This window comes from Herbaspirillum sp. WKF16 (genome assembly GCF_028993615.1).
Taxonomy (GTDB): Bacteria; Pseudomonadota; Gammaproteobacteria; order Burkholderiales; family Burkholderiaceae_D; genus Herbaspirillum.
Genome location: NZ_CP118632.1, coordinates 57,672 through 113,401, shown reverse-complemented (window position 1 = coordinate 113,401; position 55,730 = coordinate 57,672). Strand labels below are relative to the sequence as shown.

General features: G+C 68.2%; 51 protein-coding genes (2 of these 51 cut by a window edge). 25 read left to right on the top strand and 26 right to left on the bottom strand.

Annotation, left to right across the window (positions count from 1 at the left end; all coding sequences use genetic code 11):
• Window positions 1-269 carry the 3' portion of an ABC transporter ATP-binding protein gene (locus Herbaro_RS00445; protein ID WP_275011901.1) on the top strand. It extends 592 nt beyond the left edge of the window, so 269 of the gene's 861 nt are visible here — the last part of the coding sequence; the start codon falls outside the window, past its left edge; it ends in the stop codon at window positions 267-269.
• Between the two features lie 24 nt (window positions 270-293).
• A complete protein-coding gene (locus tag Herbaro_RS00440) occupies window positions 294-1,160 on the top strand; it encodes an ABC transporter permease (protein WP_275011900.1) in 867 nt (288 codons plus the stop codon).
• A 5-nt stretch (window positions 1,161-1,165) separates the two neighbouring features.
• On the opposite strand, the gene Herbaro_RS00435 is transcribed toward Herbaro_RS00440, so the two are convergent.
• Together Herbaro_RS00435 and Herbaro_RS00430 are read right to left on the bottom strand one after the other, a co-directional pair.
• Window positions 1,166-1,738 (bottom strand): methylated-DNA--[protein]-cysteine S-methyltransferase, encoded by a 573-nt coding sequence (locus Herbaro_RS00435; protein WP_275011899.1) that lies wholly within the window; start codon window positions 1,736-1,738, stop codon window positions 1,166-1,168.
• An 88-nt stretch (window positions 1,739-1,826) separates the two neighbouring features.
• Window positions 1,827-2,690, bottom strand: a complete 864-nt coding sequence (locus Herbaro_RS00430; RefSeq protein ID WP_275011898.1) for an NAD(P)H-binding protein — start codon at window positions 2,688-2,690, stop codon at window positions 1,827-1,829.
• 146 nt (window positions 2,691-2,836) lie between these two features.
• Here Herbaro_RS00430 and Herbaro_RS00425 point away from each other — a divergent pair, with 146 nt between their 5' ends.
• Window positions 2,837-3,742, top strand: coding sequence for a LysR family transcriptional regulator (locus Herbaro_RS00425; RefSeq protein ID WP_275011897.1), 906 nt, complete (start codon window positions 2,837-2,839; stop codon window positions 3,740-3,742).
• Between the two features lie 14 nt (window positions 3,743-3,756).
• Here the strand turns inward: Herbaro_RS00425 and Herbaro_RS00420 are convergent, their stop codons facing one another.
• Both Herbaro_RS00420 and Herbaro_RS00415 read right to left on the bottom strand, forming a co-directional pair.
• Window positions 3,757-4,326 (bottom strand): flavin reductase family protein, encoded by a 570-nt coding sequence (locus tag Herbaro_RS00420; RefSeq protein ID WP_275011896.1) that lies wholly within the window; start codon window positions 4,324-4,326, stop codon window positions 3,757-3,759.
• A 103-nt stretch (window positions 4,327-4,429) separates the two neighbouring features.
• A complete protein-coding gene (locus Herbaro_RS00415) occupies window positions 4,430-4,783 on the bottom strand; it encodes a hypothetical protein (RefSeq protein ID WP_275011895.1) in 354 nt (117 codons plus the stop codon).
• A 438-nt stretch (window positions 4,784-5,221) separates the two neighbouring features.
• Here Herbaro_RS00415 and Herbaro_RS00410 point away from each other — a divergent pair, with 438 nt between their 5' ends.
• Together Herbaro_RS00410 and Herbaro_RS00405 are read left to right on the top strand one after the other, a co-directional pair.
• A complete protein-coding gene (locus Herbaro_RS00410) occupies window positions 5,222-6,427 on the top strand; it encodes a threonine ammonia-lyase (protein ID WP_275011894.1) in 1,206 nt (401 codons plus the stop codon).
• Window positions 6,428-6,533: 106 nt separating this feature from the next.
• Window positions 6,534-7,037: a hypothetical protein gene (locus Herbaro_RS00405; protein ID WP_275011893.1), complete on the top strand. Its 504-nt coding sequence runs from the start codon at window positions 6,534-6,536 to the stop codon at window positions 7,035-7,037.
• Window positions 7,038-7,095: 58 nt separating this feature from the next.
• Here the strand turns inward: Herbaro_RS00405 and Herbaro_RS00400 are convergent, their stop codons facing one another.
• Window positions 7,096-8,334 (bottom strand): MFS transporter, encoded by a 1,239-nt coding sequence (locus Herbaro_RS00400; protein ID WP_275011892.1) that lies wholly within the window; start codon window positions 8,332-8,334, stop codon window positions 7,096-7,098.
• A 145-nt stretch (window positions 8,335-8,479) separates the two neighbouring features.
• Here Herbaro_RS00400 and Herbaro_RS00395 point away from each other — a divergent pair, with 145 nt between their 5' ends.
• Entirely contained in the window at window positions 8,480-8,980 is a 501-nt protein-coding gene (locus Herbaro_RS00395) for a winged helix-turn-helix transcriptional regulator (protein ID WP_275011891.1), read from the top strand.
• Between the two features lie 33 nt (window positions 8,981-9,013).
• On the opposite strand, the gene Herbaro_RS00390 is transcribed toward Herbaro_RS00395, so the two are convergent.
• From Herbaro_RS00390 to Herbaro_RS00345, 10 genes are all read right to left on the bottom strand, one after another.
• Window positions 9,014-10,657: a methyl-accepting chemotaxis protein gene (locus tag Herbaro_RS00390; RefSeq protein ID WP_275011890.1), complete on the bottom strand. Its 1,644-nt coding sequence runs from the start codon at window positions 10,655-10,657 to the stop codon at window positions 9,014-9,016.
• A 25-nt stretch (window positions 10,658-10,682) separates the two neighbouring features.
• The gene (locus Herbaro_RS00385) at window positions 10,683-11,411 is read right to left on the bottom strand and encodes an amino acid ABC transporter ATP-binding protein (protein WP_275014083.1); all 729 of its coding nucleotides are present in this window, start codon (window positions 11,409-11,411) and stop codon (window positions 10,683-10,685) included.
• Window positions 11,412-11,468: 57 nt separating this feature from the next.
• Window positions 11,469-12,209, bottom strand: a complete 741-nt coding sequence (locus Herbaro_RS00380) for an amino acid ABC transporter permease (RefSeq protein ID WP_275011889.1) — start codon at window positions 12,207-12,209, stop codon at window positions 11,469-11,471.
• Window positions 12,210-12,219: 10 nt separating this feature from the next.
• Window positions 12,220-12,912 (bottom strand): amino acid ABC transporter permease, encoded by a 693-nt coding sequence (locus Herbaro_RS00375; RefSeq protein WP_275011888.1) that lies wholly within the window; start codon window positions 12,910-12,912, stop codon window positions 12,220-12,222.
• A 133-nt stretch (window positions 12,913-13,045) separates the two neighbouring features.
• The gene (locus Herbaro_RS00370; protein WP_275011887.1) at window positions 13,046-13,861 is read right to left on the bottom strand and encodes an ABC transporter substrate-binding protein; all 816 of its coding nucleotides are present in this window, start codon (window positions 13,859-13,861) and stop codon (window positions 13,046-13,048) included.
• A 106-nt stretch (window positions 13,862-13,967) separates the two neighbouring features.
• Window positions 13,968-15,131: a pyridoxal phosphate-dependent aminotransferase gene (locus Herbaro_RS00365; protein ID WP_275014082.1), complete on the bottom strand. Its 1,164-nt coding sequence runs from the start codon at window positions 15,129-15,131 to the stop codon at window positions 13,968-13,970.
• A gap of 87 nt (window positions 15,132-15,218) precedes the next feature.
• Complete coding sequence (locus Herbaro_RS00360; protein WP_275011886.1) at window positions 15,219-15,914, bottom strand: RraA family protein; 696 nt, start codon at window positions 15,912-15,914, stop codon at window positions 15,219-15,221.
• Between the two features lie 242 nt (window positions 15,915-16,156).
• Window positions 16,157-16,441, bottom strand: coding sequence for a DUF6587 family protein (locus tag Herbaro_RS00355; protein ID WP_275011885.1), 285 nt, complete (start codon window positions 16,439-16,441; stop codon window positions 16,157-16,159).
• A complete protein-coding gene (feoB, locus tag Herbaro_RS00350; protein WP_275011884.1) occupies window positions 16,438-18,261 on the bottom strand; it encodes a ferrous iron transporter B in 1,824 nt (607 codons plus the stop codon). The genes Herbaro_RS00355 and feoB overlap by 4 nt, the downstream gene beginning before the upstream one ends.
• On the bottom strand, window positions 18,258-18,503 hold the full coding sequence (locus Herbaro_RS00345) for a FeoA family protein (protein ID WP_275011883.1): 246 nt from the start codon (window positions 18,501-18,503) through the stop codon (window positions 18,258-18,260). Before Herbaro_RS00345 ends, feoB begins: the two co-directional genes overlap by 4 nt.
• A 205-nt stretch (window positions 18,504-18,708) precedes the next feature.
• Here Herbaro_RS00345 and Herbaro_RS00340 point away from each other — a divergent pair, with 205 nt between their 5' ends.
• Together Herbaro_RS00340 and Herbaro_RS00335 are read left to right on the top strand one after the other, a co-directional pair.
• Complete coding sequence (locus Herbaro_RS00340) at window positions 18,709-19,665, top strand: LysR family transcriptional regulator (RefSeq protein ID WP_275011882.1); 957 nt, start codon at window positions 18,709-18,711, stop codon at window positions 19,663-19,665.
• A gap of 287 nt (window positions 19,666-19,952) precedes the next feature.
• On the top strand, window positions 19,953-20,429 hold the full coding sequence (locus Herbaro_RS00335; RefSeq protein WP_275011881.1) for a hypothetical protein: 477 nt from the start codon (window positions 19,953-19,955) through the stop codon (window positions 20,427-20,429).
• 24 nt (window positions 20,430-20,453) lie between these two features.
• On the opposite strand, the gene Herbaro_RS00330 is transcribed toward Herbaro_RS00335, so the two are convergent.
• Window positions 20,454-21,362 (bottom strand): LysR family transcriptional regulator, encoded by a 909-nt coding sequence (locus Herbaro_RS00330; protein WP_275011880.1) that lies wholly within the window; start codon window positions 21,360-21,362, stop codon window positions 20,454-20,456.
• A 127-nt stretch (window positions 21,363-21,489) separates the two neighbouring features.
• On the opposite strand from Herbaro_RS00330, the gene Herbaro_RS00325 reads away from it, so the two are divergent.
• Complete coding sequence (locus tag Herbaro_RS00325) at window positions 21,490-22,746, top strand: MFS transporter (RefSeq protein WP_275011879.1); 1,257 nt, start codon at window positions 21,490-21,492, stop codon at window positions 22,744-22,746.
• Window positions 22,747-22,835: 89 nt separating this feature from the next.
• Here the strand turns inward: Herbaro_RS00325 and Herbaro_RS00320 are convergent, their stop codons facing one another.
• Window positions 22,836-23,153 (bottom strand): hypothetical protein, encoded by a 318-nt coding sequence (locus Herbaro_RS00320; RefSeq protein WP_446719293.1) that lies wholly within the window; start codon window positions 23,151-23,153, stop codon window positions 22,836-22,838.
• 301 nt (window positions 23,154-23,454) lie between these two features.
• On the opposite strand from Herbaro_RS00320, the gene Herbaro_RS00315 reads away from it, so the two are divergent.
• Window positions 23,455-24,762, top strand: coding sequence for a Zn-dependent hydrolase (locus tag Herbaro_RS00315; RefSeq protein ID WP_275011878.1), 1,308 nt, complete (start codon window positions 23,455-23,457; stop codon window positions 24,760-24,762).
• Between the two features lie 308 nt (window positions 24,763-25,070).
• Window positions 25,071-26,705 (top strand): methyl-accepting chemotaxis protein, encoded by a 1,635-nt coding sequence (locus tag Herbaro_RS00310; RefSeq protein WP_275011877.1) that lies wholly within the window; start codon window positions 25,071-25,073, stop codon window positions 26,703-26,705.
• A gap of 30 nt (window positions 26,706-26,735) precedes the next feature.
• Here Herbaro_RS00310 and Herbaro_RS00305 read toward each other — a convergent pair whose 3' ends face one another.
• The gene (locus Herbaro_RS00305; protein ID WP_275011876.1) at window positions 26,736-27,488 is read right to left on the bottom strand and encodes a glutamine amidotransferase; all 753 of its coding nucleotides are present in this window, start codon (window positions 27,486-27,488) and stop codon (window positions 26,736-26,738) included.
• Window positions 27,489-27,983: 495 nt separating this feature from the next.
• On the opposite strand from Herbaro_RS00305, the gene Herbaro_RS00300 reads away from it, so the two are divergent.
• A complete protein-coding gene (locus Herbaro_RS00300; protein ID WP_275011875.1) occupies window positions 27,984-28,382 on the top strand; it encodes a DUF4148 domain-containing protein in 399 nt (132 codons plus the stop codon).
• Between the two features lie 229 nt (window positions 28,383-28,611).
• Here Herbaro_RS00300 and Herbaro_RS00295 read toward each other — a convergent pair whose 3' ends face one another.
• From Herbaro_RS00295 to Herbaro_RS00285, 3 genes are all read right to left on the bottom strand, one after another.
• Window positions 28,612-29,739: a mechanosensitive ion channel family protein gene (locus tag Herbaro_RS00295; RefSeq protein ID WP_275011874.1), complete on the bottom strand. Its 1,128-nt coding sequence runs from the start codon at window positions 29,737-29,739 to the stop codon at window positions 28,612-28,614.
• An 82-nt stretch (window positions 29,740-29,821) separates the two neighbouring features.
• Window positions 29,822-31,954, bottom strand: a complete 2,133-nt coding sequence (locus Herbaro_RS00290) for an FUSC family protein (RefSeq protein ID WP_275011873.1) — start codon at window positions 31,952-31,954, stop codon at window positions 29,822-29,824.
• A gap of 395 nt (window positions 31,955-32,349) precedes the next feature.
• Complete coding sequence (locus Herbaro_RS00285) at window positions 32,350-33,237, bottom strand: LysR substrate-binding domain-containing protein (protein WP_275011872.1); 888 nt, start codon at window positions 33,235-33,237, stop codon at window positions 32,350-32,352.
• Window positions 33,238-33,444: 207 nt separating this feature from the next.
• Here Herbaro_RS00285 and Herbaro_RS00280 point away from each other — a divergent pair, with 207 nt between their 5' ends.
• Window positions 33,445-34,944: a succinyl-CoA:acetate CoA-transferase ScpC gene (locus Herbaro_RS00280; RefSeq protein WP_275011871.1), complete on the top strand. Its 1,500-nt coding sequence runs from the start codon at window positions 33,445-33,447 to the stop codon at window positions 34,942-34,944.
• 54 nt (window positions 34,945-34,998) lie between these two features.
• Here Herbaro_RS00280 and Herbaro_RS00275 read toward each other — a convergent pair whose 3' ends face one another.
• Complete coding sequence (locus tag Herbaro_RS00275) at window positions 34,999-35,985, bottom strand: LysR family transcriptional regulator (protein WP_275011870.1); 987 nt, start codon at window positions 35,983-35,985, stop codon at window positions 34,999-35,001.
• 134 nt (window positions 35,986-36,119) lie between these two features.
• On the opposite strand from Herbaro_RS00275, the gene Herbaro_RS00270 reads away from it, so the two are divergent.
• From Herbaro_RS00270 to Herbaro_RS00220, 11 genes are all read left to right on the top strand, one after another.
• Window positions 36,120-37,388 (top strand): MFS transporter, encoded by a 1,269-nt coding sequence (locus Herbaro_RS00270; RefSeq protein ID WP_275011869.1) that lies wholly within the window; start codon window positions 36,120-36,122, stop codon window positions 37,386-37,388.
• 174 nt (window positions 37,389-37,562) lie between these two features.
• On the top strand, window positions 37,563-38,717 hold the full coding sequence (locus tag Herbaro_RS00265) for a PepSY-associated TM helix domain-containing protein (RefSeq protein ID WP_275011868.1): 1,155 nt from the start codon (window positions 37,563-37,565) through the stop codon (window positions 38,715-38,717).
• Complete coding sequence (locus Herbaro_RS00260) at window positions 38,714-38,896, top strand: hypothetical protein (protein ID WP_275011867.1); 183 nt, start codon at window positions 38,714-38,716, stop codon at window positions 38,894-38,896. The genes Herbaro_RS00265 and Herbaro_RS00260 overlap by 4 nt, the downstream gene beginning before the upstream one ends.
• Window positions 38,897-39,006: 110 nt before the next feature.
• Window positions 39,007-39,549, top strand: coding sequence for a sigma-70 family RNA polymerase sigma factor (locus Herbaro_RS00255; protein ID WP_275011866.1), 543 nt, complete (start codon window positions 39,007-39,009; stop codon window positions 39,547-39,549).
• A 6-nt stretch (window positions 39,550-39,555) separates the two neighbouring features.
• Entirely contained in the window at window positions 39,556-40,563 is a 1,008-nt protein-coding gene (locus Herbaro_RS00250; RefSeq protein WP_275011865.1) for a FecR family protein, read from the top strand.
• A 102-nt stretch (window positions 40,564-40,665) separates the two neighbouring features.
• Window positions 40,666-43,224, top strand: a complete 2,559-nt coding sequence (locus tag Herbaro_RS00245) for a TonB-dependent receptor (protein WP_275011864.1) — start codon at window positions 40,666-40,668, stop codon at window positions 43,222-43,224.
• 198 nt (window positions 43,225-43,422) lie between these two features.
• Window positions 43,423-44,058, top strand: coding sequence for a DUF2325 domain-containing protein (locus Herbaro_RS00240; RefSeq protein ID WP_275011863.1), 636 nt, complete (start codon window positions 43,423-43,425; stop codon window positions 44,056-44,058).
• Window positions 44,059-44,330: 272 nt separating this feature from the next.
• Window positions 44,331-44,825, top strand: a complete 495-nt coding sequence (locus Herbaro_RS00235) for a sigma-70 family RNA polymerase sigma factor (RefSeq protein ID WP_275011862.1) — start codon at window positions 44,331-44,333, stop codon at window positions 44,823-44,825.
• Between the two features lie 4 nt (window positions 44,826-44,829).
• Window positions 44,830-45,858 (top strand): FecR domain-containing protein, encoded by a 1,029-nt coding sequence (locus tag Herbaro_RS00230; RefSeq protein WP_275011861.1) that lies wholly within the window; start codon window positions 44,830-44,832, stop codon window positions 45,856-45,858.
• Between the two features lie 162 nt (window positions 45,859-46,020).
• Complete coding sequence (locus Herbaro_RS00225) at window positions 46,021-48,456, top strand: TonB-dependent receptor (protein WP_275011860.1); 2,436 nt, start codon at window positions 46,021-46,023, stop codon at window positions 48,454-48,456.
• A gap of 116 nt (window positions 48,457-48,572) precedes the next feature.
• Window positions 48,573-50,207, top strand: coding sequence for an ATP-binding protein (locus Herbaro_RS00220; RefSeq protein ID WP_275011859.1), 1,635 nt, complete (start codon window positions 48,573-48,575; stop codon window positions 50,205-50,207).
• A gap of 373 nt (window positions 50,208-50,580) precedes the next feature.
• On the opposite strand, the gene gstA is transcribed toward Herbaro_RS00220, so the two are convergent.
• Window positions 50,581-51,195, bottom strand: coding sequence for a glutathione transferase GstA (gstA, locus tag Herbaro_RS00215; protein ID WP_275011858.1), 615 nt, complete (start codon window positions 51,193-51,195; stop codon window positions 50,581-50,583).
• 107 nt (window positions 51,196-51,302) lie between these two features.
• On the opposite strand from gstA, the gene Herbaro_RS00210 reads away from it, so the two are divergent.
• Window positions 51,303-51,635: a winged helix-turn-helix transcriptional regulator gene (locus Herbaro_RS00210; RefSeq protein ID WP_275011857.1), complete on the top strand. Its 333-nt coding sequence runs from the start codon at window positions 51,303-51,305 to the stop codon at window positions 51,633-51,635.
• A 4-nt stretch (window positions 51,636-51,639) separates the two neighbouring features.
• Here Herbaro_RS00210 and Herbaro_RS00205 read toward each other — a convergent pair whose 3' ends face one another.
• The 3 genes in view from Herbaro_RS00205 to Herbaro_RS00195 are tightly spaced (at most 40 nt apart) and all read right to left on the bottom strand, a layout consistent with a single transcriptional unit that may run on beyond the window.
• Window positions 51,640-52,509: an alpha-amylase family protein gene (locus Herbaro_RS00205; protein WP_446719292.1), complete on the bottom strand. Its 870-nt coding sequence runs from the start codon at window positions 52,507-52,509 to the stop codon at window positions 51,640-51,642.
• Between the two features lie 28 nt (window positions 52,510-52,537).
• Window positions 52,538-55,099, bottom strand: a complete 2,562-nt coding sequence (locus Herbaro_RS00200; protein WP_275011856.1) for an NfrA family protein — start codon at window positions 55,097-55,099, stop codon at window positions 52,538-52,540.
• A 40-nt stretch (window positions 55,100-55,139) separates the two neighbouring features.
• A protein-coding gene (locus Herbaro_RS00195; RefSeq protein ID WP_275011855.1) for a glycosyl transferase family protein crosses the window boundary here: on the bottom strand, window positions 55,140-55,730 show its final stretch. It continues 1,578 nt past the right edge of the window; the window shows 591 of its 2,169 coding nt (coding positions 1,579-2,169); its start codon lies beyond the right edge, outside the window; it ends in the stop codon at window positions 55,140-55,142.

Below are 55,730 nucleotides of genomic sequence, written 5' to 3'. Positions count from 1 at the left end.
TGTGGGAGGAGGTGCGCTTCACGCTGCTCTTCGTCACCCACTCGATCGAGGAAGCGCTGGTGGTGGGCAACCGCATCCTGCTGCTGTCGCCCCATCCGGGCCGCGTGCGCGCCGAGATCAACAGCCACCAGTACGACCTCTCCAGCCTGGGCGGCGCCGGTTTCCAGCAGACCGCGCAACGCATCCACCGGCTGCTGTTCGACGAAGGCGCGGCGCCCGCCCCGGCCGAGCAACCGATCAACTTCAGCGACGTGCGCTTCTCCTATTGAGCGCCGCGCCACAGGAATTGCACCATGAGCCTCACCCCTCCCGTTCGCGATGAATACGAACTGCCGCTGGAGCCGCTGCCCGGCCTGGCGCTTGAGCGCCAGTTCTCGCTGCCGCGCCGCATCTGGCAGCAGGGCTGGATCCGCAAGGGCGTGATCCTGCTGCTGCTGGCGCTGCTGTGGGAAGCCATCGGCCGCTGGCAGGACAACGACTTGCTGCTGCCGACCTTCGGCCAGACCGCGCAGGCCTTCGTCGATGGCCTGGCCAGCGGCGAACTGCTCAACAAGACCTGGCTGTCGCTGCAGGTGTTGCTCAAGGCTTATGTGCTGGGCATTGCCGCCGCCTTCGTGCTGACCACGCTGGCGGTATCGACGCAGTTCGGGCGCGACCTGCTGGGCACGCTGACCTCGATGTTCAACCCGCTGCCGGCGATCGCGCTGCTGCCGATCGCGCTGCTGTGGTTCGGCCTGGGCGAGGGCAGCCTGATCTTCGTGCTGGTGCATTCGGTGCTATGGGCGCTGGCGGTGAACACCTATGCCGGCTTCCTCGGGGTCTCCGACACGCTGCGCATGGCCGGGCGCAACTACGGCCTGTCCGGGCTCTCCTTCGTGCTGCAGGTTTTGGTGCCGGCAGCGCTGCCGTCGATCCTGGCCGGCCTGCGCATCGGCTGGGCCTTCGCCTGGCGCACGCTGATCGCGGCCGAGCTGGTGTTCGGCGCCACCAGCGGCAAGGGCGGCCTGGGCTGGTACATCTTCCAGAACCGCAATGAGCTCTATACGGACAAGGTGTTCGCCGGGCTGGCGATGGTGATCATCATCGGCTTGCTGGTGGAGAACCTGGTGTTCAACACGCTGGAGCGGGTGACGGTGAAGCGCTGGGGCATGCAGCGCTGAACGCGCTACAGCAGCGACATCTGGTTGGGATCTTCGCGGCGGCGGTTCTGCGCCTTGCGGCGCGGATCGATGGCCTGGCCGGCGTCGCGGCCCTCGGTGGAAATGCCCTCGATGGCCAGCAGCAGCTTCTTGGCGTGCAGGCCGCCGGCGAAGCCGGTGAGCTCGCCGCCGGCGCCGATGACGCGATGGCACGGCGCGATGATGGAAATCGGATTGCGGCCGTTGGCCGCGCCCACCGCGCGCACCGCCTTCTCGTTGCCGAGCTCGCGCGCGATCTGCAGGTAGGTGCGGGTCTGGCCGTAGGGGATGGCCAGCAGCGCGGCCCACACCTGCTTCTGGAAATCGGTGCCGTTGAAGTCCAGCGGCACGTCGAACGCGGTCAGCTTGCCGGCGAAATACTCGGCCAGCTGGCGCGCCGTCTCCAGCAGCACCGGACGCTGCTCATCGGGCGCCAGCTCGCCCAGGCGCACGCGGCCGGCGCGATCGTTCTCCCACAGGATCGCCGCCAGCTTGTCGCCGCGGGCCACCAGGGTGAGTTGCCCGACCGGTGAGTCGATGAGCTTGTATGCGTAGTCCATTGCTGCCTCCATGCGTCGAGGCCAACGATTCTACGCGCAAACGGCGCGCCGGTTTGCCGCGCTGACGATGCCGCCGCGCGCCGCCGGCTCAGGCCTGTTCGTCCAGCATGGCGCGCAGCGCCGCCTCGATCCCGACCACGCCGCGGCGCGCCTCGCGGCCGCCGTTGGCGAAGTCGATCCAGCCGGCATTGAAGCCGTCCACCATCTGCATGCGCGGCAGCGGATTCTCCATGCCCTGGCTGCGGAAGATGACTTCCCATTGGGCGCGCGGCACGACATCCACCTTCACCTCGCGCCCCAGCAGGCGCGCCAGGGCCGCCGCGATATCGTCCGGACTGGTGCGCTGCGGGCCTTCCAGCTGCACCACGCGGCGGCCCGTCCACTGCTCTTGCAGCAGTTCGGCCGCGGTGCGCCCGACGTCCATGGTCGAGACCATGGCGATGGGGCGCGCGGCCGGCTGCAGGTAACTGGCGATGGCGCCGGCGCGGGCGGCGTCGATGTCCCAGCGCGCGTTCTCCATGAACCAGGCCGCGCGCAGGAAAGTGACCGGCAAGGCCAGGCTGGCGAACTGCTCTTCCATGATGCGCAGCTGGTTGAGCAGGTTGGGCCGCTCGGCGTCGGCGCCGATGGTGGACAACGCCACCACCCTCTTCGGCCCCGCCATCTCCAGCGCCTCGCGCACCGCCGCGATGACGCGGCGGGCGGCCGGGAAGCCGGGCTTGGGATCGAAGGCCGGCGGCAGCAGGATGAACACGCCCTCGACGCCGCTGAAGGCCCTGATCATCGCCGGCACATCGGTGAGTTCGGCCAGCGCCACCTCGCAGCCCTGGCGCGCCCAGTGCTCGCCCTTCGCGGCGTCGCGCACTACCGCGCGCACGTCGCGGCCGGCGGCCAGCAGATGGCGGGCCAGCGTGCCGCCGACTTGTCCTGTGATTCCGGTAATGGCGTACATGTTGCGCTCCTTGTCGTGAATTGAGCCCGCCGGACGGCGAGGCATGGAGCGCATTCTGGGCGTCGGCGACTGGTTTTGCGATATCATCTCGGTCACTTCATTGATGATCATTGGTCATCAATTATTTATTTTGGAGAGACGCCGGCATGGCATTCGACGAACGCATGATGAACGGCATCGGCGTACTGTGCGCCATCGTCGACAGCGGCAGCTTCGCCGCCGCCTCCGAGCTGCTGGACATGACGCCCTCGGGCGTGAGCCGCTCGGTCGCCAGGCTGGAAGCGCGGCTGGGCATCCGCCTGTTCGACCGCACCACGCGCTCGATCACGCTGACCGACGAGGGGCGCCGTTTCCACGCGCAGGTGTCGCCGTTGCTGGCGGCGCTGGAAGAGGCCGCGTCCTCGGCCCAGGAGGGCCGCGGCACGGTGCGCGGGCGGCTGCGCGTGAATGTCGATCCCTTCTTCTCGCGCATGGTGCTCAGCCCGCGCCTGGGCGCCTTCCTCGAGGCCCATCCCGGGTTGAAGCTGGAGCTGGTCACGCGCGACGAACTGGGCGACATGGTCGCCGACGGCTACGACCTGGCGCTGCGCTTCGGCCAGCCGGCGGCCTCGACCCTGGTGGCGCGCAAGCTGATGGACTGCCGCATCGTCACCATCGCCTCGCCCGGCTACCTCAAGCGCCATGGACGCCCGGCCAACCCGCGCGCGCTGCAGGAACCCGGCCACACCTGCATCCTGTTTCGCGACTCGCGCAGCGGCCGCCCCTTCAGCTGGGAATTCATCCGCGGCAAAAGGCGCATCGAACTGGACATGGAGGGCCAGCTCACCGTCAGCGACGGCGGCTCGCTCTACAGCGTGTGCCTGTCGGGCTATGGCGTGGCGCAGGTCTTCGACCTCGGCCTGCAACCCATGCTGGACGACGGCCGCCTGGTCGACCTCTTCCCCGACTGGCCCGACGAGCGCTTCCCGCTGTATGCCCTGTATCCCTCGCGCCACCATCCGCCGGCCAAGGTGCGCGCCTTCCTCGACTTCGTGCTGGCGCTGCAGAAGTAGGCCCGGCGGCCGGGCTACAGGTATTCGCCGCGGAACTTCGAGCGGCGGCTGATGACCTGTCCCGCCACCATGAATTCGCCGCCGCCCTTGTAGTGCACCGTCTTCGGGTTCTTCGGCGTGCGCGCCACGTGCGCCCGCACCACCTCGAAGATGAAATAGTTGTACTTGCCGATGAGCCTGCCGTCGTGCAGCCGGCACTCGAAGCTGGCGTGGCACTCGCCGATCAGCGGCGCGCCGACCTCCGCGGCCGGCAGCGCCGTCAGCCCGAAGCGCTCGAACTTGTCGACCTCGGCGCCGCTACAGTTTCCGATGCCCACCACCTGGTCGATCAGCCCGACCGTGGGCAGGTTGATCACGCATTCGCGGCTCTTGCGAATCAGTTCGAAGCTATGGTTGCCGGCCGCGATGACGCAGCCCAGCAGCGACGGCGCGAACTCCATGACGGTATGCCAGCCCATGGTCATGATGTTGCGTTGCTTGCGGTAGGCCGACGACACCAGCACGATGGGGCCGGGCTCCAGATAGCGGCGGATCTGGTGGACCGGAAAGTCCTGCCTGGCGGGCAGGCGGGCGGCGCGGGGCATGGATTCTCCTGATGACGATGGGGATTGGAAAATGACGCGGGGCGCCCTCCCAAAGGAAGGCGCCCCGTCGGTTGCGGAAGAAGACGCGGAGGCGGCGTCGCGCTCAGATAGTCAGCACCGAGTGGCCGCCGTCATTCAATGCGTCATAACAACGGGTGCAGACGCGGCAGAACAGGTGCGAGCGCTTGACATGGCGGTGGCGCAGCACCAGTTGCAGGGCCACGCCTGCGCAATGCGGGCAGGCCTCGCGCATGGGGCCGACCGGAACCACGTCGGCGGCCAGGAAACCCTTCTCGGTCATGACGCCCTCGACGACGTCGCGCGGATCCAGTTCGACCAGCGACAACAACAGCGGCGAATTGCGATGCTCATAACGGGTAGCGCGCTGGCCGGACGGCGGCGCGAACGGCGGTGGCGGGGATGGCCTGACATCCGGATGCCGGGTTGCAATGCTCATTAGTGTCTCCTTTGGTGAGAACGGCAGAAGCTGGTTTGATTGCTGCTAGCGGGAGGCTTGCGTGGGCGGGGAACCGACGGGCCCGGGTGTCGCTTTCCACTTCGGCGGGAAATCTCAGGCTGCGGTGCGACGGAAAGTTCACTCTAGTCGTCCCGTAGCCGGACTGCAATGGCGCCGGCGAGAGAATTTTTCAATCGGCGGCGCGATGCGCATACAGGGGCTCTAATTGTCGATTTGATACGGCGGCAGCCCGGGCGCTGCGTGCCGCGCCACGAGCGGAGCGCTATCCGGCTGCGGCTCGCGATAGCCGGCACAAATTAATGGATGGATTTTTCGATGAATGCAAACCCGGCGCATACCGGCATTGCTTTTGCGTCATCCGGCCGGGTCGGATGAGGGATACGCTACAAAATGGCGCAATGCCTCTACAATCCTTGCATGACTACACTCAATGACATCGAAGCAGCCGCCCGCCGGCTGCAAGGCCAGATCCTGGAGACGCCCTGCGTGGAGTCGCGCACGCTGTCGCAGATCGTCGGCGCCCAGGTATTCCTCAAGTTCGAGAACCTGCAGTTCACCGCCTCCTTCAAGGAGCGCGGCGCCTGCAACAAGATGGTCGACGTCGCCGCCAGTCCCGACGGCAGCCGCGGCGTGGTCGCCATGTCGGCCGGCAACCATGCCCAGGGCGTGGCTTACCACGCGCAGCGCCTGGGCCTGGCGGCCACCATCGTCATGCCGCGCTTCACGCCGGGCGTGAAGATCGAGCGCACGCGCGGCTTCGGCGCCAACGTCGTGCTGCACGGCGACACGCTGGAAGCGGCGCGCGCCCACGCCTACGAACTGGCGGAGAAAGAGAAGCTCACCTTCGTCCATCCCTACGACGACGAGGCCATCATCGCCGGCCAGGGCACGGTGGCGCTGGAGATGCTCAAGGCGGTGCCCGACCTCGACACGCTGGTAGTGGCCATCGGCGGCGGCGGCCTGCTGGCCGGCATGGCGGTGGCCGCGCGCGCCATCAAGCCGGAGATCGATATCGTCGGCGTGCAGACGCGCCGCTTCCCCACCATGTTCAACGCGGTCAAGGGCACCGACCATCCGGTCGGCGCCAGCACCATCGCCGAGGGCATCGCGGTCGGCACGCCGGGCACGCTGACGCGCGCGGTCATCGCGCGCGAGGTCAACGACCTGCTGCTGGTGGACGAAGGCGACATCGAGCAAGCCGTGCTGATGCTGCTGGAAATCGAGAAGACCCTGGTGGAGGGCGCCGGCGCCGCCGGGCTGGCGGCGCTGGTGCGCTACCCCGACCGCTTCCGCGGCAAGCGCGTGGGCCTGGTGCTCTCGGGCGGCAATATCGATCCGTTGCTGCTGACGGCCATCATCGAGCGCGGCATGGTGCGCGCCGGCCGCCTGGCGCGCGTCAAGGTCAGCTCGCGCGACGTGCCGGGCACCCTGGCCAAGATCACGGGCATCGTCGCCGAGGCCGGCGCCAACATCGACGAGGTCCACCACCAGCGCGCCTTCACCTTGCTGGCGGCGCAGAACGTGGATATCGAACTGGTGCTGCAGACGCGCGGCCGGCCGCACCTGGCGCAGGTGCTGCAAGCCTTGCGCGCGGCAGGGTTCGAGGCCGAAGAGCTGCACTAGGCCGCAGCATCTCGTGCAGGTAATTTATTGCCTGCTGCTACCCGTCCTGCCGCCGGCATTCCCCTATGATGGCGGTTTAGCTTTATTTGAAATACCAACAGCCACGATGCAAGATACCGATAGCAACAACGACACCCTTTCCCCGGACAACGAGGCAATCCACGATGATCGCCTGTGGCGTGACGAAGGCTGGACAGCGCGCGTGATCAAGAACGAGGACGACGACGGCTGGGCGGTCGAGATGAGCCGCGACGGCGAACGCGAACCGGCGTTGATCGGCCCCTGGACCATGGGCCGGGACAAGAAGAATCCCAAGCCGCTGGACAAATCCGCCTTCAACACCCTGGTTAAGACCGCGTCGGAATTCGTCCGTCGCAGCGAACAGCAACTGCATGCGCAATTGCACAAGCACGTCACCATCGACACCGCCGAAGGCCGCATCAAGGTCACGCTGGACATTATCCCGGACGACGACTTCCCCTATGCCGACCTGAGCGCATGGGACGAGATGGGCGACATGCTGGCCAAGGTGCAGACTGCGCCGAACTACAAACTGGACGCCGACAGCGCGCAACGCTGGGTGGCAAGCGGCTATCGCAGGCCCGGCTGAGAATGCGCGGCGGGTCGCGATGGACAGCAAAGCCGGCGCCGCAAGGCGGCCGGTTTTTTTACGCCGCCGTTACCTGGCGCGGCATCAGCTTCAAGGTAGCCGCCCACCAGCACAGCGCGGCCAGGCTGACGGCGGCGCCCAACAGGCACACGCCGTTCCATCCTGCATAGGCGTACATGTGCGTCCCCGCCAGCGCGCCGGCGCCGCTGCCGACCGCATAGAACATCATGTAGCAGCCGATCATGCGGCTGTGCGCCTCCGGGCGGGTACGCAGGATCAGGCTCTGGTTGGTGACGTGGATCATCTGCGCGCCGATGTCCAGCACCAGGATGCCGCCGGCCAGCGTCCACAAGCTGGTATCGGTGAAAGACAGCGGCCACCATGCCGCCACCAGCAGCAATAACGCCGCGCCGGTGGCGTGCTGGGCCAGGCCGCGGTCGGCCCAGCTGCCGGCGCGCGCGCCGCCCAGTACGCCGATAACGCCGACCAGGCCGAAGGCGCCGATGGCGCCGTGCGACAGGGAATGCGGCGGCGCCGACAGCGGCAGCACCAGCGCGCTCCAGAAGATGTTGAGCACGGCGAACATCAGCAGCGCCAGCACGCCGCGCAGCTGCAAGGCGCGGTCATGGCGCAGCAGCCCGCCCATCGAGCCCAGCAGCCGCAGGTAACCGCCGACCGCGGCCGGCGCGGGCGAGGGCGGCAAGGTGCGCGCCAGGGCCGCGCCCAACAGCGCGATCAGCGCCGCCGAACACACATAGACCAGGCGCCAGCCGCCCAGGTCGGCCAGGGCGCCCGACACCACCCGCGCCAGCAGCAGCCCGATCACCACACCCGACTGCACCGTGCCCAGCACGCTGCCGCGTTGCGACGGCGCCGACAGCGCGGCAGCGTAGGAAATCAGTCCCTGCGTCATGGCCGTGCCGAGCATGCCGGCCGCCAGCATGCCCGCCAGCAGCGTCCACACCGATGCGCTGGCCGCCAGGGCCAGCAGGCACAGGGCCAGCGCCGCCGCCTGCCACAGCATCAGCGCGCGGCGCGGCAACAGGTCGCCCAGCGGCACCAGCAGTAGCAGCGCCAGGGTGGAACCGGCCTGGGTGGCCGTGACCACCACCCCGGCCGACGCGGTGGCGATGCCGAAGTCGGCCGCCAGGGCATCCAGCAGCGGCTGCGCATAGTAGACGTTGGCCACGCTGATGCCGGCGGCGATGGCAAACAGCAGGACCAGCGGACGAGCGAGTGCGGCGGGGCGAACCTGACCTTGCGATACGGCAGGGGAAGCGGGCGGAACGGAGGGCATGACGGCCTTTCAATGTGGTTGCAATTTGAAACCTATTGGCTGGACCGCAGTGTAAATCCATTTGGTTTCAAATTGCAACTCACCCGAACCGGCGCCCGGCGCGAGGTTTTGATACCATGCGTGAAAACCACACATCGCTCCCGCCATGCCCGCCAACAAGAAACCCGCCGCCGATCAGCGCGCGCGCTACGCCGAACACTGCCCGGTCGGCCGTTCTCTGGACCTGGTCGGCGACCGCTGGGCGCTGCTGATCGTGCGCGACGCCTTCGACGGCCTGCGCCGCTTCAGCGAGTTCCGCGACAGCCTGGGCGTGGCGCGCAACATCCTGTCCGACCGGCTCAGGAAGCTGGTCGACGCCGGCATCCTCGACAGCGTCCCCGCCTCCGACGGCAGCGCCTACCAGGAGTACATCCTGACCAGGAAGGGCGAGGCGCTGCTGCCGGTGGTGGTGGGCCTGCGGCAATGGGGCGAGCAGCACCTGTTTGCCGCCGGAGAGAGCCATTCAACACTGGTGGAGAAGAAAAACGGCCGCGCCTTGCCGCGCATGCAACCGCTGGGAAGCGACGGCAAGCCGGTGGCCGCGCATCAGGTGGAAGTGAAGAAGGCGCCCTCGCCGCGCGCCCGGCCGGCGAAGGCGGCGGCATAAAAAAAGGGCCGGGAGAACCCGGCCCGCAATGCCTCAGGCGCCGATGGCGGGCGCCGGCGGGGCCGCCAGTGAGGGACGCGGCGCACGCGCTGCCGGTGCCGGTCCGGGGCGATGCTCGGCATCCCGTTCGTCGATCTCAAACACGCTGACCAGCCGCGCCAGTTCCGCGCCCTGCTCGCTCAGCGATTCGGCCGCGGCTGACGCCTGCTCGACCAGGGCGGCATTCTGCTGCGTCATGGCGTCCAGGTCGGACAGCGCCGCGTTGACCTGGCCGATGCCGGTGTTCTGCTCGGCCGCGGCGGCGGTGATTTCGCCGATCAGGCCGCTCACGCGGTGCACGTCGCCGACGATCTCCTGCATGGCGGCGCCGGCCTGCTGCACCAGTTGGCCGCCGGCGTCCACGGTCTGCACCGAGGCCGCGATCAGCTCCTTGATCTCGCGCGCGGCGGTGGCGCTGCGCTGGGCCAGGGTGCGCACCTCGGTGGCGACGACCGCGAAGCCGCGCCCCTGTTCGCCGGCGCGCGCCGCTTCCACGGCCGCATTCAAGGCCAGGATATTGGTCTGGAAGGCGATGCCATCGATCACTCCGGTGATCTCCCCGATCTTGCGCGAGGCGTCCGAGATCTGTCCCATGCGCTGCACCACCTCGCCCATCACCGCGCCGCCGCGGGTGGCCGATTGCGCCGCCTGCGCCGCCAGCTGGCTGGCCTGCCGCGCGGTGCCGGTCGACTGCGCGATGGTGCCGGCGAATTCCTCCATGCTGGCGGCGGTCACCTGCAGGTTGCCCACCGCCTGCTCGGTGCGCTGGGCCAGTTCCTGGTTGCCGCTGGCGATTTCCGCGCTGGCCAGCGACACCGAGCCCACGCCGCCGCGCACCTGCGCCACCAGCGTGCGCAAGCCGCCGGACATGCGTTCGAGCGCCTGTTGCAGCTGGCCGAACTCGTCGCGCCGCTGCATGCCCCTCTGTTCCTGGCGCGACAGGTCGCCGCGCGCGATCCGCTCTGCCTGCGCCACCGCATGCGCCAGCGGGCGCGTGATGGAACGCGCGATCAGGCGCGCCACCGCCAGGCCCAGTGCCAGCAACAACGCCGCGCCGATCAGGCCGGCGCCGGCCAGCCGGCGATTGCGCTCGGCCGCGTCGGCCACCACCTGGTCGCGCTGCTGCTCTTCCAGGCCGACGAATTTCTTCAGCGCGCCGAGGTAGGCGGCGATCGCCGGCTTGAGCTCGCCCTCGACCATGGACTGCACCCCGCCGATGTCGCCCTTGTAGGAAAGCTGGGTGGCGGCGCCGGCGACATTGGCCAGCTTCAGCCGCGCCGCTTCGATGGCGCCCAGTTGGGCGCGGTCGCCGTCGCTCAGTTCACGCGCGGCGATCTCCTTCTCCAGCGCGGCCATTTGCTCGCGCCCGGCCTGCACTTCCTGCTCGTAACGCATGGCGAGGTCGCCGTCGGAGGTGTTGAGCGCGCCGACCATGCGTTCGCTGGTCAGCTCGGCCGCGCCCAGCCAGCGCACCGCCGTGACGATGCGCTGGTCGTAGTCGCGCACCGAATCCTGGGCCGCTTCCATCGCCCGCAGCGTGGCGTACTGGGTGCCCGCCGCCATCGACAGCATCGCCGCCAGCAGCCCGGCGATGCAGGCCGACAGGCGCACGGATACGCGCACATCATTCCATTTCATACGTTTCCCCTTGTCGCCGGCGGCGTCAGTGATCGCGCAGTTCGGCCAGGAACTTGCGCGCGCGCTCGCTTTGCGGATGGCTGAAGAACTGCTCCGGCGTGCCGGTCTCGACCAGCCTGCCGTGGTCCATGAACCAGACGCGGTCGGCCACCTCGCGGGCGAAGTTCATCTCATGGGTGACGCACATCATGGTCATGCCCTCGCGCGCCAACTGCTTCATCACCTGCAGCACCTCGCCCACCATCTCTGGGTCGAGCGCCGAAGTCGGCTCGTCGAACAGCATGGCCGGCGGGTCCATGGCCAGCGCGCGGGCGATCGCCACGCGCTGCTGCTGGCCGCCCGACAGCTGGCCGGGATAGGCCTCGGCCTTGGCCGCCAGGCCGACGCGCTCGAGCAGCTCCAGCGCCCGCACGCGGGCCTCGCCGCGCTTTTTCTTGAGCACGTTGATGGGCGCCATCATGATGTTCTCCAGCACCGAGAGATGCGGGAACAGGTTGAAGCTCTGGAACACGAAACCGACGCGGCTGCGGAAATGGTTCAGGTCCAGCTTGGGGGCGTGGATATCCTGGCCGTCGAAGACGATGCGGCCCTTCTGGATTTCTTCCAGGCGGTTGACGGTACGGATCAGGGTCGACTTGCCCGAGCCGGACGGCCCGCAGATCACCACCACCTCGCCCTTGGCAACCTCGGCGCCGACTTCGGCCAGCGCATGGTAACTGCCGTACCACTTGTTGACGTCCTCGAATGAAATCATGGCCGGCGCGCTTGCGGACCGGTTGTTGCTCGCCATCATGCGTTGCTCCTCGTTGGTTCAGGCCGCAACCGGGGGCGCCGCCTGCGCCGCCGGGTTCACGGGGTTGGCCGCGCGCTTGGCGGCGATGCGCTTCTCCAGTGCGCGCGCCATGCGCGTCAACATGAAGCACAGCACGAAATAGATCAGGGCCAGCAGGATGAAGACCGGGAACGGCTTGGTCAGCAGCATGCTGTTGATCTGGTTGGCGGCGAAGGTCAGTTCGTTGACGCTGATCACGTAGCCCAGCGAGGTCTCCTTGATGTTGGAGACGAACTGGCTGATCATCGCCGGCAGCATGTTGTAGAGCGCCTGCGGCAGCGCCACCTTGAACATGGTCTGCAGGTAGCTCATGCCCAGCGCGCGCGAGGCCTCCACCTGGCCGCGCGGCAAGCCCTCGATGCCGGCGCGGATCACTTCGGCGAGGTAGGCCGCCTCGTAGATCACCAGCGTGATGAGCATGGTGGTGAAGCCGGACACCGTGCGCCCGATCAGCGGCGGCACGAAGAAATAGACCCAGAAGATGAACATCACCAGCGGCACGCCGCGGGCGAGGTACACGATCACGGTGGCCGGCAGCCGGAACACGCGCAGCGGCGAGACGCGTCCCAGCGCCAGCAGCACGCTGACCGGAAACGCCAGGATCAGGCCCAGCACGGAGAGGATCAGGGTGATCGCCAGCCCGCCCAGCGGGCCGTGTGGATACTGGCCCACCAGCAGCAGGATCCAGTTGTCGCGGATGATGTCGTAGATGTCGTTCATGGCGTCCCCCTCAGCGCGTCTTGATGCGGTAGCGGCTTTCCAGCGCCGCGCCGGCGGCCATGATCAGCAGCGAGATGCCGAGGTAGATCATGGTCGAGACCAGGTAGATTTCCACGGTGTGGAAGGACTGGCTTTCGATCTCGCGCGTGGCGTAGGTCAGCTCGGCCACGCCGATCACCATCGCCAGGCTGGTGTTCTTGAACAGCAGCACGCTGTAGCTCACCAGCGTGGGCAGCGCCAGGCGCAACGCCTGCGGCAGGATGATCAGGCGCGAGGCCTTGAGATAGGACAGCCCGAGCGCGCGGGCCGCCTCCATCTGCGAACGCGGGATCGAGCGGATGCCGGCGCGCAGGCCCTCCGACATGTAGGCGCCCATGGCCAGGCCGACGGCGATGGCGGCGAACAGGAAATCGCTGCGGTGCATGTTGAACCACAGCTGCACGGAATCCGGCAGCAGGGTCGGCACGCCGAAGTACCAGAGGAAGATCTGCACCAGCATGGGCACGTTCTGGTGGTATTCGACATAGCCGGCGACGACGCCGCCGGCCACCCGGTTGTTGGTCATGCGGACCACCGCCAGCACGATGCCCACCGCCATGGCCAGCAGCCAGGAATAGGCGGTCAGCTTGAGCATGGTGATCACGCCCTCGATGATCATGCGCGGGTAGTCTTCCCGCAGCAGCACCGAAAAATCCAGTTTCATGGAGTACTCCTGCAATGCGCAGGCGCCGGACCTCCCCCGGTCCGGCGCCTGCGGGACCGCGTGGCGCGGTCCGGTGATGCGTCTCGGGGAGCGGCGCGCGCCCCCGTCGGTATCGGCGCGATACAGGCCGGCGTCAGCCCTTGATCGGCTCGATCCTGAAATCGCGCTTGAGCTTGTACTGGGTCGAGGAGCCGAACCACTTGTCGAAGACCTGCTGCGCTTCGCCGGATTTTTCCATGCCTTCCAGCGTGGCGTTGACCTGCTTGATCAGGCCGGCTTCTTCCTTGCGCATGCCCACGCCCCACAGTTCGTTGATCAGCGGCGGGTTCAGGATGTCGATCGGCGAGCTGCTTTCGACCTGGGCCTGGAACTTCGAGAGCATCAGCTCGGAGACGGCGAAGCCTTCGACCTTGCCCTGCTGCATGGCCAGGAAGGCGGCCGGCGGATCCTGGAAGGTGGTCACCGAGGCGCTCGGGATGGCCTTGCGCACGGCCAGCTCCGAGGTCGAGCCCTTGGTTGCGGAGACGCGCTTGCCGCCCAGTTCGGAAGGCGACTTGTAGCCCGAGGAGCGCTTCACCGCGACCTTCTGCGGGCTGGCGTAGTAGGCGTCGGAGTAGGCGATCTGCTCGGCGCGCTCGGCCGTCCAGCCGAGGTTGGCGATCACGATGTCGACGCGGTTCTGCTGCAACTCGGGAATGCGCGCGGCCACCGAGATCATCTTCAGCTCCAGCTTCACGCCCAGGTTCTTGGCGATGGCCTTACAGAAGTCCACGTCGTAACCCTGGATCTCGCGCGTCTGCGCATTGGGGAAACTGAACGGCTCGGCGGTGCCCAGCGTGCCGCATACCAGGGTGCCCTTCTGCTTGATGTCGGCCAGCTGGTCGGCGGCGGCCGAGAAGCTTGCGGCCAGCAGCGCCGCGGCCAGAATGGTTTTCTTAAGTTGCGTCATGAACCCTCTCCTGTAAGGTGGAACGCCGAAGGGCGTCCCGGTTTGGTCACGGCCTTGTCCCATGGCCGGTTTTCGTTGCCGGCCCGGAGGCCGGCGCGGTTGCTGCTTATGCTTCTTGCTTCAGCGCCGCCACCGCCTCGGCGATGCGCGCGCACCCCTCTTCGATCTGCTCCATCGAGGTGGCGAAGGAGATGCGCAGGTGGCCCGGTTGCCCATAGGACGTGCCGTCGATGGTGGCTACGCCGGCCTGCTCCAGCAGGTACATCATGACGTCGACGTCATTGCCGAGCGTCTTGCCCTGCGGCGTGAGGCGGCCCAGCAGGCCTTGCACGCCCGGGAAGATGTAGAAGGCGCCGTCCGGCGCCAGGCAGCGGATGCCGTCGATGGCGTTGACCAGCGCGACGATGCGCTCGCTGCGCTGCGCGAACAGCGCCGCGCCCTCGGCCACGCATTGCTGGGGACCGGACAAGGCCTCCACCGCCGCCGCCTGGCTGGCGCCGGAGGCGCAGGTGGTGCTTTGCGTGATCAGCAGCGCGATCGCCTTCATCAACGGCAGCGGTCCGGCGCCGTAGCCGATGCGCCAGCCGGTCATGGCATAGGCCTTGGAGACGCCGTTGATCACCAGCGTGCGTTCGGCCAGCGCCGGCTCGACCTGCAGCGGAGACACGTGCCGCGCGCCGCGATAGACGAAATGCTCATAGATCTCGTCGGTCATCACCCACACCTGCGGATGACGCATCAGCACCTCGCACAAGGCCTTCAGTTCGGCTGCGGAATAAACCGCGCCGCTGGGATTGTTGGGCGTATTGAGCACCAGCCAGCGGGTGCGCGGCGTGATGCTGCGCTCGAGCGCGGCGGCGGTCAGCTTGAAGCCGGCGCTTTCGTCGCACGCGACGATCACCGGCGTGCCGCCGTTGAGCGCCACCATGTCCGGATAGGACACCCAGAACGGCGTCGGGATGATCACCTCGTCGCCGGTGTTGAGCGTCGCGGCGAACGCATTGTAAATGATGTGCTTGGCGCCGATGCCGACCACGATCTGCTCGATCGCATACGAAAGCGAGTTCTCGCGCTCCAGCTTGGCGGCGATGGCGCGGCGCAGCGCCGGCGTACCGGTGGCCGCGGTGTAGCGCGTCTGGCCGGCGTTCAGGGCGGCCACGCCGGCGGCCACGATGTGCGGCGGCGTGGGGAAGTCTGGCTCGCCGATGCTGAAGTCGACGATGCTGCGGCCTTCGGCGCGCAAGGCGTCGACGCGAGCCTTGGCGGCCATGCTGGGCGAGGGCTTGACGCTGTCAAGCCGGTGGGCGAGTCGGGATTCCAATGCTAGCTCCGGAAAGGTGAAAGGACGGGCGCCGCGTTACAGGCCGAACGGCGAGAGCACGCGCGCGAGCCACTCCTGCTCGACGCGGCCGTTGGCGATCTCGGCCTTGATCGCGTCCTCGTAGGACTGGGTCTTGCGCGCCGCGGCGATCAGCGACTCGGCCTGCGCCTGCGGGAACGAGACCAGGCCGTCTTCGTCGCCGACCACGATGTCGCCCGGGCTGACCACCTGGCCGCCGATGGCGACCGGCACGTTGATGTGGCCGGGGCCGTTCTTGTAGGGACCGCGATGCGACACCGAGCGCGCGTAGCACGGGAAGTCAGCCTCGGCGAACGCCGCGGTGTCGCGCACCGCGGCGTCCAGCACGAAACCGGCGCAGCCGCGCTGCTGCGCGTACAGCATGATCAGTTCACCCACCAGCGCATTGCTGGCCTCGCCGCCGCCGTCGACCACCAGCACGTGGCCCGGCTGCATCATCATCAGGGCCTTGTAGATCAGCAGGTTGTCGCCGGGACGGGTCTTGACCGTGACGGCGGTGCCGACCAGCTTCTTGCTGCCGTGGATGCGGCGCAGGCCGCCCATGCCGCACAGGCGCTGCAGATTGTCGGAGAGGTGCGAGACCACGATGTCCTGCAGCGCGGCGATGACGTCGGCCGCGGCCGGCGCGTGGACGGGATTGATCTGGAAAGGCGGAACGGAAACAGTGGAAACAGTGGGGGCAGGGGCCGCCATGTTGATCTCCTCGATGCGTTTGTAATTAGTGATGGCCGCATCATAGGAGCGATGAAACGCTAAAAAAAGCGATATTTAATTATCTTTATAAATCGTTTTTTGGAATGAATTAACGCCTTGCCCCGAGGCGGTGCGCTCGCTCCCGCACAGCGGGAGGGCGTTCCTGCGGCGCAGGCGAAGAAGGGTGTGAAAAGGGGAGATCCGGCCAATGACGAAGGCCGGCGGGGCGGCGGGCGCGCCGTTCAGCGGCGACGATGGAAGGTGATTTTCTGCTCCGCCGGCGGCATGGCGTCGCCGGAGTCGCCGCAACCATCGCAGGCTCCCCCGCCGCAACCGCCCGCGCTGGGCGGCGGCAGCAGGTGGCGTCCCAGCGCCTGCCAGCGTGTCGAACGGCGGTGCAGCAGCCACGCCGCGAAATGCGCCTGCCAGCGCCATGCGGCCGATGGCGCCAGCTTGCGCAGCATGTACAGCAGGCTGGCCGCCACCAGCGTCGCGATCACCGCGTATTGCCACCACAGCGCGCTCATGCCAGCCACCCCGCCACGCGGTAAGTGATGAACGAGGCCACGTACGCCAGCACGAACATGTAGCCGAAGGACAGCGCCACCAGGCGCCAGGACTGCGTCTCGCGGCGGATGATGGCCAGGGTCGACATGCATTGCGGCGCGAAGGCGAACCACACCATCAGCGACAGCGCGCTGGCCAGCGAGATATGCGCGGCCAGCGCCTGCTGCAGGCCCGCGCCCTCGTCGCCGGCGACCGAGTACACGGTGGCCAGCGTGGCCACCGCGGTTTCGCGCGCGGCGAAGGCGGGGATCAGCGACAGGCTGATCTGCCAGTTGAAGCCCAGCGGCGCGAACACGTATTGCAGGGCGTGGCCGATGGCGCCGGCCAGCGAATAATCGATCGCCGCTTCGGTGGCGCCGGCCGGCGGCGAGGGGAAGGTGCAGATGGCCCACATCAGCACGGTCAGCGCCAGCATCACGCCGGTCAGGCGCTTCAGGAAGATGCTGCCGCGCTCCCACAGGCCGATGCCGATGTCGCGCAACCTGGGCACGCGATAGGACGGCAGCTCCATCAGCAGCGCGCGTTCCTGCTGGCTGCGGCGGATGCGCTTGGCGACCCAGGCCACGAACATGGCCGCGCCGATGCCTGCCGCGTACAGGCAGAACAGCGCCACGCCCTGCAGGTTGAAGATGCCCAGCACCGCGCGCTGCGGGATGAAGGCGCCGATCAGCAGCGCATACACCGGCAGCCGCGCCGAGCAGGTCATCAGCGGCGCCACCAGGATGGTGGCCAGGCGGTCGCGCGGATCGGTGATGCTGCGCGTGCCCATGATGCCGGGGATGGCGCAGGCGAAGCTGGAAAGCAGCGGGATGAAGGAGCGCCCGGAGAGGCCGACCGACACCATCAGGCGATCCAGCAGGAAGGCCGCGCGCGGCAGGTAGCCGGATTCTTCCAGCACCAGGATGAAGAAGAACAGCACCAGGATCTGCGGCAGGAAACCCAGCACCGTGCCCAGGCCGGACAGCAGCCCGTCCGACACCAGCCCGCGCAGCGGCCCCTCCGGCAGCCATGCGCCGGCCAGCCCGGCCAGCGTGCCGAAGCCATCGGCGATGGCGTCGGTCAGCGGCTTGCCGATCGCGTACACGGCCTGGAACACCAGGAACATCACCAGCGCCAGCAAGGCCACGCCCAGCACCGGGTGCAGGGCGATGCGATCCAGCGCGTCGTCGCGGCGGTCGGTGGCGCGCGGCATCACCACGGTGGCGGCCAGGATCGCGCGCACCTCGGCGTGCAGGTCGTCGGCGCCGCCGGCATTGCCCGGCGGCGGCGGCGCGGCGACATCGATCGCCTCGACCAGGGCGCGCGCGCCGCCGCTCTTGACGGCGATGGTCTGGATCACCGGCATGCCCAGGCGCTGCGCGAGCGCGGCGACGTCGACCGTGATGCCGCGGCGCGCGGCGGCATCCATCATGTTCAGCGCCAGCACCATGGGCCGCCCCATGCGCCGCACCTCGAGCACGAAGCGCAGGTGCAGGCGCAGGTTGGTGGCGTCGGCCACGCACACGATCAGGTCGGGCGCCGCCTCGCCCGGATAGCGGCCCTCCAGCACCGCCTGCGTGACGCGCTCGTCGGGGCTGACCGACTGCAGGCTGTAGGCGCCGGGCAGGTCGACCACGCGCACCGCGCGGCCGGACGGCGCGGTGAAGCTGCCGGACTTGCGCTCGACGGTGACGCCGGCATAGTTGGCCACCTTCTGGCGCGCCCCGGTCAACTGGTTGAACAGCGCGGTCTTGCCGCAGTTCGGGTTGCCCACCAGGGCGATGTTGAGCGCCCCGCTCATTGCGCCTCCCCCGCCCGCAAGCGCACGCGCTCGGCCTCGGCGCGGCGCAGCGCGAAGCGGGTCGAGCCGATCTGCACCAGGATGGGATCGGCGCCCCAGGGCGCCGCGGCGACGATGCGCACCGGTTCGCCGTCGACGAAGCCAAGGTCGCGCAAGCGCCCCGCCACCGCGTCGGCGGCATGAAGGTCGGCAACATGGTCAACAATGGCGCAGGCGCCCTTGGCTAGTTCGGTCAGTCGCATACGAGAAATGGGGCGATGGAGAGATGGAAGATGAGGTCGAGACGAGGTATCGATAAGCATTCTCATTATATAAGGCTACCCGCCGCCGCGCCCGGCCCCGATGCGGCCTCTGCGGCAATATGCCGCGGCGCGCGCGGGTCGCCCGCGCGCCTTGCTCTACAATGCGCCATCGGCCGCGGCGCAAGGCGGCCCACCAGGAAACCCCATGTTCTCGTTCAAGCAACTCGAAGCCCTCTACTGGATCGCCACCCTCGGCGGCTTCGCGCCGGCGGCGCGCAAGCTCAACACCACGCAGTCCGCGGTCTCCAAGCGCATCAAGGAGCTGGAAGCCAGTTTCGACACGCCGCTGTTCGACCGCGAGCAGCGCCAGGCGCGCCTGACCGAAAAGGGCGAAGAGATGCTGCTGATCGCGCGGCGCCTGCTGGAGCAGCGCGACATCGCCATCGAGCAGTTCAGCAAGCCCGAAGTGATCGAACGCCGGCTGCGCATCGGCGTCACCGAACTGACGGCGATGACCTGGCTGCCGCGGCTGGTGCGGCGTATTCACCAGCACTATCCGCGGGTGGTGATCGAGCCGGACGTGGACCTGAGCGCAAACCTGCGCGACAAGCTCCTCAACGACGAGATGGACGCCATCATCGTGCCCGATGCCTTCGCCGAGCCCGGCCTGTCGGCGCTGCCCCTGGCCGCGGTGAAGAGCGTATGGCTGGCGCGCCCGGGCCTGATCGGCGAGCGCCGCCGGCCCCTGCGCATGCACGAGCTGGCCTCGCACACCATCCTCACCCAGGGCAACAAGTCCGGCACCGGCATCATCTACGATCGCTGGATCAAGTCGCAATCGATCTTCCCCAGCCACTCGCTGTCCTGCAGCAGCGTGGTGGCGCTGATCGGGCTGACGGTATCGGGCATGGGGGTGAGCTACCTGCCCTACAAACCGCTGCGCCCGCTGATCGAGAGCGGCACGCTGGAGATCGTCGAGACCACGCCCAGGCTGCCCGACGTGCCCTACGTCGCGCTCTACCGCAGCGAGCGCAAGAGCAGTTTCATCTCCTCCATCCTGATGCTGGCGCAGGAATGCTGCGAGTTTTCGGATATGTTCCAGATCGAGGAACTGGGCGCGGCCAACGGCGAAAAAAGACGCAATGGTGGGCCATTCTTTTGATAATCAGGCAATAATGGATGCCATCGTTGTCGTATCTGCGCTGAATACTCGAAAATTTTCATGCGGAATCTATTGCACCGCACTATACTTCGCCTGATTTCCATACGGAAATTATTATCAGGGATCGGGAAATCGCTGCTGCCGCGCGGGAAACGCGGCAAACCGGCATGGACCGAGGGGTGGCGCAGTCGTCAGGGAAACGGTTGCGCCGGCATGATTGGGTCAACCAGGCCGCGCGGGCGCAGGCATAGCAAGAGCCCGGCCGTCTGCCTGAGCACAACAACAAGATGAATTCATCACCAGCGGGTTCCGCCGAATCCGAGATGCCGCAATTGCCATTGCGCACGCTGATCGACGAGATCAGCGCGCTGACGCTGCACGTGCAGGAACTGAGCCGCATGGCCGAAGAAGCGCGCGACCTGATCGAGCGCGGCCAGATGCCGGCGCCTGCCGATCCGCAAACCCTGTTCGATGATGTGGAGAGCTTCCGCCGCAAGCTGGAGGAAGCCATTGTCCGGATCTTCGAGGATGTGTTCGGTCCGCGCACCGACACCCTGGAACGCCAGATGAGCATGCGCCTGATCTCCGAGATCGGCCCCGCCGCCTTCGTGCAGAAGGTGCTGTGGGGCGAGGAGATCAGCGACATCGCCCTGACCATCGCGCTGGAGCGCATGCTGCCGGCGCTGGAGCGGCTGGTCGAGGAATATCCGGCGGCCTTCCTGGAACAGGCCAACTCGGTGCTGGACCAGTTCAAGACGCGCTGATCGCGCTCGCCCGGGCCTGCCCCCTCATTCCTTGTCGGATCCTCCGCCCGCGCGCCGCAGCGAACGCCGCAGGTGCGCGGCAAAACGCGCGGCCGCGATCGACTGCGGGTGATACGCCAGCGACAGCTGGGCGCGCGGCGCCGGCTCCCGGATCTCGATATAGCGCACCTGCGCCAGCTGCACCTGCTCGATCGCCTCGGGCACGATGGAAATCCCCAGCCCCGCCGCCACCAGGTTGATCGCCGAGGTCAGCTGCGGCGCCAGCTGGATCACCTGCGGATCGAAGCCGGCCGCCTGGCAGGCGCTGAAGATCTCGTCATACAGCGCGGAGCCCTTGCCGCGCGGGACCATGATGAAATTCTCCGACGCCAGGTCTTGCAGCCGCAGCGACTTGCGGCGCGCCAGCGGATGCGTGCGCGGCAGCGCCACCTTGAGCTTCTCGGCCGGCAGCTCCACCACACCCAGTTCATCGGACGGCGTGGTGACGATGCGCACGAAGGCGGCGTCGAGCTGCGACGCCGCGATATCGGCCAGCAATTGCTCGGTGATGCCCTCGCTGAGCGAGATCTCCAGCTTGGGATGGCGCTCGCGGAATTGCTGCAGCGAATGCGACACCAGCGGATGGAATACCGCCGACGAGGTGAAGCCCATGCGCAGCAGCCCTACCTCGCCGCTGGCGGCCTGCTGCGCCGCGCGCAGCGCCTGCTCGGCGGCGGCCACGGCCTTTTGCGCGTGCGGCAGGAACACCCGCCCCACCTCCGACAGCGCCACCCCGTGCGAGGCGCGCACGAACAGCGGCGCGCCCACCTCCTGCTCCAGCGCCTTGATCTGCATCGACAGCGGCGGCTGGCCGATGCCGACCTTCCCCGCGGCGCGGGTGAAACTCAGCTGGTCGGCGACGGCCAGGAAATAGCGGAGGTGGCGGAGTTCCATGTGATATCTGTTTTGTAGATGGAAACAGGCAGTTTCATATATTGGACAATATAACTGAATTCTTCCAGACTGGCGGCATCGCAACAGAACGGCGCCCCGATGCCTCGCGCCGGCAAGGAAATCCCTCATGCAGTCCCTCTCCGAACCGGCCAAGGCGCTCCAGCCGCCGGCCTCCCCTGCCGCCAGGCCCACACCCGCGCAAGGCGCCGTGCGCGGCTCGGCCGCCTATCGCCGCATCGCGCTGGCCCTGTTCTGCTCGGGTTTCGCCACCTTCTCGCTGCTGTACTGCGTGCAGCCGCTGCTGCCCGAGTTCGCCCGCGAATTCCATGTCGGCGCCGCCGGCGCCTCGCTGGCGCTGTCGCTGTCGACCGCCCTGCTGGCGCTATCGATCGCGCTGGCCGGTATCGTCTCGGAACGCTACGGGCGCAAGGAGCTGATGTTCGCCTCGATGGCGGTGGCCGCCTGCTGCAACCTGCTCGCGGCGGTCGCGCCCGGCTGGCACATGATCCTGGCGGCGCGCGCGCTGGAAGGCTTTGCGCTGGGCGGCGTGCCGGCGGTGGCCATGGCCTACCTGGCGGAAGAAATCGACCCGGCCGGGCTGGGTTTCTCGATGGGGCTGTACGTCAGCGGCAACGCCTTCGGCGGCATGATGGGCCGGGTCGCCATGAGCATGATGGCCGAGTCCTTCGGCTGGCGCGGCGCCATGCTGGCCATCGGCGTGTTCGACCTGGCGCTGGCGGCGGCCTTCGTGCTGCTGCTGCCCAAGTCGCGCAACTTCGTGCGTAACGGCGCGATGCGGATGCGCGATCACATCGCGCTGTGGCGTGGCCACCTGGCGCACGGCCGGCTGCCGCTGGTGTTCGGCATCGGCGCGCTGGCCATGGGCATCTTCGCCACCTCGTACAACTATGCGGGCTTTCGCCTGATGGGCGCGCCCTTCTCGCTGTCGGCCACGGCCACCGGGCTGATCTTCAGCGCCTACATCTTCGGTATCGTCTCCTCCTCATGGGCCGGCGCGCTGGCCGACCGCTTCGGCCGCGCGCCGCTGGTGACGGCCGGCATCGCCATCTCCTGCATCGGCCTGTTCCTCACCTGCACCTCGGCGCTGGCGCTGGTGATCCTGGGCATCGTGTGCCTGACCATCGGCTTCTTCACCACGCACTCGGCGGCCAGCAGCTGGGTCGGCCGCATGACATCGACCGGCCGCGGCCACGCCGCCTCGCTTTACCTGCTGGCCTACTACCTCGGCGGCAGCATCCTGGGCTCGGTGGGCGGCTGGTTCTGGGAGCACGCGGGATGGAACGCGGTGGCGGGATTCATGCTGCTGCAGGTCGCCGCGGCGGGATGGCTGGCGCGCAAGCTGTGGCGACAGGGGCGCAATTGAGGCGCTGGAGATGGACATGAAAAAAGCCGGATGCATATCCGGCTTTCCTCTTGGACGCTCGAAGGGCGTCCGTGCGATACGTCATTGCCTTACGGCGAACCCGGCTTGGGCAGCGGCGAGTTGGCCAACTGCTCGTTGCGTTGGGCGGTGGAGTCGGCCTTTTCCTGCTTGAGATCCTTCTTCGCCGCCTTGCGGTCGGCCTTGTAATCGGCCTTGGCCGCCTTCTTCTGCGCCTTGTAGTCGGCCTTGGCGTCGGCGTCGGCCTGGCGCTTCTGGACGAACGGGTCGTTGGAAGGAACGCCCGAGGCGCTCGTGGCGGGGGCGCTCTGCGCCATTGCGCCGCCGGCCAGGGCCATCAGCAGGGACGGGATCAGGATGTGGCGCGCTTTCATCTTGTTGGTGTTCATGTTCTACCTCCTTGGCGTCAAATGAAAAACAGGAAGACCGGCGTGCCGGCAATCCGTGTAGCCACTATAGGCAAGGGCGCGTCCGGGCTATGTCGGACAAGCCCTGATTTTCGGCTTCGCGGATGCCGCAAATGCGGCGTCCATGCGACGCATCGGCCGGTGTTGCGGCATCGTCCGTCGGACATTGTCGCCCTCGCGATTGCCCTGGGGCATGACTATTGCTAGCGGTTTGCATGCACGAAAGACCGGCCGCGTTCTGAGGCAAAATGAGCGCAGCCCCACCCTCACAACGGAAGCAAGCATGCGTACCAACACCCCGGCCGCGGCCATCGAACCCGATCTGCAACTGGCGCGCGCGCTGTTCGAACAGCTGCGCCGCGACAGCGACGAGCTGCACGGCGTCGCCCACGGCATCACGCGCGACACCTACGGCGCCGGCGAGCAGCGCGCGCATCAGCTGATGGCGCAGACGGCGCATCGATTGGGCCTGGAAGTGACGACCGACGCCGCGCTCAATCTCTACCTGACCCTGCCCGGGCGCAAGCGCGAGGCGCCGGCGGTGATGACCGGCTCGCACCTCGATTCGGTGCCGCGCGGCGGCAACTACGACGGCGCCGCCGGCGTGGTGGCCGGCCTGGCGGTGCTGGCCGGCTGGATCGCCGCCGGCGCGCAGCCGCAGTGCGACGTGACGGTGATGGGCGTACGCGCGGAGGAGAGCGCCTGGTTCCCGGTCTCGTATATCGGCAGCAAGTCGGCCTTCGGCTTGCTGCCGGCCGAGGCGCTGGAGATCCTGCGCCTGGACACGCGGCGCAGCCTGCGCGAGCACCTCGCCGAATGCGGCGGCCGCCCGGCCGGCATCGCCGCCGGCGAGGCGCACCTCGCGCCGGCGCGCATCGCCTGCTTCCTGGAGCTGCACATCGAGCAGGGACCGGTGCTGGTGGAGGCCGGCGAGCAGGTGGGCGTGGTCACCGGCATCTGCGGCAGCCTGCGCTACCGCCACGCGCGCGTGCTGGGCGACTACGCGCATTCGGGCGCGACGCCGCGCAGCCATCGGCGCGACGCGGTGGCGGCGCTGGCCGAAGTGATCGCGCGGCTGCAGCAGGATTGGGCCGCGATGGAGCGCGCGGGCCAGGAGCTGACGCTGACCTTCGGCCAGGTCTATACCGATGCGCAGCAGGCCGACATCAGCAAGGTCGCCGGCCTGGCCAGCTTCGGCGTCGATATCCGGTCGCGCAGCACCGCCAGCCTGCAGGAGATGGAGCGCCATTTGCTGGCCGCGGTGGCGGCAGCCGAGGAGAAGCACGGCGTGCGCTTCGAACTGGGCGAGCGCACCGGCAGCCAGCCGGCGCAGATGGATGCCGTCCTGCAGGATGAACTGCAAGCCGCGGCGCAGGACATGCGGCTCACGCACCGCCGCCTGCCCAGCGGCGCCGGTCACGATGCCGCGCTGTTTGCCAACCAGGGCATCCCGACGGCGATGCTGTTCGTGCGCAACGGCAACGGCAGCCACAATCCCGACGAGGCGATGGAGCTGGACGACTTCGCCGCCGGCGTGCGCGCGCTGGCGCAGGTCATGGCCGGCCGCGCCCGACTTGCGCCGCGGCACTGAAGACAGCGCCGCCTCTCATCCGCCGGGATCTTCGATGAGAGGTTTGATGAGACTTGAACGCCTGCCGGCCCCGGCAGGCGCGCCATGCGTGGCGACCCCGCCACATGCCGGCAGGCAAGCGCGCCATTCATGCCGCTTGCGGCAAGCACCTATTCCCGCCATCCGCAAAAGCCAGTAATCTCAACTGGCACCCGATGCCGTCAAGCCACCGCGATCCGGTCAGCACGTCATAGCCGGCGATGTCCAATAACAACGAACAACAATATTCCTGAGACCTGCGGCGCAAGCCCATTTGATCGGCACACACCATGAACATCCTTTCCAACATGCGGATCTCCAACCGCCTCACCGTCGGCTTCGCCATCGTGCTGGTGCTGGCCATCCTGTCCACCTCGATGGCGCTCTACAGCGCCAGGCGCAACGCCGACGCCACCCGCCAGATGATGGAAATCCCGCTGGCCAAGGAGCGGCTGGTGTCGGACTGGTTCGTCCTGACCTATTCGGCGGTGGTGCGCACCTCGATGATCGCGCGCAGCAGCGACGCCGAACTCTCCAACACCTTCAAGGAAGACATCGAGCAGAGCGTCAAGAACGGCAGCGCGGTCATCAAGAAGATCGAGCCGCTGCTGTCCTCGGATGAAGAGAAGGCGCTGATGGCGGTCATCATCGAGGCGCGCAAGAAGTACCAGGCGGCCAAGGAGCTGGTGATGAACACCCGCAAGAGCGGCGACGCCGCCGCCTCCGAGAAGGCCTACAAGGAAGTCTTCGATCCCGCCGCCAAGGCCTACGGCGCGCAGGTCAACAACCTGCTGGCGATGCAGCGCAAGTCGATCGACCAGCTGGCCGCCGGCATCGACGCCAGCAGCGAGCGCAGCATCCAGCTGATGGTGCTGCTGGGCGTGCTGCTGGTGGCCATCGGCGTGCTGTCGGTGGTGGTCATCTCGCGCAGCATCACCCGTCCGCTGAAGCGGGCGCTGGACGTGGCGAGGATGGTGGCGGCAGGGGACTTGTCGGCCAATATCGAACGCACCGGCCGCGACGAGATCGCCGAGCTGATGGTGGCCCTGCATGAGATGAACGATTCGCTGCGCGTCATCGTCAGCGAGGTGCAGGTCGGCACCGAATCGATCACCACGGCCGCCGGCGAGATCGCCTCGGGCAACTTCGACCTGTCTTCGCGCACCGAGCAGCAGGCCGGTTCGCTGGAGGAGACCGCCGCCTCGATCGAGGAGCTGACCTCGACCGTGAAGCAGAACGCCGAGAACGCGCACCAGGCCAACCAGCTGGCGATGGACGCCTCGGACGTGGCGAAGAAGGGCAGCGGGGTGGTGTCGCAGGTGGTGCAGACGATGAGCGAGATCAACCAGTCGTCCAACAAGATCGTCGACATTATCAGCGTGATCGACGGCATCGCCTTCCAGACCAATATCCTGGCCCTGAACGCCGCGGTGGAAGCGGCGCGCGCCGGCGAGCAGGGCCGCGGCTTCGCGGTGGTGGCCTCCGAGGTGCGCTCGCTGGCGCAGCGCTCGGCGGCTGCGGCCAAGGAGATCAAGCAACTGATCGACGATTCGGTGGGCCGGGTGGACGCCGGCAGCAAGCTGGTCAACGAAGCCGGCGCCACCATGGGCGACGTGGTGGAGAGCATCAAGCGCGTGACCGACATCATGGGCGAGATCTCGGTGGCCAGCCGCGAACAGAGTTCGGGCATCGAGCAGATCAGCCGCGCCGTCACCGAGATCGACGACGCCACGCAGCAAAACGCGGCCCTGGTGGAGCAGGCCACCGCCACCTCCGACATGCTGCGCGGGCAGGCGCAAAAACTGGCGGAGGCGGGACGCAAGTTCAGCCTCGGCCAGCCGTCAGGCGCCCCCGGCCTCACCGGCGCGCCGCGCCGCGCGCGCGACATCACACCGCAACCCCTGCAGCTGACGCCGTCGGCCTGAGCCTCCCTTCGGCGCGCGGCCTGGCGAACGTCAGGCCGTGCGCCGCATGTCCCTTCTCGTTTCCGTTTTCCCGCCATCCAGGCTGCGCAGCCAGCCCTGCCAGAAGTGCTGCGAGGCCGCCTCGAAGGAGCGGCCGTATTGCTCGGCGTCGGCGCGCAGGCCGGCCAGGCTGATGTTGCGCGTATGCGCGATCTCATGGGCGTGGCCGATCAGCCAGCGCTCCACCATGCGCACGTCGAACTCCAGATGGAATTGCAGCGCCAGGCAGTTCTCGCCCCAGGCGAAGGCCTGGTTCGGATACATCTCGGAGGAAGCCAGGTGGCGCGCGCCGTGGGGCAGGTCGAAGGTGTCGCCGTGCCAGTGCAGCACGCGCGTCTCCTGTCCCACCAGCTGGCTGAACCAGGGCAGCTCGCCGACATCCCGCCCGGCGCGCAACGGGCTCCAGCCGATCTCCTTGCCGGAGGTGCCGGGATAGACGCGCGCATGCAGCGCGGCCGCCATCAGCTGCGCGCCCAGGCAGATGCCCAGGGTCGGCAAGTCTTCCAGCAGGCGCGCGCGCAGCCAGGCGATCTCGGCGCGCAGGTAGGGATATTCGGCGGTGTCGTAGACGGCGATGGGGCCGCCCAGCACGATCACCAGGTCGGCATCGAGCGGCGAGACATTGGCGAAGGAATCGACGCCGACGTCGAAGTAACTGACTTCATAGCCGTTCTTCTTGAGCAGGGGCGCAAGCTGGCCCAGGTCTTCGAAGGCGACGTGGCGCAGGGCAAGGGCGGTTTTCATGATGATGGCAGCCGAATGGGTGAGCGGGGCAAGCGGGTGGCCTTGGATCGGCCAACGATATTTCGCTATATCTTAACGTATACAACGAACCCTTGAGGATCTTGCTCAAATCTGTTGAACAAGTTCATTGGAATTTTGTATTGGGCCCATAGTTTCCGCATTGCGTCATCTCAAAGAAGGCGCAAAAGGAGCTGGACACGCCATGGTTGTATTTTTGCAATGTCCTTTTCCATGGCCGATTTCCGGACAATTCAGATCGATTCCCCTTGAAATTGATGCCTTGCGGCGCCATGTCGGTCACCGTTCCGGATACGACTCATGCTGTACGAAAAAACTGATTGTTCTGGTTTTGGGAATTATGTATTCCGGTTTGGAGCCTTTTTCTCGGCGCCTTCCATCCCTAAACTTGGTTTCACGATGAAAGCGAAAAGCGACTGATCCACAAGTGTCGGGCCGGGCTGAATCGCACATCCTATCTCTCACAAGGAAACGATCATGAACACCAAGAACATTGCCAAGAACCTGTTTGCAGGCCTGCTGTTGACTACCGCCGTCGGCGCCGCCATGGCAGAGGCACCCTATCCCGCTGAAACCAAGATCGTGTCGACCAAGTCGCGCGCCGAAGTGATCGCCGACCTGCAACAGGCCCGCGCCAACGGCGAAATCCTGGTCACCGACCGCTATCCCGCCGACAAGCCGCTGGCCTCGACCAAGACCCGCGCCGATGTGGTCGCCGAGCTGAAGGAAGCCCGCGCCAACGGTGAAATCCTGGTCACCGACCAATATCCGGCCGACAAGCCGTTCCACTCGGTGCTGACCCGCAAGCAAGTGCAGGACGAGCTGCAACAAGCCCGTTCGCAAGGCGAAGCCGTCAGCAACAGCAACGCGCTGTAATCGACGACCGCGACACCGCGCCATTGCGATAGCGGCGCGCGCAGTTCAAGCAGTACCGGCAGGAGCGCCACGAGCGCGTCATGCCAAGGGCGCCGGCGATCCCGGCGCGCCACGGTCTCCCAGGCGGGCCCCACGAAAGCGACAGTCTCTCCCCTCGGTCGCAAGTAGTCGGGCCCGCCACCTTTTTATCCTTCGTATTTTTCCCCTGTCGTTCGCCGCGGCCCGGGCCTCAACCCAGGCTCTCCTTCGGCGAGCCCGCGACGATCGTGTCTGGCGCGTCGGCATCGTTGCGCGGCTCGAGCTCGGCGCGCAGGCGGGGCAGGGCGTGCGGATGATTCTTTGCGATGAAGCCGATCATGTGTTCGCGGATCTGGCAGCGCAGGTCGAAGGCGCTGCCGGAGTCGATCGCCGAGACCAGCAGGCGCACCTGCATGCAGCGCTGGTCGGCATCGGTCACGTGCATCACGCAGACGCGCTTGTCCCACAGCGGCAAGGTCCTCACCAGACGTTCGAACTCGTCGCGCACCTCCTTGGCCGGCACCGAGTAATCCAGCCACAGGAAGACCGTGCCCAGGATGGTGGCCGAGGTGTGGGTCCAGTTCTCGAAGGGATTCTCGATGAACCACTGCAACGGCACGATCATGCGCCGCTCATCCCAGATCTTCACCACCACGAAGGTGCCGGTGATCTCCTCGACCCGGCCCCATTCGCCCTTGACGATGAGCACGTCGTCCAGCCGGATCGGCTGCGAGAAGGCGATCTGCAACCCGGCGAAGAAGTTGCCCAGCACCGGCTTGGCGGCGATACCGGCGACGATGCCGGCCACCCCGGCCGAGGCCAGCAGGCTGGCGCCGAACTGGCGCGCGCCGGGCAGGGTCAGCAGCACGAACGACAGCCCCAGCAGCGCGATCAGGAAATAGGCGCTGCGCGAGAGCACCCGGGTCTGGGTCAGGATGCGGCGCGCCCGCAGGTTGTCGGCGATGTCGTAAGGATGCAACTTGATTACCGTGACGCTGATCGACTTCACGCAGCGCATCAGGAACCAGGTCAGCGCCAGCACCAGCGCCACCGAGGTCAGGTAGGAGATCGAGGTCAGGGCGGGGGTGTTGTCCGGCGCCCCGGTCAGCACCAGGCGCAGCATGAACAGGATCACGCAGGCGCGGCCGGAGTTATAGGCGACCTCGGTGGCGGTGGTGGTGAACGGGTGCCCGCGCGCGATGCGCCGCACCAGCGCGGTGCCCAGGCGATGCAGGATCACCGCGACCAGTATCGCCACCAGCGCCACGCCCAGCACGATCAGGCCCGAACGCAGCGGCCCCTCGTTCATGTTGTAGAGAAAATCCAGGTCCAGGCTCATCGCTTCCCTTCCATTTTCCATTTGTTGCCGCAATGCGACGCGGTTTCCGGATTCGAGCAGCGAAGGGGGATTTTGTTTCCGCTTATTTTCCCTGGGGCATCAATGCCGCCGCCAGCAGGCACAGCGTCTCGACCGCGTCGGCCTGGGCCAGGCGCACCGGCGCCGGCCGGCGGCGCATCAAGGCATGCAGCGCGGCGGCGTCACGCGCCTGCAGGGCCGCGCCCATCTCATGCAGCCAGGGCGCCAGGTCCGGCTCGGCTGCCTGCGGGTGCGCCCACAAGTGGCTGGCGGCCGCCGCCAGCCGACGCGACAGTGCAACCGCGGTGCGCCCGGCGCCGCCGGCATGGTCGTCGCGGCCGCGCTCGCGCATCAGGCGCTGCAGCAACAGGCCGGCCTCGACATTGGCCACGCAGGCGTCGCGCCGGTGCGCATGCATGCGCGCCAGGTCGTCGGCCTCCTGTGCGCCTTGCACGGCGTCGATCAGGTAGGCCAGGTTGAGCTGCACCATGCGCAACAGCTGGCTGCGCGCGTCGCCGCCCTGGCGGCGCGGCCAGAACAGGTAGCTGGCCGCCACCGCCACGGCCGCGCCGATCACGTTGTTGCCGGCGCGCAGCGCGGCATTGGCCAGCTGCTGCGCCGGATCGGTGCCGACGTCGGCCACCAGCACGAACACCGGCGTGAGGAAGGTGGCGTACAGGCCATAGCTGACCGGGCGCAAGGCCATGGTCAGCACCGTGAGCGGAAACACCAGAACCGCCAACGCCAGCGGCGTATGCGCCACCAGGCACAGGGCGATGGCCAGCGCGCCGCCGACCACGCTGCCGACGGCGCGCTCCATGCTGCGCGACCAACTGTCGGCCACCGTCGGCTGCATCACCAGCATGGTCGCCATGGTGGCCCAGTAGCCGAAGGGCAGCTCCAGCAGATGCACGATCAGGTAGGTGAGGCCGGCCGCCGCCGCGCAACGCCAGGCATGATGCAGCTCGGCCGAACCGGCGGAGGCGTGCTGCGCGGCCTTGCGCCATAGCGCGCGCAAGCGATGCAGCAGCAGGGAGATGCCATGCGGCCGCGGCGCGGTCTCGCGCGCGGCCGATTTCAGCCCACCCGCATCGGCGGCCGCCTCGCCCGCCGCCAGCGGCGCGTCGACCAATTGCAGCACGCGGCCGGCGCCGCTGGGCAGGCGCGCCACCAGCTGGCGCAGCCGCAGCATGATGCGGGCGTCGTCGTCGGCGGCGATGGCATCGCCCGTGGCCATGGCGCGCTGCATGCCCTGCAGCAGCCGGGCGATGGCCGCCAGCACGCGCGCGGTGCGGCGCCGCGCCTCCGGCGGCTGGTAGTGCGTCAGGCGCAAGTCGGCCAGTACGGTAATGCAATCGAGCAGCTCGCCGGCGCGCGCCAGGCGCACCAGCAGGTTTTCATACAGCCGCCGCGACTCGGTGCGCTCGGCCGCCACGGCGGCCAGCGCGCGATGCGCGGCGGCGATGTCGAAGCGCGCGTGGCGACGCGTGTGCGCGGCCAGTTCGGCCGCGTGCGCCAGCTGCGCCGGATCGTCGCGGCCATCGATGCCGTCGCGGGCGGAGCCGAGCGCCGCCAGCTCCGCCAGCGTGCCGTAGACGCGCGCCACGGCCCGGCGCGCCGGCGCGAACGGGTGGATGCGCCACACCGTCAGGCCCAGCAGCATGGCCCACAGGCAACCCGCGAAATAGATCAGCACGTGGCTGTGCTGCGGCGGCCACAGCACCGTCGGGGCATCGGCCATGATGGCCGAGACGCCGGCCGCCAGCATCAGCACCAGCCCGGCGGCGGCGCCGTAGACGCGCGAGAAGCCGGCCGCGCCGGCGCACGCCATGATGGCCAGCAAACCCGTGCCCACGCCGATGCCGGCGGCACCGGCGGCCAGCATGCCGCCCAGCGTGGAGGCCAGCGCGAAGCCGCCCATCGACGCCAGCCGCGCGCGGCTAGAGCCGGCGCTATCGGCCAGGCAGGTGAGGAAGGCGCCGATGGCGGCCCATGAGAACAGCGGATTGCCCAGCCACTCGCCCAGCAGCAGCATGGCGCTGGCGCCGCAAGCGGCGCGCAGCCCCTCGGAAAGATTGGCGTTGCGCAGGGGGAAGCGGATGCGCCAGCGTTCCAGCTGCTGCCGACAGCGGCGCAGGCATGTCTCGATCGACGAATGGAACAGGGAGCGACAGGAAGTCGATAGCGGCGGCGGCATGCTATGGAGGAGAGGGCGTGGACGTGGGAGCAAGGGTGCCGATGCCCGCGCGACTTCATTCCACGGCGGCGTCATTCCGGTTCCGCCGCCGCGACCGGCGGCCGCGGCGGACATCGGCAGCAGGCAGTATAGGAAGCGGGTTGCATTCCCTGTATGACTAAAGTTCCCATGTTGTATTCGGACTGGGAATAGCCTTGTTGCGGCCCGATGCTGGCAGGAAGAGACATCTGCACCGCTGAACGCCGCTGGGTCCTGACCTTCGTCAGGACGACAGGGATTTGATAACTTGGATCCCAATACCTTCGAGCTTGCTCATGCCCTGTCGTCCCCGCGAAGGCGGGGACCCAGTGACTTTCGTCGCGCCTCCGCTCCGAAGAAAGAAAGGAAAGGAGTCCCTACTTTCCGCCCGCGAACAACTCCCCACTGAGTTCCATCCACGCCCGCGCCGCATGCGAGAGGTAGCCGCCGCGCGTGACATAGGCGACCTGCCATTGCACCTCGGGCTCGACCAGGCGCACCGCCTGCAGCTGGTCGGTGGCGATGCGGTGGATGAAGGGCTCGGGCAACAGCGCCGCGCCCATGCCGGCCAGGGCCATCGCGACCAGCCAGTCCCACTGGCCGCTCTGGGCGGCGATGCGGGGCGCGATGCCGAGTTCGCGGAAGCTGCCGCGCAGGCTGCGGGTGAGGCCGAACTCGTTGTTGAGCATCACCAGCGGCATGCCGTCCAGCTGGGCGCAGCGCAAGGTGCTGCGGTTCTTCTGGAAGCTGCCGGCCTGGGCCACGGCCCAGATCGGATAGCGCGCCACCGGCTTGACCTCCAGTTGCAGCCCGGGATCGACCGGCAGCACCGTCATGCCGATCTCCAGCTCGCCGCTGGCCACGCCCTGCTCGATCTGCGGGCCGGTGTCTTCCTTGAGGACGATGGCGATGTCGGGGTGGCGTTCGCGGAACGCCTTGAGCACCGGCGTGCACAGGATGTTGATCATCGGCGGGATGCCGATCTCCAGCCTGCCCTGGCGCAGCGCCTTGGTGTCGCGCACCTCGGCGTCGAGGCGCTGCATCGACGCCAGGATCTGCTGGCCCTGCTCGTAGACCACGCGGCCGGTATCGGTGAGCTGCAGCTTGCGGCCGTCGCGGATCAGCAGCGGCGCCGCCACCTCCTCCTCCAGCTGGCGCACCATCTTGCTGACGGTGGACTGGGTCACGTGCAGGGCGTCGGCGGCGCGGCTGAAGCTGTTCAGGCGCACCGTTTCGGTGAAATAGCGCAGGGCGCGGATGTCCATGGCGGCAAGGCTTTCGGGGTCGATTTGCGAGAGATCAAGGTATGCGCATTCCGACTGGAACGACGGAATTTAAATCATACAGCGCATAGCGGCCGCCTCCTATACTGGACCGAAACAAGAATGCAAGAAGTCCGTTCGGCCCGCCACACCGCCGCCTGCACGGATGCACTTCTCCCTTTCCAAAAGAAACCGAGCAGGAGCAACAACATGGACAGCCAGCGTATCCGCCAGCCTGAATTGGCCGGCAAAGTCATGTCGGCCGAAGCGGCCGCCTCTTTCTTCCACAACGGCATGACCATCGGCATGAGCGGCTTCACCCGCGCCGGCGACGCCAAGGCCATGCCGCGCGCGCTGGCCGCGCGCGCCGCGCATGAGGAACTGCGCTTTACCGTCATCACCGGCGCCTCGCTGGGCAACGACAGCGACGCCCTGATGGCCAAGGCCGGCCTGCTGGCGCGGCGCCTGCCGTTCCAGGTAGACGCCACGCTGCGCGGCAAGATCAATGCCGGCGAGGTGATGTTCATCGACCAGCACCTTTCCGAGACCGCCGAGCAGCTGCGCAACGGCACGCCCTCGCACATCGACATCGCCGTCATCGAGGCCGCCGCCATCACCGAGGAGGGCATCGTGCCGACCATGTCGGTGGGCAATTCGGCCAGCTTCGTCGAGCAGGCCAGGTACATCGTGATCGAACTCAACACCAGCGTGCCGCTGGCGATAGAAGGCCTGCACGACATCTACCTGCCGGCCGGGCGGCCGGCGCGCGGGCCGATCCCGCTGACCGCGTCGGACCAGCGCATCGGCCGCGCCACCATCGCCTTCGACCCGGCCAAGGTAGTGGCCATCGTGATGACCGAGACGCCGGACAGCCCGTCCTCGGTGCTGCCGCCGGACGACGAGACCAACGCCATCGCGCGCCACGTGATCCATTTCCTCGAATCCGAAGTGGAGGCCGGCCGCCTGCCGCACACGCTGGCGCCGCTGCAGGCCGGCATCGGCACCATCGCCAACGCGGTGCTGCACGGCCTGGTGGACTCGCCCTTCCGCGACCTCGCGATGTATTCGGAAGTGCTGCAGGACAGCGCCATCGAGCTGCTGGACTCCGGCCAGCTGGCCTTCGCCTCGGCCTCGTCGATCACGCTCTCGCAGGCCAGGTACGAACACTTCATCGCCAACATCGAGCGCTACCGCGACAAGCTGGTGCTGCGCCCGCAGGAGATCAGCAATCATCCGGAACTGGTGCGGCGGCTGGGCATCATCGGCCTGAACACGGCGCTGGAGTTCGACATCTACGGCAACGTCAATTCCACCCACGTGGGCGGCACGCACATGATGAACGGCATCGGCGGCTCGGGCGACTTCGCGCGCAACGGCCAGATCTCGATCTTCGTATCGAAGTCGGTGGCCAAGGATGGCGCGATCTCCAGCGTGGTGCCGATGGTCTCGCACGTGGATCACAGCGAGCACGACGTCGACGTGCTGGTGACCGAATGGGGCCTGGCCGACCTGCGCGGCCTGGCGCCGCGCGAGCGCGCGGTGAAAGTGATCGAGCATTGCTGCCATCCGGATTACCGGGGCCAGCTGCGCGACTACTTCGAGCGCGCCAGCGCGGCCGGCGGGCATACGCCGCACCTGCTGGGCGAGGCGTTTGCGTGGCACCAGCATTACGCGCAGCACCGGACGATGCGTTTGGGTTGCGTTCGCTGACGACGCTGGGTCCCTGCTTTCGCAGGAACCCGGCGACTTTCGTCGCGCCGCCCCTCAATCCTTCTTTTTCCCCTTCCCGGCATCCCACCCCACCGCTCCCCGCACCGCCGCCGGCATCGCCTCCTTCATGGTGTCGATGAAATGCCGCAGCCGCGCCGGATAGAAGCGCGCGTAAGGATAGAGCAGCGATACCGGCAGGGGATCCGGCAACCACTGCGGCAGCAGCTGCACCAGGCGCCCGGCCGCGACGTCCTCGGCCAGGATCCAGGAAGAACCCACGGCCACGCCCATGCCCTCGATGGCGGCGTTGCGCAGCGCGTACAGGCTGTCGGTGACCAGTTGCGGTCGGAAAGCAATGTGCTTCTGCTCGCCGCTGACGGCATGCGTGAGCGTGACCTCGCGCCGATAGAACGCCGGGATGGCGATCCAGGGCAGGCTCGCCAGGTCGGCCGGATGCTGCGGCAAGGGCTTGCCTTGCAGCAGGGCGGGGGCGACCACCGTCATGCGCGGCACCTCGGCCAGGTGGATCGCCACCAGCGAAGGGTCGTGCACGTCGCCGACCTCGATGGCGCAGTCGATACCGTGGGTGATGAAGTCGGCTGCGCGGTCGTGCAGCAGCCATTCCACCGTGATGCGCGGATGGCGCCGCATGAACTCGGCCAGCGGGCCGATCAGCTGTTTCTGCCCGAAGGCGTGCGGCACCACCACGCGCAGCGCGCCTTCGGCCTGCAGGCGCGCGCCGCGCAACTCGTTCTCGAACTCGTCCCAACCCGCCAGCAGGTCCTTGGCGCGCTCGTAGCAACGCTCGCCGTCCTCGGTCATCTTCATCGCATGGGTGGAGCGCTGCAGCAGGCGCACGCCCAGCGAGCGCTCCAGCGTCTGCAGGCGGCGGCTGACGGTGGGCTGGGTGGTGCCCAGTTGCGCGGCGGCGGCCGACAGGCTGCCGGCCTCGACGATGCGCACGAAGGTCTGCATCAGCTCGATGCGGTCGGTCAAACCGGCGGGAGAGAGCGCCGGGGCGGGGGCGGTGGGCTTGGTCATACGGTGAACGTATATCAATTCTGCCCTTTGCGCTACTACCGTATGCGAGTCCATCGGCGCAGAATCCGGTTCAACGCTGGCATACAAGGGGTTTCCAGGACCAGCAGCGAAGCAAATTCACCGGAGTTTCCACCATGAGCAGCATTCCCAAGACGCATACAGTACAAGCCGCCGCGGCTACCGCGGCCTCTACCGGCGCCGGCGCGCATGCCCAGCATGCCGCGCCCGGCCTGTCGCCCGCGCTGATCGGCCTGCTGGCCACCGGCGCCGGCCTGGCCGTGGCCTCCCTCTATTACTCGCAACCGATGCTGGGCGTGCTGGCCGACGACATCGGCGCTTCCGAGCGCGCCGTCGGCATGGTGCCGATGTCGACCCAGCTCGGCTATGCGCTGGGCATCCTGCTGCTGGCGCCGCTGGGCGACCGCTACGATCGCCGCCGCATCATCCTGATCAAGGCCGCCATCCTGACCGTCGCGCTGCTGCTGGCCGGCGCCGCCTCGGGCGTGGGCATGCTGCTGGTGGCCAGCCTGGGCGTGGGCCTGACCGCCACCATGGCGCAGGACATCGTCCCGGCGGCCGCCACGCTGGCGCCGGAGCAGAGCCGCGGCCGCATCGTCGGCACGGTGATGACCGGCCTGTTGCTGGGCATCCTGCTCTCGCGCGTGGTGAGCGGCTTCGTCGCCGAGCACTTCGGCTGGCGCGCCATGTTCGTCGGCGCCGCCGCCAGCATCGCCGCCATCGGCGTGGCCGCATGGCGCGGCCTGCCGCGCTTCCACCCGACCACGCACCTGCGCTACGGCGCGCTGCTGGGTTCGTTGGCCACGCTGTTCAAGAAGCATGGCGCGCTGCGCCGCGCGGCCCTGGCGCAAGGCCTGCTGTCGATCGGTTTCTCGGCCTTCTGGTCGACCCTGGCGGTGATGCTGCATGGCGCGCCGTTCCACCTGGGCAGCGCCGCCGCCGGCGCCTTCGGCCTGGCCGGCGCGGCAGGCGCCCTGGCCGCGCCGCTGGCCGGCCGCATCTCGGACAAGAAGGGTCCGGAGCTGGTGACCCGCCTGGGCGTGGGCCTTGCCACCGTGTCGTTCGCCGCGATGGCGCTGTCGCCGTGGTTCTCGACCCAGGGCCAGCTGGTGCTGATCGCGCTGGCGGCGATCGGTTTCGACCTCGGCGTGCAAGCCACCCTGGTGGCGCACCAGAGCATCGTCTACAGCATCGAACCCGGCGCCCGCAGCCGCCTGAACGCGGTGCTGTTCGTGGGCATGTTCATCGGCATGGCCGCCGGCGCCGCCTTGGGCAGCCTGGCGCTGGCGCAGTGGGGCTGGATCGCGGTGATCGCGCTGGCCACGCTGAGCTCGGTGCTGGCGCTGGCGGTGCGCCTGTGGCCGGGCGCGGCCCGGGCCCGCTGATTCTGCCGACACGCAAGCCCTGGTTTTACGCAAGCGGCCCCGGTGCGAACCGGGGCCGTTTTTTCTATTCCTAGGCTGAAAGCCCAGTGACAAGAATCATTCTCATTTATAATCGGCCCGTCTAAAAACAGGGAAACGGCCGCCGTGCATGCCGCGCGGCCGAAGGGGCCAACAATGAAGAGCAAGACCTTGCGCGGCTGGTATGCGGTGCACCGCTGGACCAGCCTGATCTGCACCATCAACCTGCTGCTGCTGTGCGTGACCGGCCTGCTGCTGATCTTCCATCACGAGATCGACGACCTGCTGGGCCAGGGGCACCAGAGCGCCGCGGTTGCCGCCGGCACGCCCCGGCCGACGCTGCAGCAGCTGGTCGACAAGACGCTGGCCGCCAATCCGGGCACGGCGATGAAATCGCTGAGCTTCTTCGGCGAGGACGGCGACCACTTCGTCGGCGTGCGCATAGGCCCGCCGGGCGTGGCCAGCCTGCGCGAAGGCACCTCGGTGTTCTACAACGCCGACTCCGGCGACAAGCATGCGCTGGGCGGCGACGAGACCTTCACCGGCTTCATCCTCAAGCTGCACGTCAACCTCTTCCTCGGCTTCCCCGGGCAGCTCTTCATCGGCGTGGTCGGCCTGGTGTTCGTGCTGAGCATGGTCAGCGGCATCGTGCTGTACGGCCCCTTCATGCGCAAGCTGGCCTTCGGCCTGGTGCGCTTCGGCCGCCAGTGGCGCATCGTGCAGGCCGACCTGCACAACCTGTCGGCCATCGCCGTGATGGTGTGGGCGCTGGTGGTGGGACTGACCGGCGCCTTCCTGTCGCTGTCGCCGCTGATCATCGGCGTATGGCAGAAGACCGAACTGGCCGACCTGATCCGCACGCTGCCGGCGGCCGCGCCCGCGGCGCTGATCGCCCCCGACCGCGCGGTGCAGGTGGCCGCCGAGGCGGTGCCGGGCAAGGACCTGGCCTATGTCTTCTACCCCGGCTCCGAATACGCCACCGCGCGCCACTACATGGTGGTGCTGCGCGGCCATACCGAGCTGGAGAAGCGCGTCTTCAACATCGCCGTGGTCGACGCCGAAACGGGCGCGCTGGCCGACCGGCGCGGCATGCCCTGGTACATGCAGGTGCTGCTCTTGTCCGCTCCCTTCCATTTCGGCGACTACGCCGGCATGCCGCTGAAGATCCTGTGGGCGCTGTTCACGGTGCTCACCACGCTGGCCACGGTGACCGGCCTGATCATCTGGATGAAGCGCAGCAGGAACGCGGTGCGCCAGATCGACGCGGCGGAAGCCGCCATCGCCGGCGCCGCCCTCAAGGAGCAAGCATGAACGGAACCTGGAGCTGGCCGCTGTTGCTGGCGGCGCTGACATTGCTGGGACTGGCCGCGGGCATCTTCGGCGACGGCGTGTGGGACTGGCTGTGCTGGGCCGGCCTCGCCGTCCCGGTATGGGTGGTGGCGCGCAAGCTGCGCCTGCATTGGCGGGCGCGAGCGCGTCCCGACGCCTGAGAAGCCGGGTTTTCCGCTGCCCGATGTCCGATTCGCCTTGTCCTTGACGCCGTTTTACTTAATAATAATTCTTATTTAGATTTGACGCGCTTGGCATCCAGGGAGGGAGCATGACCGTCGGCGGCCTCAGCAAGAACGAATTCCTCAGCCTGCTGTTCCGCGAGCACCACGGGTGGCTCGCGGCCTGGCTGCGCAAGAAGACCGGCTGCCCGCACCACGCCGCCGACCTCGCGCAGGAAGCCTTCGCCCGCATCCTCTGCCTGGCCGACCCGGCCGCGCTGCAGCAGCCGCGCGCCTTCATGGTGACCACCGCCACGCGCCTGATCATCGACGAGGAGCGCAAGCGCAAGCTGGAGCTGGCCTATCTCGACGCGCTGGCGCTGATGCGCGATTCGCACCAGGCGTGCGCCGACAGCCCGGAGCAAATCATGCTGGCGGTGGAAGCGCTCGACGCCATCGCCGCCATGCTCGAGGGCCTGGCCGAGAAGCCGCGCCGGGCCTTCCTGATGAACCGCCTGGATGGCCTTTCGCACGGCGAGATCGCGGCCGAGCTGAAGGTCTCGGCCAGCATGGTCAAGCAATACCTGGCCGCCGCCGCGCTGCATTGTTACCGCGCGCTCTATCCCGCCGCCCCCGACATCCGCACCGCATAAGCCCCCATGAACACCGCCTGCCCGCCCGAGCGCCAGCCCACGATGGAACCCGACCAGCACACGGTCGAGCAGGCCATCGACTGGCTCACCCGCCTGGGCGCGGGCGAGCTCGGCCTGGAAGGGCGCAGCGCCTACCGCCGCTGGCGCGAGCAGGATCCGCGTCACGCGCTGGCCGCGCAGCGCCTGGAACAGATGTTCGCGCGCTTCGACGGCCTCGTCTCCGGCCCGGCCGCCTCGGCGCTGGAGGCGGTCGCGCCCGCGCGCAAGCGCGGCCATGCCGCCGCGCGTCGCGCAGTGGCGGCCGGCATCGTGCTGGCGCTGGGCGCCGGCCTGTGGGCCATGATGCCGCAGGCGCGCTACTGGAGCGCCGACTACCGCACCGCCGCCGGCGAACGGCGCACGGTGGAGCTGCCCGACCACAGCACCCTGACCCTGAACAGCCGCAGCGCGGTAAACGTGCGCTACGAGGCCGGCCGGCGCAGCATCGAACTGCTGCGCGGCGAGATCCTGGTGGACGTGGCCCACATCGAGCGCCCGCAGGAGCGCCCCTTCGCCGTGCGCACCGAGGACGGCGAGGCGCGCGCGCTGGGCACGCGCTACCTGGTGCGCGACGACGGCCGCGGCACGGTGGTCACGGTGCTCGAATCGAAGGTGCGCGCGGCCAGCGCCGACGGCGCCTCGGCGCGGATGCTGGCGCCGGGCGAGCGCGCCACCATCACGCCCGCCGCGATCGGCCCCACCGAGAAACTGGATGCCGAGCTGGCGGCGAGCTGGACCAGCGGCCGCCTGGTGGCCGACAACATGCCGCTGGTCGAGGTGCTCGACGCGCTGGCGCGCTACCGCGGCGGCATGCTGCGTTACGATCGCGCGCAACTGGCGCGGCTGCGCGTATCCGGCGTGTTCGCGCTGGACGACCCGGATCGCGTGCTGCAGACGCTGCAATCGGTGCTGCCGATCCGCGTGGCGCGCTACTCGCCGCTGCTGTCGGTGGTGAGCGCGGCCGCCGGCAACTAGCATCGTCAAAAAATTTCCGCGCGGCGCTGTCCCTTTGGATTTCTGCTTCGTCATGGTCTGTGAACGCCGCAATATCGCGCGGCACGACAACCCGAGACAACCATGACCCACACTCTCCGCCTTCGTCCCCTGCAACTGGCGCTGCGCCTGGCGCTGTGCGCCGGCGGCGGCGCCGCCGCGCTCGCCGCGGCGCAGCCCGCCCAGGCCCAGGCTGCCGCTGCCGCGCAGCAAGACTTCAGCATTCCGGCCGGCCCGCTGGCCGGCGTGCTCAACCGCTTCGCCGCCCAGGCCGGGGTGACGCTGGCCTTCGATCCCCGGCTGGCCGAGGGGTTGTCCTCGCCCGGCCTCAACGGCCGTCACGGCGTGCAGTCCGGCTTCGACGCCATCCTGCGCGGCAGCGGCCTGACGGCGCAGGCGCAGGCCAACGGCGATTACCTGGTGCAGCGCGCCGCCGCGGCCGGCAAGCCGCGCGCCGCCGCGCCGGAAAGCGCCGCGCCGGTGCTCTCGGACATCGTCGTGGTAGGCGCGCGCACGCCGACCCAGGTCACCGAACTGCCGGCCACCACCTGGATCATCGACCAGGAACAGATCGCCACCCAGGCGCGGGCCGGCGTGCCGCTCAAGGAGTTGCTGGGCAACCTGGTGCCGGGCCTGGACGTCGGCCCGCAGGGCCGCACCAACTACGGCCAGAACCTGCGCGGACGCAGCGCGCTGGTGATGATCGACGGCATTTCGCTCAACGGCTCGCGCGCGCTGTCGCGCCAGTTCGACTCCATCGATCCGTTCAACATCGAGCGCATCGAAGTGCTCTCCGGCGCCAGCGCCCTGTACGGCGGCAACGCCACCGGCGGCATCATCAACATCGTCACCAAGCGCGCCCAGTCGGGCGAGCTGCGCTTCACCAGCGAGGCAGGTTTCCGTTCCGGCCTGCATGCCGGCGACGACCTCGACTGGCGCCTGGCGCAATCGGTCTCCGGCGGCAATGACCGCGTCTACGGGCGCCTGGGCGTGGTCTACGGCAAGAACGGCGGCGCCTACGACGGCCGCGGCCGCGCGGTCATCCCCGACATCACCCAGACCGACCTGCAGTTCAACGAATCGCTCGACCTGCTGGGCAACCTCGACATCGACTTCGGCGGCGGCCAGAGCCTCAAGCTGCTGGGCCAGCTGTACGACTCCGGCTACCAGCCGGGCAAGACGCTGTACATGGGCCCCAACCTGATCGGCGCCATGCGCCTGGGCGCGGCGCCCGTGGATCCGTCGCAGCTCGACGTGCGCGGCGGCTTCAGCTCGGACGTCAAGCCGCGCACCCAGCGCGAGATGCTCTCCGCCGACTACCACGCGCGCGACGTGCTGGGCGGCCAGGACTTCTACCTGCAAGGCTTCGCCCGCTCGGAGAAGCTGGACTTCTATCCCTTCCCCGGCACCGACACCTATACCGTCGGCGGCGTGCGCACCACCGTGCCCTACTACAGCACCTCGCGCCAGAACACCGACACCTACGGCGCCAAGGCCGTGCTGGCCAAGCAGTTCGATGCGGTCAAGCTGACCTACGGCGTGGACTACGACCACGAGAAGTTCACCGGCACCCAGGTCATGTTCAACACCGCGCAGGCGCTGTCTTCAGGCGGCCTGGTGTTCAACCGCGCGGCCGAGCTGGGCCGCTACCCGACCTTCCAGACCGACATCTACTCTTTCTACGGCCAGGCCGACTGGAAGCTGACCGATCGTCTCTCGCTGTCCGGCGGGGTGCGCCGCCAACATGCCAACATCGAGGTCGGCGACTTCGTGCAGGTGGCGCAGCAGCGGCTGGTGGCAGCCGGCGTGGGGCGCAGCGCGCAAGCCATCCCCGGCGGCAAGAACAGCTACGACGTGACGCTGTTCAACGGCGGCCTGCTCTACAAGCTGACGCCGCAACAGCAGGTGTGGACCAATTACTCGGAAGGCTTCGAGCTGGCCGACCCCGCCAAGTACTACGGCCAGGGCAGCTATTCGCTGGTAGGCGGCACCGGCGGCACCTGGAACCTGCTCAGCGGCACCAGCGTGGCCAACTCGCCCATGAGCGGCATCAAGACGCGCCAGGTGGAAGCCGGCTGGCGCCATCGCGGCGGCGGCCTGTCGACCCAGCTGGCGGCGTTCTATTCTTGGTCCGACAAGGCGATCCAGATCAACCGCACCACGCTCAACATCGACGTGATCGACCAGAAGGTGCGCAACATCGGCCTGGAAGGACAGCTCAACTACGCCTTCAGCGAGCGCTGGGACGCCGGCCTGAACTGGCTGGCCATCATCACCCAGCAGCAGAGCAATGGCGACTGGGCCAAGCGCGACGTGACCACCTCCAGCCCCTCGAAGATGACCGCCTACGGCGGCTGGAAAGACGGCAACCTGGCGCTGCGCCTGCAGGGCACGCAGGTGTTCGCCGTGTCGGACGCCGGCGGCAATCGCCTGTCCGGCTATGCGCTGTTCGACCTGCTGGGTGCTTACCAGCTGCCGCGCGGCACACTCAGCTTCGGCATCCAGAACCTGCTCGACCGCGACTACACCACCACCTGGGGCCAGCGCGCCAAGATCCTGTACGGCAGCCTGGTGGCGCAGCAGGCGCTGGACTACAAGGGCCGCGGCCGCACCTTCGGCGTGAGCTATTCGGTGGACTACTGAGCATCCCGTGCCCAGCGCGAGGCCGTCCGCATGGACGGCCTTTTTTTTCATGGCGCGCGCCGATTGCCGCGGTGGAAATAACCCTGCTGGCAATCGCGTCAAATAACAATGATTCTCATCTATAATCGAGCCCCTTCCCGCCGGATCGCGCTACTGTCTTCTCGGCGATATCCGTCCGGGACGCCCTGGGAGATTCCTATGACCGAGACCATGTTTTCCGCGCCCTCCGCGCCATGGCCGTGTGCCCCGGCCGGCGCCGAGCAGGCCGCGCTGGTGCGCCACCTGGCCGCCGCCCAGCGCCGCTGCAGCGACACCATCGCGCGCCAGGCCGAAGAGATCGCCATGCTGCGCGCGCAAGCGATGCGGATGCGCGCGGCCATCATCGCGCGCGACAGCGCCCTGGCCTGGGCCATCGAGGATCGGGCGGCGCTGGAAGCGGCGCAGCCCGACCTGGCCCCGCGCGCCACGCTGGCGCGCAAGGTCAGGGAACTCAGCGGCAAGCTGCAGGACCTGATGCGCGACACCTTGCGCCCGCCCGTAGGCGCGCCGGCGCGCGCTTCGCATGCGCCGCAACGCGGCCCCGCTGCCGATGCGCCTGCGCTGTCCGCGCTGGAAGCCAGCGTGGCCGGGGCCGATCTGGTCATCTGCCAGACCGGCTGCCTGTCCCACGGCGACTACTGGCGCGTGCAGGACCACTGCAAGCGCACCGGCAAGACCTGCGTGCTGGTCGCCCAGCCGGCCAGCTTCCGCGTCATGCGCATCCACCGCGACGCGCGCGCCCGCCTGGGCGTCGACGCCCGGGTCGAGGTCGATGCCCCCGAGACCGCCGGTTGAACATCCGTTTTCCTGACGTCCTTTGCGTTCTTTACATGCCGGCCTTGCGCCGGCATTTTTTTGCCCGCGCGCCAGCAATGGCGCGGCAATCAGCGCATACGGGGAAGGGCGAAAAACAACGGAAGCGGCGCAGCGGGCGGCGGCCAACTGTCAATAGTAATGACTATCATTTATACTTGGCCCTTGTTCCGCCCGCGCCCTTGCCCCGCAGCAAGCGTTTTTGCACCGGCCGCGCGGGCCCGGTTCCACCTTTGCAGGGATGCGTTTTTCCCATGTCCATCGAAGCTCTCTATTGCGACCATCATTCCTGGCTCAAGGGCTGGCTCGCGCGCCGTCTCGGCAACAGCGAGCAGGCGGCGGACCTGGCGCACGACACCTTCCTGCGGCTGCTCGGCAGCGAGCGCGTGCCCTCGCTGCTCAACGAGCCGCGCGCCTACCTGACCACGGTGGCGCAAAACCTGATGTCCAACCTGTGGCGCCGCGAGAAGCTGGAGAAGGCCTACCTGGAAGCGCTGGCCATGGCGCCGGAGGACCTGGCGCCCTCGCCGGAAGAACAGGCCATCCTGCTGGAAACCCTGCTCGAGCTCGACAACCTGCTGGACGGCCTGCCCGCCGCGGTGCGCCGCGCCTTCCTGCTCTCGCAGCTGGATGGCCAGACCCACGCCCAGGTGGCGGCGGAGCTGGGCATCTCGATCCCCACCGTCAAACGCTATCTGGCGAAGGCGCTGCAGCGCTGCTACTTCGCCGACATCTCTTTCCTCGGCTGAGCGCATGAGCCAGCCGCCATCCGCCGCATCCGCCGCCTCGTCCTGGTACCAGCACACTGCGGAAGCCTCCAGCGTACCGCCGCAGGTGGCCGAGCGCGCTCTCGAATGGCTGGTCGAACTGCAGGCGCAGCCGGTGCCGGCGGCAACCGTGGCCGCCTGGCAATGCTGGCGCGCCGCGCATGCCGACCATGAACGCGCCTGGCAGCGCATCGAGTCCGTGCGCGGGCGGCTGCAGCCGCTGGCCTCGCCGGTCAGCGCCGCCATCGCCCAGGCCGCGCTGGCGCCGCGCGGCTCGGCGCGCCGCCGCCAGATCGTCAAGACGCTGGCCGTGACCCTGTTCGCCGGCGGCGCCGCGTGGGGCGCCGCCGAACTCGCGCCCTGGCGCGAATGGAACGCCGACTACCGCACCGCCATCGGCGAGCGCCGCACGCTGACGCTGGCCGACGGCACCCAGTTGATGATGAACACCGCCAGCGCCGCCGACGTGGCCTACGGCGCCGGCGAGCGCCGCATCCGCCTCCTGGCCGGCGAGATCCTCGCCACCACCGCCAAGGACGGCGCGGCCCGTCCTTTCCTGGTCGAGACCGCGCACGGCGCCGCGCATGCGCTGGGCACCCGCTACACGGTGCGGCTGCTGGGCGAGCGCACCGAGGTCAGCGTGTACCAGGGCGCGGTGCGCCTGGCGCCGCGCCAAGGCCCCGCCCGGGTGCTGCAGGCCGGCGAACGCGGCAGCTTCTCCGCCACCGGCGCCGACGCGGCCAGCCCGGCCGATGCCGCCGCCATCGGCTGGACCGACGGCTTCATCATCGCGCGCGGCATGCGCCTGGACGACTTCCTGGCCGAGCTGGGCCGCTACAGCCGCGACGCCCTGTCCTGCGATCCGGCCGTGGCCGGGCTGCGGGTGTCGGGCTCGTTCCCGGTGGCCGACACCGGCCGGGTGATGGAAACCGTGGCCGGCACGCTGTCGCTGCAGGCCGAGGTCCGCGAACGTTTCTGGGGCGCCCGCCACGTGCGCCTGGCGCCGCGCGGCTAAGCGATCCGGCGCCGCTTGGCCGCCGCACTGCGGCGAATCCATTTCCCGCGCCGGAACAATAAAAAAATCTTCTCCCAAGCTGATCCGTTTTGAATTCTCGCGGGTCATGCAGATGGGGACTACGTTTCACATTGCTTATCTTGCAAGGAGAGTCGCATCGACATGGGGCAGGCCAGGGCTTCCAGGCGCCGCAGGCGCGCCGGTTCGGCGCTGCTTGCGTTCGCCTGTGCGGCGCGCATGGCGCTGAGCGCCGGCGCGCTGGCGGCGCTCCCGGTCGCAGCCGTCGCCGACAGCCAGCCGGCCGTGCGCGCCTACGAGATCCCGGCCGGATCGCTGGAAGATGTGCTGGCCCGTTTCGGCCATGAGGCGGGCATCCTGCTGTCCTTCCGTCCCGAGCTCACCGCCGGCCTGCGCAGCGAAGGGCTGCACGGCCAGTACGACGTGGACGACGGCCTGGCCGCGCTGCTGGCCGGCGCCGGCATCCTGGCCGCGCGCCAGGCCAACGGCAGCTACATGCTGATGCGCACGGCAACGGCAGCGGCCCATCCCGCCGCGCCGCTGCCGCCGGTCACCGTGGTCTCGCGCGCCGAGCAGGACAGCGCTCCCTACGCCGGCGGCCAGGTGGCCCGCGGCGGCACGCTCGGCGTGCTGGGCACCGACAGCGTGATGGACGTGCCCTTCTCCACCATGAACTACACCGCCCGGTTGCTGGCCGACCAGCAGGCGCGCACGCTGGCCGACGTCGTCATGAATGAAGCCTCGGTGCGCATGCTGACCTCCACCGGCGGCTTCGGCGAGACCTACCAGATCCGCGGCTACAACCTCAGCAGCGGCGACGTCGGCGTCAACGGCCTGTTCGGCCTGGCATCCGGCAGCCGCATGCCGGCCATGATCGCCGAGCGGGTGGAAGTGCTCAAGGGACCGGGCACGCTGATGAACGGCATCAGCCCCGGCGGCAGCATCGGCGGCAGCATCAACATCGTCACCAAGCGCGCCGGCGACGAGCCGCTGACGCGCCTGTCCACCACCTGGCAGAGCGGCAACCAGCCCGGCATGCAGGCCGACATCGGCCGCCGCTTCGGCCCGGACAATGCCTGGGGCGTGCGGATCAACGCCGCCTACCGCGACGGCGAGGGCAGCATCAAGGGCGGCCACCAGGACGTGGGCGCGGGCACGCTGGCGCTGGACTACCGCGCCGCGCGCCTGCGCTGGTCGCTGGACGCCTACACGCAACGCGAGAACAGCCGCAACTTCCGGCCCCAGGTCGGCTTCCTGACGGACGTGGCGTCAATCCCGCAGGCGCCGGCAGCCGACGTCAACTTCTTCCCCGACAATCGCCTGCGCCTCAACGACGACGCCGTCCTCACGCGCCTCGACTACGACATCTCCGACACGCTCTCGGCATACGCCGCGCTCGGCTACCGCCACGGCGCCACCTGGCAGAACCTGCCCACCGGCTCGGTCGACAGCAACGGCGCGGGCACCGCCCTGAACGGCTACTACGACACCTACAGCAAGACCGTCACCGCCGACGCCGGCCTGCGCATGCAACTCGACGCCGGCGGCGTGCAGCACACCATCGCGCTGGGCCTGACGCGGCTGCAGCAGGAGGCCGGCAACGCCTACATCGAGGCGCCGGCCACCAATGCCTACAGCATCTATGCGCAAAGCCCGCTGACGCCGATCACCGCCGAACGCACCGCGCCCAGGAAGTCCTACGACATGATCCTCGACAGCCTCACGCTGACCGATTCCATGTCGCTGCTGGAAGGCCGCCTGCGCCTGTTCGCCGGCGCGCGCCGGCAAGCGGTGCGCTACGACAGCTACGACACCATCGCCGGCGGCCTGCTCTCGGCCTATAACGCGGCCGCGGTCTCGCCGCTGTGGGGCGTGGTGGTCAAGCCGGACGAACGGCTCTCCCTGTACGCCAACTACACCGCCGGCCTCACGCGCGGCACCGTGGTGCCGACCGGCATGATCAACGTCGGCCAGATCCTGCCGCCTTACCGCTCGCGCCAGATCGAGGCAGGCGTGAAAGTCGACTGGGGAAGGCTCGCCACCAACGTCTCGGTGTTCGAGATCGCCAATCCCAGCGAGGTGATCACCAACCTGCCCACCACGCCGACCACCAGCCTGTTCAGCTACGACGGCGACCAGCGCAACCGCGGCCTGGAATTGTCGGCCTACGGCGAAGCCCTGCCGGGCCTGCGCCTGCTGGCCAGCGGCACCTTCTACGACGCCCGCCTCAAGCGCACCGCCGACGGCGCCAACGACGGCCGCAACGCGCCCGGCATCCCCAAGCGCACCTTCAACCTGGCCGCCGACTGGGACGCGCCCTGGCTGCGCGGCCTGGCCTTCAACGCGCGCATGGTGTACACCTCGCCGGTCTGGTTCAACGCCGCCAACACCCTGAGCCTGCCGGCCTGGACGCGCTGGGACATCGGCGCGCGCTACCAGGCCAGGCTAGCCGGCCGCGCCACGGTGCTGCGCCTGAACGTCGAGAACCTCTTCAACCGCAACTACTGGCTGCTGGACAATCCCTACGCCACCGTAGCGGCGCCGCGCACCGTGCTGCTGTCGGCGCAGGTGGATTTCTGAGCATCGCTGCGGCGCTGCTACAATCGAATTTCCTTGCATGGCCATCGCCGTGATGGCGTCCCGTTCCGACGAGCAGGATCGCCCGAACAAGGATCATCAAACAGGAGAATCCGCCAATGAGCCTGGAGGGGCAACTGCTCGACAAGAAGTCCCTGCGCGCCGTTTCAGGAAAGAGTGCGAACTGGGAAGAATTGGCAAAGGATTGCGTGGCGTTTTCCAATGCTTCCGGCGGCCACCTTTTTATCGGCGTGGAAGACGACCAGGAACTCCCACCGGCCGACCAGTGCATACCCGCCGATCTACCGGACAGGGTTCGCCGCCGGCTCGCCGAAATCACGGTAAACGTGGGCGCACTGCCCAACATCATCGTCGCGCCCAACGGCGGCGAATATCTCGATCTGATCATTGCGCGTTCCACCGGTGTGGCGTCGACGATCGACGGTCGCTACTTCCTGCGCGTGGGCGATCAGAGCAAGCCCGTGACGGGCGACGACGTCATGCGCCTGGTCACCGAGCGCAGTGCCTTGCCGTGGGAAACCCAAACCTCGCTGCACGTACCTCGCGAGGAGCTTGATGCGGAGAAGTTCCGACGACTGGCCGACGGCTTGCGTGCCTCGGACCGGGTGAAGGCTTCGGTCAAAGAGAAAGCCGACGCGGAGCTCCAGGACCACTACCTGCTTGCACAAGGAGGATTCCTGACCAACCTGGGCATCCTGTGTATCGGCAAACAGCAACACCGCGCGCAACTGTCCACTGCGCCCATCATCCAATTCATCAAATTCGACGAGCACAATGCCAAGGTCAACAAGCTGGTCTGGGACGATCATGCGTTGAGTCCGCTGGAACTGATCGAGGCAATCTGGCGTGAAGTGCCCGACTTCCGTGAAAGCTATGAACTGCCTGATGGTCTGTATCGCCAGAACGTGCCTGCATTCGACGAGGTGGTAGTACGCGAACTTCTGGTCAATGCGCTCGTGCATCGCCCCTATACGCAACGCGGAGACATCTTTCTGAACCTGCATCCGGACAGGCTTGAAGTCGTCAACCCCGGGCCGCTTCCGTTAGGCGTCACGCCGCAAAACGTGTTGCATATGACCGTACGGCGCAACGATCACCTTGCACGACTTTTCCATGATCTTAAATTGATGGAAAGAGAGGGCAGCGGCTTCGGCAAGATGTACGAAGTCCTGCTGTCGCAAGGACGCCCGGTCCCGGATCTGACGGAGACGCACGAACGCGTATGCGTCGCCGTGGGTAGGCGAATCATCCAACCCCAGGTCATCGATTTCATCGCCAAAGCCGATCAGGCCTATCAACTTACGCAACGTGAGCGGATCGTACTCGGCCTGCTGGCCCAGCATGAGGCTTTGAGCGGCCGCGAGATGTGCCGGGCACTGGAATTACCTACCATCGACGCGGTTCAACTCTGGATCAAACGGCCACTCGAGTGGCAACTGATCCGCAGCGCCGGACGGACGCAAGCCACACGCTACTTCGTTGATCCCGAGTTATTGCGTAATCTGGACTTCCCGTCGGGGACCACTCTCAAACGCATAGAACCCCACAGGCTATTGGCATTGATTGTGGAAGATGTCGCACGATATCCAAATACCAAGATCGGCGACATTCACCAACGAATCGGTGCGGAAATCCCTCGCTCGCGCGTGCGCAGAGCGCTGGATCAATTGGTCGAAAACGGCAACCTGGCGCGAGAAGGCATACGAAATGGAACCCGGTATCGCGTCACCTGATTTGGCGCAAAACGGCGCCTATCTCGCATTGTCGAGCCAAATCCACACCCCAAAAAAATGAAAATCCTCTCTAAACGTCTGTTTTAAAAGAACTTTTCATTTGGCTCAGCAAGACCGGCCTGAACCAAAGGCTTATCTCGGCGAAGGCAGGATCTGATCACGGCACGCTCACCCCGGCTCCCACCGCTATTGCGCGGCGGGCTGCTGCAAATACCCAAACTGAGCCGTTTCACGCACTCAGGGGTCAAGGAGATGAGAAGCTGTTTTTTCTCCGCGCCGACGCAGTGGATGCGCCGGCGTGGCGGCCACGGTCTGGCCGCGCACGAGCGAGGTTTGCTTCAATGCCGTCCGGCGCCAGCCGGGCGGCATTTTTTTATTGCGCTTCCGCCGCCAGCGCGGCCTGTACCGATGGGCGCTGCGCCACCGCATCCGTATGCCGCGCCACGGCCGGCCATTGCCGCAGCCCGATATCGAAGAAGCGCAGCCAGCCCAGCACCGTGAACAGGTAGGCATCGGCCACGCCGAAGGCCTCGCCCAGCAGCCAGGGCTGCGCCTGCAATACCTGCTCCACATAGGCGATGCGCTTGAACAGGCGCTCGCGGAACACCGCCTTCACGCTCTCATCGAAGGCCGCGTTGAACAGCTGGGCGATGCCGCCATGCAGCTCGCTGGTGATGAAGCTCAGCATCTCCTGCAGGCGCAGCCGCTCCCAGCTGCCGGCCGGTGGCGCCAGCCCTGCTTCGGGCCGCAGATCGGCCAGGCATTGCAGGATCGCCGGCCCCTCGGTCAGCACGCGGCCGTCGGCCAGCTGCAGCGCGGCGACATAGCCCTTGGGATTGATCGCGAGGAAATCCGCGCCGTGCTCGGTGCGCTTGCTCTTGTTGTCGACCTTCACCAGCGTGAAGGGCAGGCCGAGCTCGCGCAGCACGATGTGCGGCGACAGCGAACAGGTATGCGGGGCGTAGTACAGCGTGAGGGAAGAAGTCATGCGGCGCTCTCGTCGGGGGAAAAGCCGGTATTCTGTCGACCGCCAGGCAAGCGCGCAAGAACGCAGAATTTTGTGCCCGAGGCACAAATTTGTTACCGGAGAGCGAAGTGAAAGACAACGTGTCGGGTTGCCCCGTGGAAGAAGCCATGCGCCTGCTGGGCGGGCGCTGGCGCCTCTTGCTGGTGTGGTTCCTGCTGGACGGGCCCAAGCGCTTCAACGAACTGCGCCGCCATCTGCCCACCATCTCGCAGCGCATGCTGACGCTGGACCTGCGCGCGCTCGAACAAAGCGGAATGATCAGCCGCACGGTCTACCCCGAAGTGCCGCCGCGCGTGGAATACGCGCTGACCGAAGACGGCCGCCGCCTGCGGCCGCTGGTCGATGCCTTCCAGGATTTCGGGATGTGGCTCAAGCAGCGCGCTACCGCCCAGGACGCCTGAGCCGTCAATCCTTGCGCCGCGCCAGCGCCTCCACCAGGCCATCCGGCAAATAGTGCGGCCCGTCGAAGATGGAGACGCGGTAGCCGCGATAGGTATTCACCTGCGGCCGGATCTCGTCGGCGGTGGCGCTGCGAAAGCCGCCGCCGGGCATGGGCCGGAAGGCCTCGGCGATGATGCGCACGCGCGCGCGGCCCAGGCGCTGGGAGAGCACGTCGGCGTAATGCAGGGCGATGCGCGGCTCGCGCGCGTAGACGCCGACGCCGTCCTGGAAGAACACGCCCACATCCGGCGGCAACCACTTCGCCAGGCCGTCGGCCAGCGCGTCGGGACCGAGGTTGGCGCTGTCGTAGACGGTGATCCAGAGCGGCCGCGGCAGCCTGGCCAGCAACGCGCCCAGGCGCGGCGCGTCGGCCCAGGTGGGGTCGATCTCCACCGGGAAATACCAGCCCGTCACATGCAGCGGCGTAGGCAGCCTGGCCAGCTCGGCCGACTCTTCCACCAGTTGTTCGATGCCGGCGCGGGCGGCCTTTTCGTCGAAGCGGCCGGCCAGCCCGAGGATCACCTCGCGCGCCCACGGCTCGCGCGCGATGCGCTCCCAGTCGGGCATGCGCGGCGCGGGCGGCATCTTGCTGCCTGGGACGAAGGCGACGCCGTCCACCGCGCTCCACTGCACCAGCAATTCACGCGCGCCCAGCTGCTGCCATTTGCCCTGCGGCTGCGCGGTGGCATTGTCGGGCTGCCATACCACGCCATCCACCCGCACCGGCGCCCGATCGGCGTCGCCGAAGGGATGGCAGCCGGCGCAGGCGGCCAGCAGCGAGGCCGTGATCACGGCCAGCGCGGCGCTGCGCAGACGTTGAAAGATGACATCCAAACCCGGCCTCCGGAAGGAACCTGCGGGATCAATAGGACAGCGTCGTGGTGAAGAAGAATCCCTTGGCGCGGTCGTCGCCGCCGATCTTCACGCGGTACTGCAGCGACACGTCGAGATAGGAGCGCGGCGCGTGGGTGCGGTCGGCCCGGAACCAGTAGCGCAGGTTCACGCCGGGCCCGGCGCCGAACGCGGTCTTGTTGCCGTTGAGCGAGTTGTAGTCGCCGTTGACGGTGAGGTGCGGGAACAGCACCAGGTTCGGGCTGAGCTCATCGAGGCGGAAGCTGCGGCCGGCCTGCGCCGACGCCAGGCCGTAGGTCTGCGGATTCCTGAAATAGCGCCCGGCTTCGGCGTACCACTGCGCAGTCCACCACGCCGGCCGGTCGACCCGCAGGTCGGTGCCGATGCCGTCGGAGTACGCCAGCTGCGCCAGCCAGTCGGCCGAGGATTGCGAACCCAGCGGCACCAGCCGCCCCAGCGAGACCACGATGTTCTGGCTGGCGAAGGGCTTCCAGCGCGCGCCCACGGTGGCCTGCGCGGTGGGCGCGCCGGTGGGGCCGCCGGACTTGTCGTCCAGCGTCTGGAACACGCGGCCGAAGACTTCCACGGTGCGGCCGTCCATGTAGCCGAACGGGCGCCAGTACGCCTCGGCGCCGGCCTGCCAGGTGCTGTCGCGGCTGGAGGCGCCGGGGCGGCCGCCGTTGCCGGCGCTGGGGCCGCCGCCGCTGCGCGAGAGCGAAGCGGTGAGGCCGAACTCGCGGTCGATGGTGGAAATCGCGCGGCGGGTGTCGAAACGCTGCTGCGCGCCCTTGTCGATGCGGCCCTCGTCGGCGGCGTCGACGCTGCGGGCGAACCAGTCGAGCGCGCCGCGATCGTCGCGGTTGTGGAGCGCCGTGTAGCCGGCGTCTTCCAGCGCGCTGTCGGGCAGCTGGCCGGCGGCATCGGCGCGGATGAAGGATTGTTGCGCCACGCCGTTCTCGCCGGCGCGCGCGGCGAGATAGGCCATCTGCAGGTCGTCCAGCTCGTCGAGCGCGCCGGCGTCGCGCCCGGCGATGAATTTCTCGCGCGCCTCGCCCTGGCGACCGGTGCGCGCCAGCAGGTCGATCTCGGTCTCCAGCGGCAGGCCGCCTTGCACCAGCGCGTCGGCGTAATCCTGGCGCGCGCCGGCGACCTTGCCCAGGCGCTCGCGCAGGGCGCCGCGCCGGGCCAGCAGGCTGCCGTCCTGCGATGCGCCTTGCCGCAGGGCGTCGGTCGCGGCCTGCTCGGCCTCTTGCAGGCGCTGCGCGGATTCCAGCGCGCCCAGTTGCAGCAGGCGATAGTCCATGTTGACCGGCGAGAGCGCGACGGCCTGGCCGGCGTTGTCGGCGGCAACGGCATAGTCCTTGCGCTCCATGGCCTGGTAGGCCAGCAAGGCGCGGTCGTAGCCGGCGTCGCGCGGCAGCGAACCGGGCACGACGCGGCAAGCGTTGGCGCTGTCGCCGCCGGACGGGTTGCAGTCCAGCGCAGGGATCGGGAAGTCGCGCGCCGACAATGGCGCGGCGTCGGCCGCCGCCAAGGCGGCGCGACGATAGCGCGCCAGGTCTTGCTGCGCCTGCCGGCGCGTCTGCCGCAGCTGCGCCGCGCGCGCCGGTTCGGCGCCGACGAATTCGTCGCTATCGGCCAACGCATCGAGCGCGGCTTGCGGATGGCGCAGGGCAAGTTCGGCGTCGGCCTGCAGGAGGCGTACGTTCAATTGTTCATCGGGGCGCGCCAGCTCGCGCGCGCGCAGGAAGTCTTGCCGCGCCGCCTCGGCGTGGCCCAGGCGCAGGCGCGCATAGGCGCGCAGCAGCAGCGGGCCGGCTTGCCATTCGTCGCGCGCGCGGGCTTCGTCGGCGGCGGCCTCGGCCTCCTGCAGGCGCTCGTTGCGCAGCAGGGCGATGGCCAGCATCAGGCGGTACGGCATCTCTTGCGGCGCATAGTCCACCGCGCGCCGCGCGGCGGCAAGTTCTGCAACGGGGTCGCCGTCCCGCTGCGCGCGGAACACGGCGGCGGCCTGCATGGCCGCCATCTCGCGGCGCAACTCGACCTGGCGACGGCGCAGCGGCCCGGCGTCGCCGGAGCGGGTGGCATCGACGCCTTGCGCCAGCGCCGCCTCGGCATCGCCATAGGCATGCGTTTCGATCAGCGCATTGCCCAGCAGCAGCCAGTAGGCGTTGTTGCGCGGCGACTTCTCCACGGCGCGGCGCGCCAGCGCGATGGCCTGCTCGTAACGCTTGGCGTCATAGGCGCGATAGGCGGCGCCGGCATCGTTGTAACCGGCGTCGCGCACGGCGCTGCGCAGGGCGGCGCCGTTGCGTTCCAGCTCGCGCGTCTCGCGCAGCTGGCGGCGCAGCGCCATCGCATCCGGACGCAAGCGGATCGCCTCATGCAGCTGGGCCTGCGCGCGGCGGTAGTCGCCGCGCGAGGCGGCGCGGTAGGCCTCCTGCGCCAGCTGGTAGGCGGGCCCGGACAAGGGCAGCGGGATCACCTGCGTCTGCGCCTGCGCGGCGCAGGCCGAGGCCAGCAGCAGGGCCAGCAGCGAGGTCGAAGAGAAGGGCGGTCGTGTTGTTCTCATGTTGTCATGTTCTTGTTCTCATGGTTTCCCGACGCGGGCCTCATGCGGATGCCCCGCCCTGGGCCAGCAGCTCGCGCTGGCGGCCAACGGCTTGCTCGATAGCGGCGCGCGAGATCACCGACTCGTTGACCAGGTAGTCGCCGATGCGGCCGTGGCGCTCGGGTCGGTAGCGGCGCATGGCGGCGTCGAAGGTCTCGCGCGAGAGCAGGCCGCTGGCGATCAGGAGATCGCCCAGCAGCGGCACGCGGGCTTCGGTCTGGTCGCGGTCGAAGGCGTTGCGCTGGCCGCGCAGGAGGCGCAGGCCGGCAGCGATCTCGGACTCGCGCGCCACCATGGCGAAGGGCGCGCGGCCCAGGGCGATCTCCAGTTCGGCGCGGCCTTCATCGCTCAGCGCGCTGGCCACCGCCACGCGCGCCAGGCCGGCGTCGGGACGGCCGTCCGCGCCCCGGCCGATGTAGAGCGCGCGCAAGCGGGCGCTCACTTCATGCGGCAGCTCGCCGGCGTGCTGCTCCACCATCTCGCGCGTGAGGTTCACGCGCGGCAGGCGCTCCTGGTAGGCCAGCGCCTCGGCCAGGGTTTCCTCGTCCAGCCAGCCGTTGCTGACCATCACCGTGCCCAGCGGCAGGTGGGT

Excerpts from the sequence above, each read along its gene's own strand:
- Herbaro_RS00440 (WP_275011900.1), top strand. The coding sequence starts at position 294 with ATGAGCCTCACCCCTCCCGTTCGCGATGAATACGAACTGCCGCTGGAG.
- Herbaro_RS00435 (WP_275011899.1), bottom strand. The coding sequence starts at position 1,738 with ATGGACTACGCATACAAGCTCATCGACTCACCGGTCGGGCAACTCACC.
- Herbaro_RS00430 (WP_275011898.1), bottom strand. The coding sequence starts at position 2,690 with ATGTACGCCATTACCGGAATCACAGGACAAGTCGGCGGCACGCTGGCC.
- Herbaro_RS00425 (WP_275011897.1), top strand. The coding sequence starts at position 2,837 with ATGGCATTCGACGAACGCATGATGAACGGCATCGGCGTACTGTGCGCC.
- Herbaro_RS00420 (WP_275011896.1), bottom strand. The coding sequence starts at position 4,326 with ATGCCCCGCGCCGCCCGCCTGCCCGCCAGGCAGGACTTTCCGGTCCAC.
- Herbaro_RS00415 (WP_275011895.1), bottom strand. The coding sequence starts at position 4,783 with ATGAGCATTGCAACCCGGCATCCGGATGTCAGGCCATCCCCGCCACCG.
- Herbaro_RS00410 (WP_275011894.1), top strand. The coding sequence starts at position 5,222 with ATGACTACACTCAATGACATCGAAGCAGCCGCCCGCCGGCTGCAAGGC.
- Herbaro_RS00405 (WP_275011893.1), top strand. The coding sequence starts at position 6,534 with ATGCAAGATACCGATAGCAACAACGACACCCTTTCCCCGGACAACGAG.
- Herbaro_RS00400 (WP_275011892.1), bottom strand. The coding sequence starts at position 8,334 with ATGCCCTCCGTTCCGCCCGCTTCCCCTGCCGTATCGCAAGGTCAGGTT.
- Herbaro_RS00395 (WP_275011891.1), top strand. The coding sequence starts at position 8,480 with ATGCCCGCCAACAAGAAACCCGCCGCCGATCAGCGCGCGCGCTACGCC.
- Herbaro_RS00390 (WP_275011890.1), bottom strand. The coding sequence starts at position 10,657 with ATGAAATGGAATGATGTGCGCGTATCCGTGCGCCTGTCGGCCTGCATC.
- Herbaro_RS00385 (WP_275014083.1), bottom strand. The coding sequence starts at position 11,411 with ATGATTTCATTCGAGGACGTCAACAAGTGGTACGGCAGTTACCATGCG.
- Herbaro_RS00380 (WP_275011889.1), bottom strand. The coding sequence starts at position 12,209 with ATGAACGACATCTACGACATCATCCGCGACAACTGGATCCTGCTGCTG.
- Herbaro_RS00375 (WP_275011888.1), bottom strand. The coding sequence starts at position 12,912 with ATGAAACTGGATTTTTCGGTGCTGCTGCGGGAAGACTACCCGCGCATG.
- Herbaro_RS00370 (WP_275011887.1), bottom strand. The coding sequence starts at position 13,861 with ATGACGCAACTTAAGAAAACCATTCTGGCCGCGGCGCTGCTGGCCGCA.
- Herbaro_RS00365 (WP_275014082.1), bottom strand. The coding sequence starts at position 15,131 with ATGGCCGCCAAGGCTCGCGTCGACGCCTTGCGCGCCGAAGGCCGCAGC.
- Herbaro_RS00360 (WP_275011886.1), bottom strand. The coding sequence starts at position 15,914 with ATGGCGGCCCCTGCCCCCACTGTTTCCACTGTTTCCGTTCCGCCTTTC.
- Herbaro_RS00355 (WP_275011885.1), bottom strand. The coding sequence starts at position 16,441 with ATGAGCGCGCTGTGGTGGCAATACGCGGTGATCGCGACGCTGGTGGCG.
- feoB (WP_275011884.1), bottom strand. The coding sequence starts at position 18,261 with ATGAGCGGGGCGCTCAACATCGCCCTGGTGGGCAACCCGAACTGCGGC.
- Herbaro_RS00345 (WP_275011883.1), bottom strand. The coding sequence starts at position 18,503 with ATGCGACTGACCGAACTAGCCAAGGGCGCCTGCGCCATTGTTGACCAT.
- Herbaro_RS00340 (WP_275011882.1), top strand. The coding sequence starts at position 18,709 with ATGTTCTCGTTCAAGCAACTCGAAGCCCTCTACTGGATCGCCACCCTC.
- Herbaro_RS00335 (WP_275011881.1), top strand. The coding sequence starts at position 19,953 with ATGAATTCATCACCAGCGGGTTCCGCCGAATCCGAGATGCCGCAATTG.
- Herbaro_RS00330 (WP_275011880.1), bottom strand. The coding sequence starts at position 21,362 with ATGGAACTCCGCCACCTCCGCTATTTCCTGGCCGTCGCCGACCAGCTG.
- Herbaro_RS00325 (WP_275011879.1), top strand. The coding sequence starts at position 21,490 with ATGCAGTCCCTCTCCGAACCGGCCAAGGCGCTCCAGCCGCCGGCCTCC.
- Herbaro_RS00320 (WP_446719293.1), bottom strand. The coding sequence starts at position 23,153 with ATGAACACCAACAAGATGAAAGCGCGCCACATCCTGATCCCGTCCCTG.
- Herbaro_RS00315 (WP_275011878.1), top strand. The coding sequence starts at position 23,455 with ATGCGTACCAACACCCCGGCCGCGGCCATCGAACCCGATCTGCAACTG.
- Herbaro_RS00310 (WP_275011877.1), top strand. The coding sequence starts at position 25,071 with ATGAACATCCTTTCCAACATGCGGATCTCCAACCGCCTCACCGTCGGC.
- Herbaro_RS00305 (WP_275011876.1), bottom strand. The coding sequence starts at position 27,488 with ATGAAAACCGCCCTTGCCCTGCGCCACGTCGCCTTCGAAGACCTGGGC.
- Herbaro_RS00300 (WP_275011875.1), top strand. The coding sequence starts at position 27,984 with ATGAACACCAAGAACATTGCCAAGAACCTGTTTGCAGGCCTGCTGTTG.
- Herbaro_RS00295 (WP_275011874.1), bottom strand. The coding sequence starts at position 29,739 with ATGAGCCTGGACCTGGATTTTCTCTACAACATGAACGAGGGGCCGCTG.
- Herbaro_RS00290 (WP_275011873.1), bottom strand. The coding sequence starts at position 31,954 with ATGCCGCCGCCGCTATCGACTTCCTGTCGCTCCCTGTTCCATTCGTCG.
- Herbaro_RS00285 (WP_275011872.1), bottom strand. The coding sequence starts at position 33,237 with ATGGACATCCGCGCCCTGCGCTATTTCACCGAAACGGTGCGCCTGAAC.
- Herbaro_RS00280 (WP_275011871.1), top strand. The coding sequence starts at position 33,445 with ATGGACAGCCAGCGTATCCGCCAGCCTGAATTGGCCGGCAAAGTCATG.
- Herbaro_RS00275 (WP_275011870.1), bottom strand. The coding sequence starts at position 35,985 with ATGACCAAGCCCACCGCCCCCGCCCCGGCGCTCTCTCCCGCCGGTTTG.
- Herbaro_RS00270 (WP_275011869.1), top strand. The coding sequence starts at position 36,120 with ATGAGCAGCATTCCCAAGACGCATACAGTACAAGCCGCCGCGGCTACC.
- Herbaro_RS00265 (WP_275011868.1), top strand. The coding sequence starts at position 37,563 with ATGAAGAGCAAGACCTTGCGCGGCTGGTATGCGGTGCACCGCTGGACC.
- Herbaro_RS00260 (WP_275011867.1), top strand. The coding sequence starts at position 38,714 with ATGAACGGAACCTGGAGCTGGCCGCTGTTGCTGGCGGCGCTGACATTG.
- Herbaro_RS00255 (WP_275011866.1), top strand. The coding sequence starts at position 39,007 with ATGACCGTCGGCGGCCTCAGCAAGAACGAATTCCTCAGCCTGCTGTTC.
- Herbaro_RS00250 (WP_275011865.1), top strand. The coding sequence starts at position 39,556 with ATGAACACCGCCTGCCCGCCCGAGCGCCAGCCCACGATGGAACCCGAC.
- Herbaro_RS00245 (WP_275011864.1), top strand. The coding sequence starts at position 40,666 with ATGACCCACACTCTCCGCCTTCGTCCCCTGCAACTGGCGCTGCGCCTG.
- Herbaro_RS00240 (WP_275011863.1), top strand. The coding sequence starts at position 43,423 with ATGACCGAGACCATGTTTTCCGCGCCCTCCGCGCCATGGCCGTGTGCC.
- Herbaro_RS00235 (WP_275011862.1), top strand. The coding sequence starts at position 44,331 with ATGTCCATCGAAGCTCTCTATTGCGACCATCATTCCTGGCTCAAGGGC.
- Herbaro_RS00230 (WP_275011861.1), top strand. The coding sequence starts at position 44,830 with ATGAGCCAGCCGCCATCCGCCGCATCCGCCGCCTCGTCCTGGTACCAG.
- Herbaro_RS00225 (WP_275011860.1), top strand. The coding sequence starts at position 46,021 with ATGGGGCAGGCCAGGGCTTCCAGGCGCCGCAGGCGCGCCGGTTCGGCG.
- Herbaro_RS00220 (WP_275011859.1), top strand. The coding sequence starts at position 48,573 with ATGAGCCTGGAGGGGCAACTGCTCGACAAGAAGTCCCTGCGCGCCGTT.
- gstA (WP_275011858.1), bottom strand. The coding sequence starts at position 51,195 with ATGACTTCTTCCCTCACGCTGTACTACGCCCCGCATACCTGTTCGCTG.
- Herbaro_RS00200 (WP_275011856.1), bottom strand. The coding sequence starts at position 55,099 with ATGAGAACAACACGACCGCCCTTCTCTTCGACCTCGCTGCTGGCCCTG.